This is a genomic window from uncultured Tenacibaculum sp. (assembly GCF_947502995.1).
Taxonomy (GTDB): Bacteria; Bacteroidota; Bacteroidia; order Flavobacteriales; family Flavobacteriaceae; genus Polaribacter.
This window is the reverse complement of sequence record NZ_CANNBW010000008.1, coordinates 115344-173014: the sequence shown is the minus strand read 5'-3', so window position 1 is coordinate 173014 and position 57671 is coordinate 115344. Positions and strand designations below refer to the sequence as shown.

33 protein-coding genes (2 of these 33 cut by a window edge) are annotated in these 57671 nt (G+C 32.0%); 19 read left to right on the top strand and 14 right to left on the bottom strand.

What is annotated here, in order from left to right:
* The 4 genes in view from galK to Q1A46_RS08390 are tightly spaced (at most 6 nt apart) and all read left to right on the top strand, a layout consistent with a single transcriptional unit that may run on beyond the window.
* A protein-coding gene (gene galK / locus Q1A46_RS08405; RefSeq protein WP_299676617.1) for a galactokinase crosses the window boundary here: on the top strand, positions 1-750 show its 3' portion. It extends 372 nt beyond the left edge of the window; only the last 750 of its 1122 coding nucleotides appear in the window; the start codon falls outside the window, past its left edge; it ends in the stop codon at positions 748-750.
* 2 nt (positions 751-752) lie between these two features.
* Positions 753-1784, top strand: a complete 1032-nt coding sequence (locus tag Q1A46_RS08400) for a UDP-glucose--hexose-1-phosphate uridylyltransferase (RefSeq protein WP_299676614.1) — start codon at positions 753-755, stop codon at positions 1782-1784.
* 6 nt (positions 1785-1790) lie between these two features.
* Positions 1791-2795, top strand: a complete 1005-nt coding sequence (locus Q1A46_RS08395; RefSeq protein WP_299676611.1) for a LacI family DNA-binding transcriptional regulator — start codon at positions 1791-1793, stop codon at positions 2793-2795.
* Between the two features lie 2 nt (positions 2796-2797).
* Complete coding sequence (locus tag Q1A46_RS08390) at positions 2798-3775, top strand: aldose epimerase family protein (protein ID WP_299676608.1); 978 nt, start codon at positions 2798-2800, stop codon at positions 3773-3775.
* A gap of 3 nt (positions 3776-3778) precedes the next feature.
* Here the strand turns inward: Q1A46_RS08390 and Q1A46_RS08385 are convergent, their stop codons facing one another.
* Positions 3779-6022, bottom strand: a complete 2244-nt coding sequence (locus tag Q1A46_RS08385; protein WP_299676606.1) for a tetratricopeptide repeat protein — start codon at positions 6020-6022, stop codon at positions 3779-3781.
* Between the two features lie 188 nt (positions 6023-6210).
* On the opposite strand from Q1A46_RS08385, the gene Q1A46_RS08380 reads away from it, so the two are divergent.
* The 6 genes from Q1A46_RS08380 (at position 6211) to Q1A46_RS08355 (ending at position 17427) form a co-directional block, all read left to right on the top strand.
* The gene (locus tag Q1A46_RS08380) at positions 6211-7725 is read left to right on the top strand and encodes a sulfatase (RefSeq protein ID WP_299676604.1); all 1515 of its coding nucleotides are present in this window, start codon (positions 6211-6213) and stop codon (positions 7723-7725) included.
* A 2-nt stretch (positions 7726-7727) separates the two neighbouring features.
* Positions 7728-9191 carry a hypothetical protein gene (locus Q1A46_RS08375; protein WP_299676602.1) on the top strand — a complete coding sequence of 488 codons (1464 nt, stop codon included), beginning with the start codon at positions 7728-7730 and terminating at the stop codon, positions 9189-9191.
* 313 nt (positions 9192-9504) lie between these two features.
* Positions 9505-10362, top strand: coding sequence for an AraC family transcriptional regulator (locus Q1A46_RS08370; protein WP_299676599.1), 858 nt, complete (start codon positions 9505-9507; stop codon positions 10360-10362).
* A gap of 335 nt (positions 10363-10697) precedes the next feature.
* Positions 10698-13943: a TonB-dependent receptor gene (locus Q1A46_RS08365; RefSeq protein ID WP_299676596.1), complete on the top strand. Its 3246-nt coding sequence runs from the start codon at positions 10698-10700 to the stop codon at positions 13941-13943.
* A gap of 5 nt (positions 13944-13948) precedes the next feature.
* Positions 13949-15646, top strand: coding sequence for a RagB/SusD family nutrient uptake outer membrane protein (locus Q1A46_RS08360; RefSeq protein WP_299676589.1), 1698 nt, complete (start codon positions 13949-13951; stop codon positions 15644-15646).
* Positions 15647-15756: 110 nt separating this feature from the next.
* Positions 15757-17427: a sulfatase gene (locus tag Q1A46_RS08355; protein ID WP_299676587.1), complete on the top strand. Its 1671-nt coding sequence runs from the start codon at positions 15757-15759 to the stop codon at positions 17425-17427.
* A gap of 109 nt (positions 17428-17536) precedes the next feature.
* Here the strand turns inward: Q1A46_RS08355 and Q1A46_RS08350 are convergent, their stop codons facing one another.
* The 4 genes from Q1A46_RS08350 to Q1A46_RS08335 form a co-directional block, all read right to left on the bottom strand.
* Complete coding sequence (locus Q1A46_RS08350) at positions 17537-18994, bottom strand: NAD-dependent succinate-semialdehyde dehydrogenase (RefSeq protein WP_299676585.1); 1458 nt, start codon at positions 18992-18994, stop codon at positions 17537-17539.
* 11 nt (positions 18995-19005) lie between these two features.
* Positions 19006-20157, bottom strand: a complete 1152-nt coding sequence (locus tag Q1A46_RS08345; RefSeq protein WP_299676582.1) for a mandelate racemase/muconate lactonizing enzyme family protein — start codon at positions 20155-20157, stop codon at positions 19006-19008.
* A gap of 121 nt (positions 20158-20278) precedes the next feature.
* Complete coding sequence (locus Q1A46_RS08340; protein ID WP_299676579.1) at positions 20279-21688, bottom strand: T9SS type A sorting domain-containing protein; 1410 nt, start codon at positions 21686-21688, stop codon at positions 20279-20281.
* Between the two features lie 106 nt (positions 21689-21794).
* Positions 21795-23339 (bottom strand): Iota-carrageenase, encoded by a 1545-nt coding sequence (locus Q1A46_RS08335; protein ID WP_299676576.1) that lies wholly within the window; start codon positions 23337-23339, stop codon positions 21795-21797.
* A gap of 331 nt (positions 23340-23670) precedes the next feature.
* On the opposite strand from Q1A46_RS08335, the gene Q1A46_RS08330 reads away from it, so the two are divergent.
* Together Q1A46_RS08330 and Q1A46_RS08325 are read left to right on the top strand one after the other, a co-directional pair.
* A complete protein-coding gene (locus Q1A46_RS08330; protein ID WP_299676573.1) occupies positions 23671-24537 on the top strand; it encodes a hypothetical protein in 867 nt (288 codons plus the stop codon).
* A 287-nt stretch (positions 24538-24824) separates the two neighbouring features.
* Positions 24825-26729 carry a T9SS type A sorting domain-containing protein gene (locus tag Q1A46_RS08325; RefSeq protein WP_299676570.1) on the top strand — a complete coding sequence of 635 codons (1905 nt, stop codon included), beginning with the start codon at positions 24825-24827 and terminating at the stop codon, positions 26727-26729.
* A 58-nt stretch (positions 26730-26787) separates the two neighbouring features.
* Here the strand turns inward: Q1A46_RS08325 and Q1A46_RS08320 are convergent, their stop codons facing one another.
* The 4 genes from Q1A46_RS08320 to Q1A46_RS08305 form a co-directional block, all read right to left on the bottom strand.
* Complete coding sequence (locus Q1A46_RS08320) at positions 26788-28689, bottom strand: tetratricopeptide repeat protein (protein WP_299676568.1); 1902 nt, start codon at positions 28687-28689, stop codon at positions 26788-26790.
* Between the two features lie 101 nt (positions 28690-28790).
* Positions 28791-40067, bottom strand: coding sequence for a GEVED domain-containing protein (locus Q1A46_RS08315; protein WP_299676565.1), 11277 nt, complete (start codon positions 40065-40067; stop codon positions 28791-28793).
* A 523-nt stretch (positions 40068-40590) separates the two neighbouring features.
* Positions 40591-42336: an OmpA family protein gene (locus tag Q1A46_RS08310; protein ID WP_299676562.1), complete on the bottom strand. Its 1746-nt coding sequence runs from the start codon at positions 42334-42336 to the stop codon at positions 40591-40593.
* A gap of 13 nt (positions 42337-42349) precedes the next feature.
* Entirely contained in the window at positions 42350-43279 is a 930-nt protein-coding gene (locus Q1A46_RS08305) for a type IX secretion system membrane protein PorP/SprF (RefSeq protein WP_299676559.1), read from the bottom strand.
* 446 nt (positions 43280-43725) lie between these two features.
* Here Q1A46_RS08305 and Q1A46_RS08300 point away from each other — a divergent pair, with 446 nt between their 5' ends.
* The gene (locus tag Q1A46_RS08300) at positions 43726-44571 is read left to right on the top strand and encodes a hypothetical protein (protein WP_299676556.1); all 846 of its coding nucleotides are present in this window, start codon (positions 43726-43728) and stop codon (positions 44569-44571) included.
* Positions 44572-44628: 57 nt separating this feature from the next.
* On the opposite strand, the gene Q1A46_RS08295 is transcribed toward Q1A46_RS08300, so the two are convergent.
* The 5 genes from Q1A46_RS08295 to Q1A46_RS08275 all read right to left on the bottom strand — a co-directional run bounded on the left by Q1A46_RS08295 (position 44629) and on the right by Q1A46_RS08275 (position 48754).
* A complete protein-coding gene (locus Q1A46_RS08295; RefSeq protein ID WP_299676645.1) occupies positions 44629-44976 on the bottom strand; it encodes a hypothetical protein in 348 nt (115 codons plus the stop codon).
* Between the two features lie 391 nt (positions 44977-45367).
* On the bottom strand, positions 45368-45727 hold the full coding sequence (locus tag Q1A46_RS08290) for a DUF3703 domain-containing protein (RefSeq protein WP_132723737.1): 360 nt from the start codon (positions 45725-45727) through the stop codon (positions 45368-45370).
* 54 nt (positions 45728-45781) lie between these two features.
* Positions 45782-46198, bottom strand: coding sequence for a Fur family transcriptional regulator (locus Q1A46_RS08285; protein ID WP_299676553.1), 417 nt, complete (start codon positions 46196-46198; stop codon positions 45782-45784).
* Positions 46199-46200: 2 nt separating this feature from the next.
* Entirely contained in the window at positions 46201-48387 is a 2187-nt protein-coding gene (locus Q1A46_RS08280) for a TonB-dependent receptor (protein ID WP_132723735.1), read from the bottom strand.
* A gap of 49 nt (positions 48388-48436) precedes the next feature.
* Positions 48437-48754: a DUF6660 family protein gene (locus Q1A46_RS08275; RefSeq protein ID WP_132723734.1), complete on the bottom strand. Its 318-nt coding sequence runs from the start codon at positions 48752-48754 to the stop codon at positions 48437-48439.
* A gap of 180 nt (positions 48755-48934) precedes the next feature.
* Here Q1A46_RS08275 and Q1A46_RS08270 point away from each other — a divergent pair, with 180 nt between their 5' ends.
* The 6 genes from Q1A46_RS08270 to Q1A46_RS08245 form a co-directional block, all read left to right on the top strand.
* Positions 48935-49318 carry a hypothetical protein gene (locus Q1A46_RS08270; RefSeq protein ID WP_132723733.1) on the top strand — a complete coding sequence of 128 codons (384 nt, stop codon included), beginning with the start codon at positions 48935-48937 and terminating at the stop codon, positions 49316-49318.
* 105 nt (positions 49319-49423) lie between these two features.
* Entirely contained in the window at positions 49424-53149 is a 3726-nt protein-coding gene (locus Q1A46_RS08265) for an efflux RND transporter permease subunit (protein WP_299676548.1), read from the top strand.
* Positions 53139-54362, top strand: coding sequence for a TolC family protein (locus tag Q1A46_RS08260; RefSeq protein ID WP_299676545.1), 1224 nt, complete (start codon positions 53139-53141; stop codon positions 54360-54362). The genes Q1A46_RS08265 and Q1A46_RS08260 overlap by 11 nt, the downstream gene beginning before the upstream one ends.
* 3 nt (positions 54363-54365) lie before the next feature.
* Entirely contained in the window at positions 54366-56699 is a 2334-nt protein-coding gene (locus tag Q1A46_RS08255) for a multicopper oxidase domain-containing protein (RefSeq protein WP_299676542.1), read from the top strand.
* A gap of 16 nt (positions 56700-56715) precedes the next feature.
* Positions 56716-57447, top strand: coding sequence for a heavy-metal-associated domain-containing protein (locus tag Q1A46_RS08250; RefSeq protein WP_132723729.1), 732 nt, complete (start codon positions 56716-56718; stop codon positions 57445-57447).
* Between the two features lie 2 nt (positions 57448-57449).
* On the top strand, positions 57450-57671 hold the 5' portion of the coding sequence (locus Q1A46_RS08245; RefSeq protein ID WP_132723728.1) for an efflux RND transporter periplasmic adaptor subunit. Its footprint extends 1485 nt past the window's final position; only the first 222 of its 1707 coding nucleotides appear in the window; it begins with the start codon at positions 57450-57452; its stop codon lies off the right edge, out of view.

Here is a 57671-nt window from a genome sequence, read left to right as displayed (position 1 = left end):
AAAGGACTAAACGAATTATTTGATATCGGACTTACTGATCTTGAAATCATTAATATTTCTAAAGATGCTGAACACACATTCGTAGGAACTAAGTGCGGAATAATGGATCAATTTGCTGTAGTAAAAGGAGCTGAAGATCATTTACTTTTATTGAACTGCGAAACACTTGAACATGAATTAATTCCTGCTGATTTTGGTGATTATCGAATTATCTTACTAAACACAAATGTTTCTCATAATTTGGCTACAAGCGAATATAATATTCGACGTGATGAATGTAGCACCGCTTTAGAAGCTATCAATAAAAAATATCCGCAATACACTTTGTTAGCACAAGTAAGTCCAGAAATTATTCAAGAATTTGAAAATATTCTTCCTCATAAAATTTTTAATCGCGCTTTGTATATCACTAAAGAAAACAGACGAACACTTTATGCTGTTGAATGTTTGAAAAACAAAGACATTATTGGTTTTGGAGAATGGGTATACAAATCGCATCGAGGTCTTACAAACTTATTTGAAGTAAGTTGTGAGGAGTTAGATTTTCTAGTTGATTATACTCACAATTTAGATTATGTAGTTGGTGCTAGAATGATGGGCGGAGGTTTTGGTGGTTGTACCATAAACATTATCCATAAAGATTATTGTGAAGAATTCATCAATATTATTTCACCAGCTTACCAAGAGAAATTCAATATTAATCTTACTCCAATTACTGTTGCTATTGGCAACGGTGTTTCAAAAATTTAATTATGGAATTTAATGCAAAGTCACACAGACGATATAACATATTAACTGGAGAATGGATTTTAGTTTCTCCGCATAGAACAAAAAGACCATGGCAAGGTAAAAAAGATAAACCTGTTGTTGTAGAAAAGGTTTCGTATGATCCTGATTGTTATTTATGTCCAGGAAATACAAGAGCAAACGGAAGTGTAAATCCTAATTATGAAAGCACATACAGTTTTGTAAATGATTATGCAGCTTTAGTTGAAAATCAAGAGCACGAAACTTATACTAATGGATTACTAAGAGCCGAAAGTGAAGAAGGAATTTGTAAAGTAATTTGTTTTTCCCCAGATCATTCTTTAACATTACCATTAATGTCTGTTTCAGCAATTACAGATGTAATTACTTTATGGCAAAAAGAATATGATGAATTGGGAAAAAAACCAAATATCAATCATGTTCAAATCTTTGAAAATAAAGGTGCAATTATGGGATGTAGTAATCCGCATCCACATGGACAAATTTGGGCTCAGTTTTCTATTCCAGAAGTGGTATTGAAAAAGCAATTTCATCAACTTCAATATTGGAACGAAAATAACAGCAGTTTACTTGCAGATTATATTCAACAAGAACTGGCATTAGATGAACGTATTATTTTAAAAAACGAACATTTTGTTGCTTTGGTTCCATATTGGGCTACATGGCCGTACGAAGTTATGATTGCTCCAATCAAACAATATCAACATATCGGACAATTAAATAAAGAAGAAAAAACAGCTTTTGCAGAAATCATAAAACAGTTAACTACTAAATACGATAATCTATTTGAAACTTCGTTTCCTTATTCTTCAGGAATACATCAAAGTCCGACAGATAAAGAACATCCAGAATGGCATTTTCATATGTCTTTTTATCCGCCATTATTAAGATCAGCAGAAGTGAAAAAATTTATGGTTGGTTACGAAATGTTTGCTAATGCACAACGAGATATTACGGCAGAACAAGCTGCTGATACTTTAAAAAAACTAGATCTTAAACATTATAGTCTTGTATAAATTGTAATGAAAAGTAACGTCACTTTAAAAGACATCGCGAAACTTTTAAACGTTTCTACTTCAACAGTTTCTAAAGCTTTAAACAACAGCTATGAAATTAGTGAAGAAACTACAAAAAAAGTAAAAGAATTAGCTTCGAACTTAAACTACATTCCCAATGATGTAGCTCGAAGTTTAAAATCTAATGTTACGAAAAGAATTGGTGTAATTGTTCCTAATGTATTAGATGATTTTTTTGCTAAAATTATTCACGCTATTGAACGTGAAGCTAATCGGTTCAATTATAAACTTATTATTTGTTTATCGAATGATATACTTAATAAAGAAGCTGATTCTGTTTCATTTTTACTCAATGGAAGTGTAGATGGTATTCTAATTTCTCTTGCGGAAGAAACTCAAAATAAAAACAACTTTACACATTTTAAAAACTTAACGCGTCGTAATTTTCCTTTGGTAATGTTCGATCGTGTTTCTGAAGAAATTAACTGTGATAAAGTAACTGTTAATGACTTTGAAGCTACCTATGATGCTGTAAAATATTTAATTCAAAGAAACCGAAAACATATAGCTTTCTTATCTACAATTACTACTACTAGTGTTGGTGAATTAAGAACCCAAGGATATTGTAAAGCGTTAGAAGACGAACTTTTTGCAACTCCTAATTTGATAAATATTACAGATTACAACGAGTTTGAAAGTAAGTTAACAACAGCTTTACAACAACATAAAATTGATGCTTTAATTACTGCTGATCAACTTTCCGCAATTTGTGCTATTAATATTATTCAGAAAAAAGGACTTCATGTTCCTAATGATATTTCAGTTATTGGTTTTACTGATGGTTCTATTCCTAAATACACATTGCCTTCGCTAACTACAATTAATCAGAAACCCGAAGAAATGGGAAAATTAGCTTTCAAAACTTTAATGAAACGTATTCAGAATAAAAATCTAGAAATGAAAAATTTAGTTATTAAAACAGAATTAGTAAAAAGAGCATCAACCAACTAATTATGAATACGTACATTTTAAAGAACAAAAATAATCTTGAATTGGAGATTAGTACGCTAGGTGCAACAATTCTAAGTCTAAAAGTTCCAGATAAAAACAACAAACTTGTTAATGTCGTAGTGGGACTTCATTCTAGTGATGATTACAATGCTGAACATTATTTACAAAACTATCTTTATTTAGGTACAACTGTTGGCAGATATGCTGGTCGAATATCTAAATCTGAACTTCATTTCGAAACTGGGAAATACCCAATTCATACTATAGATGGTGTGCATTTACATGGTGGAAAAAATGGTTTTGACAAGAAAATTTGGCAAGTAAAAAACATTACAAATAGTGAAAATTCTTCAATAACATTATCGTATTTAAGTAAACACTTGGAAGAAGGTTATTCAGGTAATTTGAATGTTACAGTTACTTATACTCTTACAGAAAACAATGAACTTAAGATTATTTATGCTGCAACTACAGATCAAACTACGCATGTAAATCTTACCAATCATGCTTATTTTAATTTGAATGGAGAACAATCTATTTTAGATCACGAATTATTTATTGACAGTGATTTCTATTTAGATGTTGATGATCAATTAATTCCTTCAGGAAGAAAAAATCCTGTTAAAGAAACTTGCTATGATTTTACCAAAAAATCTAAAATTGGAAGTACTAATTTTCAAGGTTTGGATGATACTTTTATTTTGAATAAAAATCATCGTAACGCAGAAATAAGTTCTGAAACATCTGGAATTTGCATGGAAGTTTTCACTAATCAACCTGCAATTGTGGTGTACACTCCAAAAAGATTTGACGGATTAACTTTCAAAGAAAATGCTATTTACGGCGATTTTCCAGCAATTTGTTTTGAAACTCAACATTATCCAGATACTCCTAATAATCCTAACTTCCCTTCTACTCTATTACAGCCTGATGAGGTTTACAGGAATGAAACTACTTTTAAATTTTCAGTTTTAAAATAGTTCTTACAGTTTCGTTTTAAGTTCATCTAAAAATCTCATGTATTGTGGATTTTCAGGATGTGCTTTTATCAATTTTTCAATTATAGTTTTAGCCTTTTTGTACTTTTCTTTTGTGTAAAATTGATATGCTAACGCATACAATAAACTCTCGTTATTCTTATCAATTTTTAAACCTTTATAAAGTATTTTTTCAGCATTTACTGCATCTCCTTTTTTATCGTACAACAAACTTAAATTATAGTAAACACGTATATTTTCAGGCATTTTAACTTGTGCTTTTTTTAAAGCTACAATTGCTTCATCTGTTCTATTTTGCTCAGCCAATAATAACGCCAATGAATAATACACTGGTCCGAAATCTGGTTCTAAAGCAATCACCTTTTTAAATAAACTTTCAGCTTTGCTAAAATCTCTATTTTGATAATATAAGTTTGCTAAAGTTAAGCGTAAACTGTTATTCAATTCATCAATTTTAAGCGCATCAACATAACCTTGAATTCCTTTTTGAAGCTCTCCTTTTTTAAGGTAATAATTTGCTTTTTTAACTCTTCCTCCTACAAAATCGGAATTTGTATTTATATGTTTCCAAAACTCTTTTTCAACCTTATCATAATCTGTTTTATATGCTTCAGGAATTTGACTTTTTGGAAAACTACTTAATCCATAAAAAGCTTTAATCCGAACACTTCTCTTCGGATCTTTTAACAGCGGAAAGAAATAAGAACTATAATTTTGATTGTTGATTTCACTCAACACATCTACACTTACCGCTCTTACTAAAGGAGAATCGTCGTTTAATAAATCGATATATTCTTTTACAAAAACAGTTGTATTGTAATTTGATAATGCTTTTGCTGCTGAAGCTCTTACTATTTCTGGATACTTATCATCTTTTACCAGTGATAATAACTCTATATGACCATTAGGAATTCCTTTAATTCCTGGAATCAATTTTTCAGAAAAATGGATAGAATCTACTTCTCCATATAACTTTTTAAATGAGTTCCACGCCCACTGATTGTCTTTATCATTATGACAATTAGTACAGGCATTTGGTGTATTATATTTTAAACTTAAATCTGGTCTTGGAACTCTTAAACTATGATCTCTTCTAAAATCATTTCCCATATAATATTTCCCTGGCATATGACAATTCACACATTTAGCTCCTTCTGAATTTTCTGGATGTGCATGATGTTCTGTAGTATTATATTTTTGAGAATCATGACACTGAGCACATAATTTATTTCCTTCGAATTTCAATTCTAACGAATGCGCATTATGACAGTTCGTACAAGTAATATTATTCTGATACATTTTACTTTGAACAAACGAACCATACACATACACTTCATCTAAAATTTGTCCGTCCGCATGATAACGACCTTCTTCTATTAGTTGAGGAAAATAATGATCTAACATTGTTCCTTTGTAATCGTAAGCTTCAGAGAATTGTTCTCTTCTCATATGACAACGTGCACATTGATCAACTAATTCTTTCGGAGAAGTTTCAGAAGTCATAAAAAAAGTGCCTGTTGCTTTATAATTTTCACCTAAATCAACTACATCATTTACATGTTGTTTTCCCGGTCCGTGACAAGCCTCACAACTCACATTAATTAAAGAATATTGTGTATTGTAACTATCTGTTTCTTGTGTATAGTTTTTTCTAACATTTGTAGAGTGACAATCGGCACACATCGTATTCCAATTTAATCCACCTCTAGACCAATGCAACCATTCTGAATGTACGACTTTAAAATCTGGATACAAATCGAACCATTTTTCTTCTTTACAATCCCAAGCAGTTCGTAAACATTGAAAACGTCCGTTTGGAAATTTCACGATATACTGTTGCAACGGAAAAACACCAAATGTATATTCTATTTTATAATCATGATAATTTCCATCTGGTCCTTCTGTATTTACATAAAAATCCTTTCCTAGTTTGAAAAATCTTGATTTTACACCTTGACTTACAAAAATCGTATCATTAAAATTCCCTAAAACAGTTAGACTGTCTGCAATTTGCATTGCTTTATCATGATGAGAACCTTTCCATTCTTTAAATTCTTCTTGATGACATTCTTTACATTTTTTATCTCCAAGGAATAAATCGTCTGTTATTTTATCATATGGATATTCTTTTGTTACCGAAGCAACACTTTTATATGCATTCTTTTCTTTACAAGAAAGAATAATACAAGAGCAAACTACCCATAAAAAAATGTACTGAATTAACTTCACCTGATATTTTGTTTTACAAACACAAATGTATCACAAAACAAACAAGTCAATTTCTTCTAATTTATCTTTGATCAGTGAAATTCTATTCAAATACGGTTAAAAAAAAGTAATTATGAGATAAGAACTACTTATTCTTTAAACATATTATTTCATTATTTAGACGGTCAAACAAACTGAATGTGATGCTGATGATAAAATTATTTATGAATACACGAGTATTAAAAACTACAATGTTCGCCCTACTGCTATGTTTAGCAAGTTGTACTAAGAATAAAAAGAAAGCAAAAGAAAATATAAAACAACTTTCAATTTCAGAAAAACCAACTAAAAATAGACCCAATATTTTAGTGCTTTTATGTGATGATTTAGGTTATGCCGATGTAGGTTTTAATGGAGCAAAAGACATTAAAACACCTGCTTTAGATAAACTTGCAGCCAATGGAACAATCTTCACTTCTGCTTATGTTGCTCATCCGTTTTGTGGTCCGAGCAGAACTAGTATTATGACAGGAAGATATGCTCATAAAATAGGTGGACAATTTAATCTTCCTAGAGCTCATGAAAATGCTGGTTTAGGTGTAACTACACAAGAAGAGTTTATTAGTAAAACATTACAAAAATCGGGTTATTACACTGGTGCTGTTGGAAAATGGCATTTAGGAACTGTTCAAAAATATCATCCAAATAGTAGAGGTTTTGATGATTTTTATGGTTTCTTAGGTGGGGGACATAATTATTTCCCTGAACAATTTAAAGCTGAATACGAAAAACAAAAAGCTAACGGAAATACGAAAATTAGAGATTATATTACTCCGCTTCAATTTAATGGAAAAGAAGTAGATGAAAACGAATATATTACTGATGCACTTTCTAGAGAAGCTATCAATTTTATTAATAGAGCTCATAAAAAAGAAGATCCGTTTTTTCTTTATGTTTCTTATAATGCTCCGCATACTCCATTAGAAGCTAAAGAAGAAGATTTAGCACTTTATACACATATCAAAGACAAAAAAAGGAGAACTTATGCAGGTATGGTTCATGCTGTAGATCGTGGTGTTACCAATATTGTAGAAACACTTAGAAAGAACAAACAGTTAGACAATACACTAATCGTTTTCTTTAGTGACAATGGTGGTAAACTTAGTAAAGGAGCGACTAATTTTCCTTTAAAAGAAGGTAAAGGAAGTACTAATGAAGGTGGTTATAGAGTTCCCATGTTTTTTCACTGGCCTAATATTGTTCCTTCTGGACAAAAATTTGAACATCCAATTTCTGCTCTTGACTTATATCCTACATTCACTTTCTTAGCTAAAGCGGAATTACCAACTAATAAAATTCTTGATGGTAAAAATATTTGGAATGATTTCTTAGATGGAAAAAACGCTTATGAAAATGAAAATATTTATGCTCTACGACATCGAATTGAATTTGAAAATCATACTGATGTAGGAGTTCGTAAAAACCAATGGAAAGCTTTAAGAACACATAATAATAGTTGGACTTTATATGATATTAATAAAGATCCTGGGGAACAAAATGATTTGAGTAATAAACACCCTAAAATACTACAAGATTTAGTTAAAGAAACTGAAGAATGGAGTGCTACAAATAAAAAACCATTATGGTTTCATAACGAACGAACAGCTACACAATGGAAAAAAAATAAAATGCCTCATTTTAATCAAACTTTTAAACTTAACTAAGTATGTCTAGAAAAATAAAATCCATTTTACTTACACAATTAATTATCATAGTTAATTTTTCATTTGGACAAACTTCGTCAGAAAAAGCTTCAGTTAAAAATATTAAAAATTATAACAATTGGAAATGGGACAAAACTTTTGTCGCGAAAAATAAATTTATAAGTGTTGCTGTGGTTCCTGACGCAGCCGGTAGAGTTTTAGAATATAATTTAGGTGATGTTCCATCACTCTGGATTAATCCGAAATTATTTGGAAAATCGTTCTCTAACGATGAGCATGTAAAAATGAAAGATTGGAGAAATTTTGGTGGTTACAGACTTGTTCCTATTCCTGTTAAAAATTGTGCTGTAAATAAAAACGGGAAAAAAGTGAAGAGATGGCCACCACCAGTAAGTATTGGTGACGCTCCTTATCAAGCTGAAATTATCAGAAAAGATGATTTTACATCTATAAAAGTGACTTCAGGAGTTCAGAATTTGCCAGTTCCTAAATTTGACTACAAATCAAAAAGTTTTTCAACACCTGAGAAGATTGAAGAACAATTTCAATACAGTCGTTCTTTACATATTGAAGATAATAGTAGTTTAGTTTTTATAGATCATACATTAACCAACAAAGGAACAAACACTATTCAAAGAGGATTAAAAATCTCTAGTCAACATGTTTCAAGAAGTAAACCTGAGCTCGAAGACGGAGAAAATTTTGTCGCTCATATTCCCTTCAGTAAAGAGTTCAAACTTCCTGATGGAAAACAATTTCATATTAGCGTCACTCCAGAATCAAGATGGAGGTATATCAATAGAAATAGAATGACGTTAGATAAAAACAATCCTGAACATGTTAAAAAATATTTCAATCACGGAACAAATTGGACAGGTGAAGTTTCTCCTGGAATCTACGAAACACATTATGATTACTATTTAATGGGTGGTATAGAAATGATTTCTTCTAAATCTTGGCTTAGTTATGTGAACAAAACTAACAATACTGCATTTGTAAAAATGTTTGAACCATATGACCCGAAACTTACTTATGAAGATGGCGCTAATAGTGTGATATTTCATAGTGGTTTAGAAGATGGGTATTTAGAAACAGAAGTTAAAACTCCTATTTATACCTTAAAACCAAACGAAAGTTTTAACTACAAAGAAGTACATGGTGCTGCAAAAATAAAGTCGACTCCAATACTAGATGTAAATCAATCAGGAATTATTACTAAAAAATTGACTTTAGATAAAAAAACAAGAATTATTACTGGCGAATACGGAATTTTTAAAGCAGGGAAAGCTATATTACGAACTATTGATAAAACTGGGAGGTTTGAAGATACTTCCATTGATAATGTAGACCCTTTGCATCCGTTTTCTTTAAAACAAAAATTAAAGTCAAACACTATAAAATCTATTGAGTTATTGATTAAAAACTCAAAAAATAAGTATTATAAACTAGATACTTTATCCTTATAATTCGTTTTTAATTCACTTATAATTTTGGCTTTCATGTTGATTTTTATCAGTATGAAAGCTTTTTTTTAAAGTTTATTGCTGCAAATCATAACTAAAAACATTTGATCAACATCGATAACTTCTCCTCTAAAAAAACCAAAATCTAATTATTTACGATATACGCATAATTAAAGCTATAAAATTGTTTTTTTCATGATTTATCACTCTTTTTAATTGTATTTTGTAAATTTGAGAAATCATATTTTTATAAAGAACCAATAATTTGTCTTAACCTAAAATATTTAATTAAGACAAGATTTAATATTGAATTAAAATGAAGTTAGTGCTAAAACATCCTGAAGAAGTAATCAATAAAAGATTGACGGTTAATAATAAAAAAACCCCTTGTTTAGATTCTTCTTGGCACTATCATGCTCAATACGAACTTATTTATATTTCAGTAAGTCATGGTATTCGATTTGTTGGCGATAGCGTTTCTCAATTCTCGCCAGGTGATTTAGTATTAGTTGGTCCTTATTTACCACATTTATGGCTTAACAAACCTTCTGATGACAAAGAGATTAATAATGAAAAAGTAAATACTATAATTTTAAAATTTACTGAAGATTTTATAGGAAAAGATACATTTGATAATCCTGAGTTTTTCAAAATCAAAAAGATGTTTGAGCAATCTAAATACGGAATAAGCTTTGGAAATAACGTAAGTCATAAATTACATCAAGAATTAATGAACTTCAAAAAGTTATCTTCAACAGAACAATCTATAAGATTGTTAAGCATTTTAAATGACTTGTCTCTAACTAAAGATAAAGAAATATTATCTTCAACAGACATGAGGCAATATACGTCTGAAAACTCTGATAAAATCGACACTGTATTAAAATACATATCAGACAATTACGCAAACAATATTAGTTTAGAAGATGTTTCTAACATTGCTTGTATGACTACAAATTCTTTTTGTCGTTTCTTTAAAAAGACAACAAATAAATCTTTTACTCAGTTTTTAAATGAAGTTAGAATTCGTAACGCTTCTCGTTACCTTGTTCAAAATAACTTATCTGTATCTGAAGTTTCTTATTTAGTAGGATACAACTCTATAACTAACTTTAACAAACAGTTTAAACAAATTATGGGAAGTACTCCTAAAAGTTATAGAGAAGCTATTTAAAAATCAAAAAATAGACAACACTCATTATTTTTTCGACATTATCTTTTTTACCACACCCTAATTACTAATTACATAAAATTCACGTGTATTTTTTATGTTTTATCTATTCAAGGGTAAAAATGGAGTATTAAGAGATAATATTGGACTCCATTAGCCTCTTCATTTTGTCTAATTTTCGAATCGGAAAAACCACTTAATATTAAGTTAACTTTTTGTTTAAGATACGCTTACATTTTTAAAAGATTTTCTGAAAAATCTTAACTAAAAAGTATCCTTTTACAAGATTGTTAAAAACATACAATTAGAAAGTAATTAAAAAATTAAATTTTCATTTTATGAAAAAAACAACATCACTTAAAGTCCAGCATAGCTTTATTAAGTTGAATTGTTTTGATTTAGGTCTAATGTTAAAAAAGTTCTGTTCACTAATCCTTATTATTTTTATAAGTAACGAAGTTTTTGCAGACAAACCTATTGAAAAAGAATCATCAAGCTTAATAAACTTGCAACAACAAATTACTGGAAATGTATCAGATAATACTGGTCCATTACCTGGAGTAAATATTATTGTCAAAGGAACAACAAAAGGAGTTGAAACTGATTTTGATGGTAATTATTCTATCACTGTTTCTGATAAAAATGCCACGCTAGTTTTTTCTTATGTGGGTTATAAAACACAAGAAATTGTAATTGGTGATCGAAAAAAAATAGATATTGTTTTAGAACCAGATAATGCTAAATTAGAAGAAGTTGTTGTACTAGGATATACAACAAAAAAGAAAGGAGAATTAACTGGTGCTGTTGGAAAAATAGATGATGAGGTAATACAAAGATCTTCAAGTAAAGATATTGCTAAATCGTTATCTGGTCGTGTTACTGGTCTTAATATTATAGATAGAGGTGGTATTCCTGGTGCAGGAAATGGTGGTGATGGAGACACAAGTAATGATGCAACAACCATATTAATCAGAGGTAAATCTACTTCTAATAATAACTCGCCTTTAATTTTAATTGACGGAATTCAATCGACTACTTTCTCTAATCTTTCTCCAGAAGATATCGAATCATTAACTGTATTAAAAGATGGTGCTGCTGCTATTTATGGTTCAAGAGCTGCTAACGGTGTAATTTTAATTACGACAAAGAGAGGAAAATTAGGAGCGCCAACAATAAAATTATCAAGTTCTTATACTGTTTCTTCTTTTACACAAAGACCACAGATAATGAACGCGCGTCAGTATGCTATTTATGAGAATGAAATTGCTGAGAGACAACGCTTATTAGATCCTAATGTTACCAATCCTTTTACAAGTGAACAAATTTCACAATTCGGAACAGATCCTATACGCTTTCCAGATACAGATTGGGTAGATGTTACATTTGCTGATTTTGCTCCTGAATCTAGAAACTCTTTATCTATTTCTGGAGGAACTGAAGCTGTAAAATACTTTGTGAGTGCAGATGCTATTAGACAAGGAGGTTTATTTAGATCTAGATCGTTACAATTCGATCAAAATCAAGTACGCTCTAACTTAGACATTAAGTTAAATGAAGATATTAAAATTGGTATTGATATCGCAGGAATATTTGGAGATCGTAATCAACCTGGTGTTGATTTAGGAAATATTTATAAACACATCTATACAAACTTACCTACTGAAGTAGGGATTTATCCAAACGGATTACCAGCTCGTGGTGGAGAAAACGGACAAAATCCATTCATAATGTCGAGTAGTCAATCTGGTTTTATTAATACCAAAACAACAAACTTAAGAGGTCGTTTTTCTTTTGATTACTCTTTAGATAAAATTGTAAAAGGGTTAAAATTTAATAGTTTCGTTGGATACAGAAAAATTATTACAAGAACTAAATCTTGGTACACGCCTTGGACATATTATACTTTCCAAGAAGGAACAAACGAATATATTCCATCTACAGGTTTCTCACCAAGAGGTGAAGAAAGAATTTTAAGAGAAACATCCAACACTTTTAACCAAATTTTATTAAATGGTACTCTTAATTATACTACTAAAATTGGAGACGATCATTCTATAAACGCTATTGTAGGTACAGAAAAATTAAACTCTGAAGTAAGTAATTTCTTTGGTGAAAGAGTTGGCGGTTTTCCTTCTTCTGAAGTTCCAGAATTATTTGCTGGAAGTGAAGAAAATGCAAGAACAAACGGTTCTTCTGGTGAAGGTGCTCGTTTTGATATTTTCGGAGCTTTATCTTACGATTATCAGAAAAAATACTTTGTCGATTTTACTATTCGTCGTGACGGATCAAGTAATTTTGGTCCTGGTAAAAGATTTGGAGTATTTCCAGGTGTTGCTGTAGCTTGGGCTTTAGATAAAGAAAAGTTTTTAGAAGATGTAAGTTGGATAAATGCATTAAAACTTAGAGGATCTTGGGCACAATTAGGAAACGATCGTATTGCACCATTCCAATTCTTGTCACGTTTTAACTTTGGAAGTCAAGATCCAAATACACCACAACCAAACTTCTTTGTTTTTGGTATTGACGGAGAAATTGTTAATGGTTTTTCTTCAACTGTTGAACCAAATCCTAATGTCACTTGGGAAAAATCTACACAACAAAATGTAGGTTTAACTTTCTCTTTATTCGATAGTAGATTATCTGGAGACGTAAATTATTATTTCGAAAAAAGAACAGATATTCTTAGAACAAGAAATGCAAGTACACCTGATTTTGTAGGAGTTTTACCTAGTGAATTTCCTTCGGAAAACTTTGGTGAGGTTAATAACTCAGGTTGGGAATTTGAACTATCATGGGCTGATAAAATTGGAAATGTAAGTTATAATTTTGGTGGAAATATTTCTACAAATAGAAATGAAGTTGTATTTATCGATGAACCTAGTAATATTCCAGATGCTTTAAGATCTGAAGGAAAATCAATTGACACTTATATTGTTCAACCAACTGCCGGAATTTTTCAAGATCAAGCTCAAGTAGATGCTACTGCTGTAAAATTACCAGGAACTGTAGAAGGTGAACCTATTTATTTAGATACTAATGAAGATGGTGTTATCGATGATGGTGATAGAATTCGTTTAGATGCTTCTAGTATTCCTCGTATTCAATATGGTTTCTATGGTGGATTTAAATACAATAATTTCGATTTCAACTTCCTTTTCCAAGGTCAAGCTGACGTACAAACGCTAGTATTCTTTGATCAAGCTGGTTCTAAACCTGTTCATGTTTTTGACAACAGATGGACTCCAGATAATAGAAATGCTAGATACCCAAGAGCATTTACTCAAAACGATAGATTTAGTGGAAACCAAAGTGATGACACAGATAATTTTATCGGTGCAGATTTATGGTTACACGATGGTTCTTTCCTACGTTTAAAAGAAGTAGAACTTGCTTATACATTAGATAAAAAAATCACAAAAATCGGAGACATCAGATTGTTTTTAAGAGGATTCAATTTATTTACTATGTTCTCAGAAATTGCTGATTTAGGTTTAGATCCAGAAGCCAATGGATATAATAATTTTAGAGGATCAACATATTCATCTTTGAAAAGTTATACTCTAGGTGTTAATTTTAATTTTTAACTAAAATGAAAAATATAAAAATAGTTTTCGCTTTAATGGTACTGCTTCTTAACTATAGTTGTGAGGATGTACTAGAAATCGAATCAAGAAATACATTTACTGAAGATTTTATATATAGTGATCCAGATCAATTGGAACGTTTGGTATTCACATCGTATAACAGTACCGAAAGTTGGGGATTAAACAAGTTTATATGGTGGTCTCGAAGATTCAATATAGAAGGAGCTTCTTTTGAAGCTAAATTCAACTTTAGAGACATAGATCAATACCGTTTACGTGCTGGTTGGAACCCAAATAATGTAGGTGTTTTTAGAGATCAATGGAGAAAGTACTACAGTTATATTCGTGATATTTTAGTCTTTTTAGATCGAGTTGACAATAGTGAAGCTATGCAAGTTGATCCTCAAAAAGTAAACATGCTTAAAGCTGAAATGAAGTTCTTATTAGCTAATACTTACAGTAAATTAATAAAATATTATGGAGGTGTTCCTTTAATTACGAGAGCTTTAAGTTTAGATGAAGATTTTAATATTCCTAGAAATAGCTACCAAGAATGTGTAGAGTTTATTGTACAAACTTTAGACGAAGCTGCTGATGTTTTACCATTAACTCGTCCAGATGATGAATTTGGTAGAGCTACAAAGTTGGCTGCTTTAGCAGTAAAATCTCGTACACTTTTATATGCAGCAAGTGAACTTCATGATCCTTCAACATTACCTAATGGTCCGTTTTACGATTATAACGTAGCTAATAAATGGCAAGAAGCTGCCGATGCTGCTAAAGCTGTAATCGATGAAGTTGGAGCTAGAGATTTAATTCCTGTAACTAACGCTGAAGATTATAGAGATTTATTTTTATCGGCAAACAGAGATATCATATTTGCAAGACCATTTGGAGCTACATTTTTTGATTTTGGAACTGATGTTAACTCTTTATGGAATCAAACACAGGCTCCAAGTGGTTACGGTGGATGGGCATTAAGTTCTCCTTCTCATAACTTTGCTTTATTATATAATATGAATGATGGTTCTACTACTTCAAGTTCTTTGTATGATCCAGCAAACCCAAATGAAAACAGAGAAATGAGATACTATGCTGATCTAAATTTTAATGGAGCTGAATTCAGAAATAGAAATGTTGAGTATTTTGAATCTAGAGATACAGATATATTTCCACACGGATTAGATTCTCCTTTTGGTTTAGGAAATGTATTACATTCTTCAAAAACAGGATATAATATCAGAAAATTTCAAGATGAATCAGTTGGTTTAACTGAAACTTCTCCTGGTCGTCCTTTTATTTTATATCGTTTGTCTGAAATTTACTTAAACTATGCCGAAGCTAATTTCCAATTAGGTGAAGAAGGAATCGCGAGAGAATATGTAAACAAAGTTTCTACAAGAGCTTTACAACCTGCAATTACTGCTAGTGGTGCAGATCTTTTAGAAGCTATAAAAAGAGAACGAAGAATCGAATTATCTTTTGAAGGTCATAACTTTTTTGATGAAAGAAGATGGATGAATACTGATCATTTAGGTTTCGATATCAAAGGATTAAAATGGTATAAGGAAACTGATGGTAGTTTTACAAATGAAGAAATTACAGTCGTGTCAAGACCTTGGTTCGATAGACAATACTATTTACCAATCCCTCAGTCTGAAATTAATAAAACTTCATCTCTAATTCAGAATGATGGATATTAAACCATAAAATCTTTGTAGATTGATTATTTGAATTATTATTCCAGAATAAAGAATACCGAGATAAACCTCGGTATTCTTTGTTTAAATAATTTACTTTTACTCGTAATCCCATGAAAAAAACTATTCATTTATTTAAACTCAACCTTCTCCTTTTAGGAGTCATTTTTAGCTGTAAACCAAACGATAAAAAAGTTATAAAAAAGGTAAAAAAAACAAAACCTAATATTGTTTTTATTGCTGTAGATGATTTACGACCAGAACTTGGATGTTATGATTCTGATATCGCCATAACTCCAAATATTGACAAATTAGCTTCAACTGGATTAACATTTAACAAAGCTTATTGTCAAGAAGCAATTTGTAGTCCATCTCGAGCTAGTTTAATGACTGGAGCAAGACCAGAAAGTATTAATGTTATTGAAAACTTCACATACTTCAGAGATGCCAATCCTGATATTGTAACCTTGCCACAACACTTTAAAAATAATGGTTATGAAACTGTACATACAGGAAAAATATTTCATAAACCAGCCTTTGCTGATTTAGATATTTCATGGAGCAGAAAACCAGCCTATGAAAAAATGACTATCAAAAAAGAAAACACTCCTGGAGGATTTGCATTACCTGAAAACCAAGAAATGTTTAAGAAAAGTAGAACCGAAGTCATTGCTAAATATGGAAAAAATGCTCCAAGAAATGGTTTAGGAAAAGGTCCAGCCTATGAAAATGCAGATGTACCAGATACATTTTATGAAGATGGTTATAATGCTGAATTAGCTATTGTAACTTTAAAAGATTTACAAAAGAAGAATCCTGATAAACCTTTCTTCTTAGGTATGGGAATGAAAAAACCACATTTAGATTGGTTAGCTCCAAAAAAGTATTGGGACATGTATGATCCTTCAAAAATTAAATTAACCGATCAAAACAATGCTCCTATTGATGGTGCAGCTATGGGATTGCATCCTTCATTTGAATTAAGAGCTCGTTTTGGAATTCCTAAAAAAGGACCAATATCAGATGATTTAGCTAAAAAATTAAAACATGCATATTTAGCTTCTATTAGTTATATCGATGCACAAATAGGAAAACTAATTAATGCTATTGATGAACAAGGTTTACGAGATAATACAATCATTATTTTATGGAGCGACCACGGTTGGCATTTAGGTGAAATGGGAATTTGGGGAAAAGCCACTAATTATGAAATCTCTACTCGAGTTCCGTTAATTATAGCTACTCCAAATATGAGCAAAGAAGTAAAAGGAAAGAAATCTGAAGCTTTGGTAGAATTAGTAGACATGTACCCTACTCTAGCAGATTTAGCTAATTTACCATTACCTAAACATTTAGAAGGACAAAGTTTTAAACCACTATTAGCTAATCCGAATAAAAAATGGAAAGATGCTGTTTTTTCACAATTTCCATCACCAGCACTAAGAGAATGGGCTGCAAATCCGCTTTCTAAAGGAATGCGAGAAACATATTTCGGTCCTTTAATTGAAGAGGTTGAACATAAAATTAAAACACAACAAAAAAATAAGTGGGATCGAAACCTATTTGAAAATTATTTGATGGGATATGCTATGCGTACTGAAGATTATCGATTGATTGTTTGGAAAGATTATAGAGATGCTAATGCTGAACCTATCTTTATAGAGTTATATGATCATAAAAAAGATCCGAATGAAACTATAAATATTGCTAATAAAAAACCTCAATTAACAGATAAATTACTACTACAATTTAATAAAGGTTGGAAAGGAAATTTAGCACGATAAAAAAGTAATATTATTAGAAACAATAAAACCCCGTTTAATATAAATTAAGCGGGGTTTATTGTTCCCAAATTACTTATTCAAAAAAATTGATTAAGTCTTTTAAATATTTTTAAAATATGGCTGTAGAAACACGTTTTTTTACTAAATAATCTTCTAAAGCTAAATGTGAACAATCGTGACCAATTCCGCTTTCTTTAAATCCACCATGCGGTAAATAAATTGCATATTTTACACCGTTAATTTGAATTTCTCCAAAATCAAGTTCTTCTGTAAATCGTGCTATTCTTTGATGATTATTCGTAAAAATATATGATGCTAATCCATACTCTGTATCATTTGCTAAAGCCAAGACTTCTTCATCAGTTTCAAAACTCATGATTCCAGCTACTGGTCCGAAAATCTCTTCTTTAAACACTTTCATATCTGTAGAAACTCCAGATAAAACAGTTGGTTCTAACCAATTTCCACCTTCAGGTAAATCTGTTGGAATTTCTCCTCCAAACTCTAAAGTAGCACCTTTATCTACAGCATCGTTGATTAAAGTTAGCATTCTGTCTCTACCTTTACGACTTGCTAAAGGTCCCATAAATACATCTGGATTTTCTTTTGTCCCTAAACCAACTTTTAACTCAGAAGCTTTCTTCGCATAAGCTTTTACGAACTTATCATAAATTGATTTATGCACAAATATTCTATTTGCTGCCACACAAACCTGACCACTATTTCCAAAACGTAAAGCAATTGCCAAGTCTAAAGCTTTATCAAAATCAGCATCATCAAAAACAATAAACGGAGCATTACCGCCTAATTCTAATCCGAATCTTTTTATAGAAGTTGTACTTTCAGCTATAATTTTCTTCGCAGTTTCTGTAGAACCAATCATTGTAATTACCGCTGGAATTTTACTTGAAGTCATTGTTTTTGCAACAATTTCACTTGGCCCTTCAATTATATTTACAACTCCAGGAGGAAAATTAATATCATTTAGAATTTCACCTATCAAATATGCTGACAAAGGTGAAATTTCTGATGGTTTGATAATTAAAGAACAACCAGAAGCTAAAACAGGTCCGATTTTATATCCAATATTTAGAATAGGAAAATTCCATGCTAAATACGCCACTACAACTCCAGCCGGTTTAGAAATCATCTTGTGTGTATGCGTATTTTCATAATCTGGAATTTGCTCTTCACGCATGTTTTGCATCGCAGCAGGATACCATTCTAAAGCTTCTACTAATCTGTCGATATCTTCTGCTCCACCTCCATAAGTTTTCCCCATTTCGTAAACCATGGCTGTGCGTAATTCTTCTTGTTTTTCAAGAATAGCAGTTCTTAATTTTTGCATCCAGGCAGTTCTTTCTCCTAAAGATAAAGCTGACCAGTATTTAAAACCTTTTTCTGCTGCTAATAAGACTTTTTCTGCATCTTCTTTTCCTGCTTTTGCTATTTCTGCAATAACTTCACCTGTAGCAGGACAAACAACATTACTTCGTTCTCCACTAATGGCATCAACTAGTTGACCATCAATGTACATTTTTTTATATCCGTAATTTTTAATCTTCATTTTTATCAATATTAAAGGACATTTATTTCAGCATCAGAAAGTGCATATTCCATTAAAACATCTTCATCTACTTCTATTCCTAAACCAGGTCTTTTCGGAACTTCAATCATACCATCAACCATTTCAATTTTCGGGTATGTTAAACGTTCTCTTAATCCGTTTTCTGTTTGATCGTATTCAATTAAGAAATCTGGAGTTTTCATACGTCCAGGAATGAGCTCTAAATTAGCAATAAAATGTAAAGCAACATGAATTCCAATAGCTGTTCCCCAAGTATGAGGCACAACACCTACTCCATATGTACTTGCCAAAGCTGCAATTCGCTTCGCTTCTGTTAATCCTCCTGCTGCACAAATATCTGGTTGTACAATGTCTACAGAATTATTTTGAAATAATTGATGAAAGCCAAAACGTAAATATTCACATTCTCCACCAGAAATTGGTATTGAAGTTTTATCTCTAAGTTCTTTGTATTGCTTGTAGAACTCAGGAGAAATTGGTTCTTCAAACCATCCAATATTAAAAGGTTCTATTTTATTTGCTAAAATAGTTGCTTCTCTAAGACTATACGCATGATTAGAATCTACCATTAACTGTATATTGTCTCCAATAATTTCTCTAACTTTTTTTACGTTTTTATAATCCTCTTCAATACCTAAACCAACTTTCATTTTAATGGCCTTGAAACCTTGTTTTACATAGGATTCTGCTTCATCTTTAAAATGTTTTGCTGGATTATCAGGATCCATAAAATACAAACCTGTTGCATATGGTTTTATTTTGTCTCTAAATACACCACCTAACAATGTAGAAACAGGCAAATTCAATATTTTCCCTTTTAAATCCCAAAGTGCAATATCAATAGCACTTATAGAAGCTACCAAAACTCCACGCCTTGCATAATCTAAAGTTTTACGGTAAAGGTGATTCCATATCACTTCATTTTCTAACGGATTTTTTCCAATAATATGATTCTTTAAAAAATCTACTCCTGCTTTTAAAATAGGTGCTGGGCCATAACCTTCTCCCCAACCATACTGGCCATTAGAAGCTGTTATTTTTACGACACAAATACATCTTTCGGAATATTCCCATTGTGAGAAATAAAAACTGCTTGACAATTTATCTTTAAGTATAAAAGTCTCTATTTTTTCAATTGTCATATTTAATTAAGTTAAGTGATAGTAAACAAAACTAGTGATTCACTTCACTCTTTATGAGTTCATATTTATCTCAAACAAGTCAAATATTACCCTTTGATTTCTTTTGATCTGTTGATTTATTTTACTTTTTAATAATTTTAAAAACCTTATTGTTATAACGTAAAAGATAAAATCCACTTTGTAGCTCTTTTCCGACTTGAATCTTCTCTCCTACTTTTACTTTTTTAGTTAAAAGAGGTTGTCCTTCAATAGAAAAAAACACTATTCTTCCATTTTGTGTTACATTTTCAATATTTAATTCAGATACAAAAGGATTTGGAAAAATTTTGATATCACTTTTAATAAAAGTCTCTGTTGTTAATGTATTATTCTTTAGTACAACAGGATAAAAAGTTCCGCCACTTGGTGGTGTAGATGATAATTCTCTTGGATTACTGTATTGATCGAAAACAAAAACCTTTGTATCACTACTAAATCTTTCTGAATTATTTTTTCCACTTACTTCGTTATTAAAAATAATATTGTTTTCACCTGGAGGTTTATGTCCATATCGACTTCCTCCACTTGCAAAAGCTCCCCAAGATCTCCATTGTTCGCTTTTTATTTTATTATTTTCAATTAAGTTAAATCCGTCGTCTCCATTATGAAAGTTAATATCAACTTCGAAATCACAACCATAAACCACATTATATTTTGCTCCAAGTTGAATAGAAAAATGACGAATTCTTCTTACTCTTTCGTTAACGATAAGATTATAATCACCGTTAATTGCGTAATATGCAGCACCTCCACTTCCTTTATTGTATGCCGCATCTACAAAATTATTACGTAAAGTATTATTTCTTCCGTTTACGCTAATTGGATTACTTCCTGAGTTTTTAAGTGTACAGCTATCAATCCAACAATTTTTACTCCCTTTTTCAATCATTATGAAACTCACATACATATTTTTTAATCCATCAGGATCGTTACCAAAACATCGTTCTCCACACCATCTGTTTCTATCTACATTTCTATCATCATAAATTGTAATTGGTCTTTCAGGAATATATTCCATCGTTAAATTTTCAATTCCCACATGTTCGACTTCATCTAATACCAAAGCGCCTTCATGTTCAAACCTTCTTCTTTGATAACGAATGGTAACATTCAATTTTACGTTATCTCTACTTTCTCCTCGTAAAATTATATTCGATTTTAGTTGAATAGTTTTATCTATATCGTATGTCCCGTTTTTCAGTAAAATCACACTCAATTCACCATTTGTATTTAGGTTATCGATTGCAGATTGTAATCCATTAGCATCTGTTGGATTTATTTCTAACTTTACTGGTATTGAACTGCCAAACGGAACTCCGCCCTCAACTCCAGATTTTTGCCATTCTTTCATAAATGGATAAGCCGGATCGTTCTTCGAATTATCGAAAGTTACACCTGGATCTCCAATATTTAGTTGTGCATTTACGAAGTTACTACTGGTTATAGCAACTAATAAAGTTATTAGATATTTGATTGATTTTTTGGTTTTCATAATTAGGAGATTATGATTTTAAATTATTATTAATGTTTATGAACTTATTTTTAAATTAAAATAGACTGCCTTAAAAGACAGTCTAGATAATTAATTATTTAAATTTTTAGTTTGGAAAACTTGCAGTGATTCTGGTTATACTTGCAGGTTTCTTATTACAAATAGCACTTGTATTATACTGTATATTTTGAATTGAACTTGCTGGAAAATTTCTGAAATTCTCCCCTATTAAAGTAACATTATAATGACCACCAACATTACTTCCATTAGTATTATCGTAACTTAAAGCTACTGATGGACCGTGATACTCAAAACCATTAAACATTCCTAGGCTTTCAGCAGGATTTTTAATTCCATTTTCCCACAAATCACATGGTATAAACTTTAAATGTGCCTGTTTTATTTTAGCCTCTCCATTATTTCGAAAAATAGCCGTAACGTCTGTCACTGAAGAATCATTAAAACTACCAGGTTCAAATCTTCCAAGTTGTTCTAAAACATATTCATTTCTTGGAGCTATACTAGCTTCTGATGATAATCTCGTTGCCCATTGCCTACCATTATTTCTTTTATATGGATTTCCTGATAACACATTATTTACTCCCGGAAACTGCTCTTTAACAAAATTTATAAACTTCTGCTTACCAATACTATCAAGAGAATATTCATTTTTTTTATCAAAAAGTTCTAAGAAGCCTTTTTCCACTCTTACCGCAAATGCTGAACCTACAGATCTTACTTTCTCTACAGTAACTTTACCATTTTTAACAAAATGAGGAGAGAACATCACAGCACATAATCCGTTTTTATTTCGAATATCATGTGCAAAAATTTGTGCAACCCCACCTTTTTTACTGTTATCTTTTAATTCATCCTTCATACCCTTATCATCTGTCTCCATTCTTAATGTGATTCCACCTTCACAAGAAAGATTGTTAAATAAAACATTCTGAGCATTGTACGTTTGAACTAACCCGTAACCTGTATGAGCACCTCTTTGGTTAATATTTTCTATAATTCCATCTTTAGGACCAGGTCTTCTTTCTGGTGATCCCGGAACATGAACTAATACAATAGAATTCACAGAACTTCTTCTATCTTTTATATTGATATCTGCAAATCGAAAATTATCTACACGTCCAATTTTCAACACATTAACATTTTTGTTTGTTAATGAAGGTGAAGAAATATCTACAGTAAATTTTGTTCCGTTTTTACCACTAATACTTACATTCTTTAAACGATTTCCATTTTTACTTCCACCAATAGAAAATACGCCTCCACTGTTACCATCGAAAATAATTTTAGTTCCTCCAGCTATTTCTAAATGGATATTAGATTTTAAAACTACTCTATTCCAATAATAAGTTGACTTTGGAATTTCAATAATTACTCCAGTTCCGTTCTCATCTGACTGCTGATTAATTAATCTGTTTAAATCAGATGTGGTAGTTCCCGTAAATTGAACTCTTGTATTTTCTGTTGGAGCAATATAAAACCTAGAAGCATTAAACTTCTGGGAAAGACGACCTTCAATTTCTGTAATATTCGTTTCAGTTGGAACTTGTAATTTTTCTACATTATCTGAACAAGACATTGTAGTTGTAGCTATTAGGATTACAGCTAATAAAAAATTTTTGTTAAAAATCATAATTTAGGGTTTATAATAAAGACCGCTAAACTACCCTTGCCGAAATCGTTTTAGCTAACCAATATTACCCTATCATTAATCGATTTTACCTAAAAACTCAAAACTATTATTCATTTTTTGCATATATAATTTTTTATGACTAACTAGCTAAAACAGCACACAAAACCATAAAAATCAAACATTTAAAAACAACTCTCTTTTTTGTTTTTTTATAAAAAAGTAATGTAAAAAGTTATTTAATACAGTTGGTCACAGTTTATCGATTAAGTAATCTTGATCTATTTTTATCGTTATCTAGTACTAAAAAATCATTTTTTAATTCTCCCTTTTCATGAATCATATTAAAAATGACATCTTAATATTAATTCTACTTTTATATTTTTCAAATGCTAACGCATATGAAATTAATTTAGCTTATAACAACTTCGATTCTAACATCAATATTACTAGAAACGATAACAATAATAATTACAAATTTGTAACACAAATATTTGATCATAATCCATTAAAATGGAATCTGTATGAAAAAACAAGTGATGATACTTTTTCAGAAAAAAGTAAGAATTTGGATTTAAGAGTATTAAAAATTAGAAAAAAATTTGAATACTTACTGATATTATTTCTTTCTGTTTCCTCTATTTTAACAATACTCCTGTTATTTATAGGTACGAAATTAAAAAATAGAAATACGTTAATTAAAAAATTAGAAATTAAAGAAAAAGCTACATTACAAAAACAAATTAAACGAAAAGAAGAAGAAATATTAGCTACTGTAATTGTTGTAGCTGAACAACAAAAAGAATTAAGACAAACTTTAAATGCTGTTGAAGATTTAAAAAACAGAAAAAATGATCCTACAATCCAAGCTATTTACAATAAACTAAAAAACATTACTAGATCTTCTTCTAATTTAAATTTAATATTTCAAAAGTTAGAATCTCAATATTCAAACTTTAGTACAGTGATAAAAAATGCCCACCCTAACCTTACTAAAAATGATATTCGAAATTGTATTTTATTACGTTTAGATTATAGTTTGAAAGATTCAGCAGAACTTTTAAATGTTTCTGTTCATGCAATAAAAATCGCTCGACAAAGAATAAAGAAAAAAATAAGTTTTTCTGAAAATATAAGTTTGAAGGAATATCTCGACACTTTCGAAAATGAAATTTCAACACCTAAAAAAGTAGAACTTTAAAGTTCTACTTTTTTCCTTATATATACTTAATGTATTACCAATAAGCATATGTATACGTATTGTATACTTTAATTGTACCTGTTTTGTAACCTCTTTTTTTAATGTTAAACATTAACCCGAAAGTAATTTTGCATTTCTATTTAAAACATTAATTACGGATGTTAAAAAATAAGATTCCCCTTATAACTAAATGTGATATTTAAATAAATAACCAATCATCTAAACACATACAATATTACACTCGATTCTTATTTATTTAACCTCCAAAAAAATCAAATTTTTCAATAATGAAAAAAACTAATCTCTTAATTTTATTAATAACACTTGGGGCTATATTCAACATTACATCTCAAAATTTTGATGAAAAAGCTCTAGAAGAAAGAACACGTCCGTATGGTGATGCAGATGATCCTACAATTACTTGGAAAATACGTTGGGATAGATCTGATCTTTTTAAGAATGATAACTTTTCTGATGCTGAGTATAAATACAATACTAGAATTTGGGCTAAAGAACCTGAAAACGTGCAAAGCTGGGTTTGGAGAAACAAACAAAACATTGAGCAAAAAAATGGTTCATTATTTATTACTGCTCGCTACAATGAAAATGGTTTCCCAGAAAATATGGTTCCTGATGGTTGTGTAAACGGAAATCCATCATCAAATATGGTTCCTGTACGATTTTCATCTGGAATGTTAAGAAGTACTTCTCCTGGATTTGTGTACGGATACTACGAAGCTGCTATTAAAGGAAGTGACGGTTTCCCTGGTGTTTCTCCTGCATTTTGGTTATATAATCAAATTAGATCTAATACTACTGTTGGTAAAGTTCGTTATCAGGAAATTGATATTGTTGAACTTACTCAGGAAGGCACAAATGAGGCTAATCGTAAAATAATGGATCATAACTTACATGCAATTACTACAGCTTCATCTCGTCAACGTTTTGATAACTCAGTAAATCCGCCAGTTGGTGCTTTTGTACCATCAGTAGAAAACGGCGGTTTAACAGTTGGTCCAATTAACAGTACTGCTGGTAGAAGATGGTGGAGACCGAAGCAAAACACAGCTGCTGAAAGAAATGAAACGCATGAATTTGAACCTAGAGATATTAATATTTTTGGATGTAGAGTTACCAGCCAAGAAATTATTTGGTATGTGAATGGTAAAGAAATAGGAAGAAAACCTAATGTTTTATGGCAAAAAGAATCTGATTTAACGAATCCAATGCGTATTACTTTGTCTTTAGGAATACGTGCTCCTTATAATCAGTTTTGTAGTAATCGATTTGTAATGCCAAATCCGACTGTATTATCTAGAGCAAGAAATTTCTTTCCACAATCTATGCAAGTACTTTATGTAAAAGTATTTGAGCCAATGAATGCATCTACACAAAATATTCCTGTTACAGGTGTAACTTTAAAAAAGTCTGAAGTTCCTGTAAGAGTTGGTGGAAATACAATTTTAACTCCAGTTATTACTCCTACAAAAGCGAGTAATAAAAAATTCACTTTTTATAGTGTTTCTGGGATGGATGTAGCTAGAGTAGATTCTAAAACTGGAATTGTAACAGCTTTAAAAGAAGGGACTGCTACTTTTAGAGTGATTACAGAAGAAGATAACTTTTTTGATGATATAACGATTACTATTGGTAGTAATCCTGGTCAAACTAAAAGAGCTGTAATTCCTATTCCTCCAGGATCTGCTGGATTAGCTCCTGACGGAGATACAGATAATGGAGATACTACAAATCCTCCAAACACTGGAAACTGTAACCAAATTCCTACTTGGAAAAAATCTAATTCCTATAAAAAAGGAGATAAAGTAAAATTAAATAACGTTATCTACGAACTTCAAAATAATAGTGTTGGAAAATGTAAACCTGGCGGAAATGCTACTTGTTCTAGAAATCAATGGAAAGAAATTGGACAATGTACTGCCTCTAGAACGAGCACTATAGAAATGAAAAATGAAATAAAAGTTTTTCCTAACCCATCTGTACATGTTGTAAATATTACTTCTGAACTAGGTGCAAAAATCAATATAATAGACACTACAGGAAAAGTGATTTTATCGAAAGTAGCTAAAGGGGAAATTACTTCGTTTAACACAAATGATTTCTCTAAAGGTTTATACTTAATACGTGTTCAGAAAGAAAATAAAACCGTTACAAAAAAACTGATTATTAAATAATTTAATCTAGGTTATTTATTATTAAAGTCTGATCATAAAAGTGGTCAGACTTTTTTAATTATAGTTGATTTACCACGTCCTGTAATGAAGTTTCTGGAGTTAACTCCATTTTTTTTCGTAGTCTATACCTTGCTTTTTTTACGCCTTCATATGTAATATTTAAAATTCCTCCAATCTCTTTGTTTGATAAATTCATTTTAATTAATGCTAGTAATCTTAATTCTCCTGATGTTACTTTAGGATATTTTTCTTTTATTTTTATTTGAAAATTAGGGTGTACTTTTTCAAAATAATTTTTAAAATTATTCCACTGTTCTTTATCGTGTACCAATTCATTCCTTATAATTTGCAATAAAGTTTTATAATTAAACTCATTAACTTTACTATCTGTTTTTACAGTATCTTCTATATGTTTTTTTATTTTTTCAAGAACTATATTCTTTTTTGTAATTTGTAAAGTATGAGTTACTAATTCTCGTTTTTTAAAGGCTATTTCTGCACTTAACTTTTCTTTTTCTAATATTGAATTTTTTACTAATAACTTCGATTTCATCATTTTTTGTTTATTACTATAAAAACCTAAAATTAGAAAGACAAAAAATAAGACAACACAAATCACTAAAATATTGATTCTCAAGTCTCTTATTTCCTTTTCTTTTTTAAAAAATTCGATTTCAACCTCTTGTTCGTTAATTTGTTTTTCCTTTTTTTCTATTTCATAAATTACTTGTAATTCACTAACTCTCTTCAGTTCTTCTAATTTATAAATAGAATCGTTTAAAGTATTTACTTTTTCAGCATATTTTAAAGCCGTATTTATTTTACCTTCTTTCTTTAAAATATTCATGTAAACTTTATAAGACTTTTTTTGCAGCCTTATATCTTCTACTCTTTCAGACAATTGCATTGCTTCTTTGACATGTTTCTTAGCTAAATACAATTTTTGAACTGCTAAGTAACTTTTCCCTATCATATAGTGAGCTGAAATTTGATCCAAAAAATCACCATTTTTCACAAAGTTTTTTAATGCTTTATTTAGAAACTGAATCGATGTATCATATTCTTTCAAATGATAATAAACTTCTCCCATTCTTAATTGTGCAATCGCTACATTTTTTTTATTCAATATTGAAAGTCTGATATTTAGAGCTTTTTCATAATAATATAATGCTTTATCGAATTCTTTAAGCCCTATATAACATTTTCCTAAGTTTAAATAAACAACTGTAACTTGTTTTCTATTTTTTGCTTTTTTTACTCCACTTAAAGACTTACTAATGTACTCTAGTGCTTTGTTGTATTTTTTTTGTTTAAGATACATAGTACCTATATAGTGATATATTCGACCTATTCCTTTTTCATCTTTTCTTTTTTCATATATTTCATTAGCTTTTAAGTAAAAGGAAATTGCTTTCTGATAATATCCCATTAAGTTGTACGAAGCGCCTATATTTTCTAAAGCTTTTGCTACTGAAATAGAATCATTATGTAGCTCAAAAATTGATTTTGCCTCTTGAAAATTAAATATTGACTTTAAATAATTACTTTGATATTTATTAATTACTCCTATTTGAAACAAAGCAGATGCTTGTCCCCACAAATACTTCTCCTTTCTATTAATAGTCAAAGCTTTATTAAAATAAACTAAAGCTGAGTCGTATTCTTTTTGGTAATAATATACTATACCTAAACAATTATTGGCTCCAGCTAAGCCACGTCTATTATTACTCTTTTCAGCGATATCTATAGCCTTTGTAATATAGCTTTTACTGAGATCATAATTAGATCCCACATATTCAAAACCTATTTCATTATAGGCTACAATTAATGTAGAATCTGAAGTTTTTTTGTTTTCTATTAGATTTTTTAAACTATCAATTTTTCTTAAGTTTTGGGCTGAAAACGCATAAATATTAAACAGCCAAAAACCTGTAGCAATTACTAAATGTGGGATTTTCACTTACAATGATTTTTTTTATAACCACGAAAATAGAATTACACATTTGTTTTCTTATTAAAACTTTGTTAGAACGAATAATTTTAACTAATCTAATTATGATGTTAATCATTTATATACAAATAGCCTGATTTGGTTAATACCTCTAAATTACCATTGTTAGGAAAATCATATTTAATTATATAAAAATAAGTTCCTGTTGGTAATTTTTCATTTCTCGCTATTGTTAGTCTTCCATCAGAAACTCCTCTAAATACATTATTTACATTATCGTAATTTTCTGTTTCGAAAACTAACACTCCCCATCGATTAAAAATTTTCACCGTATTATTTGCATAACACTCTATTCCTTCTAACAAAAAAATATCATTAGATCCATCATTATTAAATGACACACCATTATATACTTTTATTGGACAAAAAACATTTAATTCTTGCGTAAAAGTACTAGTATTACCACAAACATCAGTTGCAGTCCAAATACGCTCAATAAGATATCTGTTTGAACAAGTTCCATCTATTCTATTTTCACTAAAAGTTATATTCACTGTATCATCACAAGTATCTGTAGCCTTTACAGTTACTATCTCTGGAATTGAATCACAGGAAACTAGTAAATTCGGGGGAATAGTTGTATTAAATACTGGTGGAGTATTATCTTCAATAATGATTTCTTGAGTACAAGTAACTGTATCTCCTCTTTCATCTGTTGCTGTAAAAGTTCGTATAAAAGTTCCAGTATTACTACTACACCCATTTATCAAATTACTATCTGTAAATGTAAATGTAACTTCTCCACAACTTTCAATAACAGTTGGTAAACCTGTATTAGTAGTTTCCAATGAAGCTCCACATTCTAAGGTTATTGAAGGCGGACAAGTAATTGCTAAATTCACTACTGGAGCAGCAACTATATTTAGAGAAGTTGTAGAGATACAAGTAATATCTGTAATATCTCTGACTGTTACTTGATAAGTATCTGGAAGTAAATTAGAAAAAATAGGAGAACTTTGAAAAGTTGTTCCATTAATACTATACTCGAAATTATTTCCTACAGGATTACTTATTGTGATTTCTCCTGTATTAATAGTACAACTTAGCTCAATAGTTACTGTTGCATTTATTACTGGCGGACTTGGCACTGAATTAATTACCACTGGAACTGAACTTGTTGCTGAACATGTACTATCAACTATACTTCGAACTGTCAAATCATAAGTATTAGGTGATAAATTAGCAAACACTTCGCTCGATTGAAAAGTAATTCCATCAATACTATATTCTACATTGGGTTGACTAACAAAAGTGATCGTTCCTGTTGGTGTAGAACAAGTAGGCTGTAAAACACTCGCTAAAACTGGAACAGTTGGCGGAATCGGTACTGAATTAATTACAACTGGTACTGAACTCGTTGTTGAACATGTGGTATCAACTGTACTTCGAACTGTTAAATCATAAGTATTGGGCGAAAGATTAGCAAAAACTTCACTCGATTGAAAAGTTACTCCATCAATACTGTATTCTACATTGGGTTGACTAACAAAAGTGATCGTTCCTGTTGGTGTAGAACAAGTAGGCTGTAAAACACTCGCTAAAACTGGAACAGTTGGCGGAATCGGTACTGAATTAATTACAACTGGTACTGAACTCGTTGTTGAACATGTGGTATCAACTGTACTTCGAACTGTTAAATCATAAGTATTGGGCGAAAGATTAGCAAAAACTTCACTCGATTGAAAAGTTACTCCATCAATACTGTATTCTACATTGGGTTGACTAACAAAAGTGATTGTTCCTGTTGGTATAGAACAAGTCGGTTGTAAAACACTCGCTAAAACTGGAATTGTTGGTGGAATTGGTACTGAATTAATTACAACTGGTACTGAACTCGTTGTTGAACATGTGGTATCAACTGTACTTCGAACTGTTAAATCATAAGCATTGGGCGAAAGATTAGCAAAAACTTCACTCGATTGAAAAGTTACTCCATCAATACTGTATTCTACATTGGGTTGAGAAACAAAAGCGATTGTTCCTGTTGGTATAGAACAAGTAGGTTGTAGAACACTTGCTAAAACTGGAATTGTTGGTGGAATTGGTACTGAATTAATTACAACTGGAACTGAACTTGTTGTAACACAATTTCTTTCTATTGAACTTCGAACTGTTAAATTATAAGTGTTGGGTGGTAAATTTGAAAAAACTTCATTTGTTCTAAAAGTAATTCCATCAATACTATACTCTACATTGGGTTGAGAAACAAAAGCGATTGTTCCTGTTGGTATAGAACAAGTAGGTTGTAGAACACTTGCTAAAACTGGTGTTGGTGGTGAACTTGGTACAGCATCTATAGTTACAGGGAATAAACCTACTGTAGAACAACGTGATCCTGTCGTATTTCTTACCGTAAGCGTATAAGTATTTGGTGATAAACTAGTAAATACTTCACTAGCTTGAAAGTTCACCCCATCAATACTATATTCTACATTTGGTTGGGTTACAAATGTGATTGTACCACTAGGAACTAAACAAGTTGGCTGGGTTAAAATTGCACTCGGAGTTCTAGGAACTGGTAACATTGGATCAATAACAATAGTAGTCGCCGCAGAAATGCAACCACTGGCATTTGTTTCTGTTAACTCATAAGTTCCTGGTGATAACGTTGTAAAAACAGTTCCAGTTTGCGCAGCTACTACAGGAGTTATTCCTGTTAATGTATATGTTGAAGTCGCTACTGGACTAGTGATATTAACACTTCCGGTTGCTACTGTACAGGTTGGATCGGTATGTGTTGCAACTGGCGCAGCAGGTGTTGTTAATGCAGGATCAATAATAATCGTAGTCGCCACAGAAATACATCCGTCTGCATTTGTTTCTGTCAACTCATAAGTTCCTGGTACTAAGGTTATAAAACTAGTTCCAGTCTGCGCGGCTACTACAGGAGTTATTCCTGTTAATATATATGTTGAAGTCGCTACTGGACTAGTAACTGTAATACTTCCTGTTGCAACTACACACGTTGGATCGGTATGTGTTGCAGCTGGCGCAGCAGGTGTTGTTAATGCAGGATCTATAACAATCGTAGTCGCCACAGAAATACAACCGTCTGCATTTGTTTCTGTTAATTCATAAGTTCCTGGTGATAACGTTGTAAAACTAGTTCCAGTTTGTGCAGCAACTACAGGAGTTATTCCTGTTAAAGTATATGTTGAAGTTGCTACTGGACTACTTACGTTAATACTTCCTGTTGCTACTAAACAGGTTGGATCTACATGTGTTGCAGCTGGTGCAGCTGGTGTTGTTAATGCAGAATCAATAACAATAGTAATCGCCACAGAAATACAACCGTCTGCATTTGTTTCTGTTAATTCATAAGTTCCTGGTGATAACGTTGTAAAACTAGTCCCAGTTTGTGCAGCTACTACAGGAGTTATTCCTGTTAAGGTATATGTTGAAGTTGCTACTGGACTGGTGACATTAATACTTCCTGTTGCAACTGCACACGTTGGATCTGTATGTGTTGCAGCTGGCGCTGCTGGTGTTGTTAATGCAGGATCTATAACAATAGTAGTTGCAGCAGAAACACAACCACTGGCATTTGTTTCTGTTAACTCATAAGTTCCTGGTGCTAAGGTTGTAAAACTAATTCCAGTTTGTGCAGCTACCACTGGAGTTATTCCTGTTAATGTATATGTTGAAGTCGCTATTGGACTAGTCACGGTAATACTTCCTGTTCCAACTGCACACGTTGGATCAGTATGTGTTACGACTGGCGCTGTTGGTGTTGTTAATGCAGGATCAATAATAATCGTAGTCGCCACAGAAATACAACCATCCGCATTTGTTTCTGTTAATTCATAAGTTCCTGGTGATAACGTTGTAAAAACAGTTCCTGTTTGAGCTGCTACTACAGGAGTTATTCCTGTTAAGGTATATGTTGAAGTTACTACTGGACTAGTGACATTAATACTTCCGGTTGCTACTAAACAACTTGGATCGGTATGTGTTGCAGCTGGCGCGGCTGGTGTTGTTAATACAGAATCAATAACAATAGTAGTCGCTCCAGAAATACAACCGTCTACATTTGTTTCTATTAATTCATAAGTTCCTGGTGCTAAGGCTGTAAAACTAATTCCAGTTTGTGCAGCTACTACAGGTGTTATTCCTGTTAAAGTATATGTTGAAGTTGCTATTGGACTAGTGACATTAATACTTCCTGTTACAACTACACACGTTGGATCGGTATGTGTTGCAGCTGGCGCGGCTGGTGTTGTTAATGCTGGATCAATAATAATCGTGGTTGGAGCAGAAATACAACCATCTGCATTTGTTTCTGTTAATTCATAAGTTCCTGGTGTTAAGGTTGTAAAACTAGTTCCTGTTTGTGCAGCTACTACAGGAGTTATTCCTGTTAAAGTATATGTTGAAGTTGCTACTGGACTACTTACGTTAATACTTCCTGTTGCTACTAAACAGGTTGGATCTACATGTGTTGCAGCTGGCGCAGTAGGTGTTGTTAATGCAGGATCTATAACAATCGTAGTCGCCACAGAAATACAACCGTCTGCATTTGTTTCTGTTAATTCATAAGTTCCTGGTGATAACGTTGTAAAACTAGTTCCAGTTTGTGCAGCAACTACAGGAGTTATTCCTGTTAATGTATATGTTGAAGTCGCTACAGGAGTCGTAACATTGATACTTCCTGTTGCAACTACACACGTTGGATCTGTATGTGTTGCAACTGGTGCTGCTGGTGTTGTTAATGCTGGATCAATAACAATAGTAGTCGCCACAGAAATACAACCGTCTGCATTGGTTTCTGTTAACTCATAAGTTCCTGGTGATAACGTTGTAAAACTAGTTCCAGTTTGTGCAGCAACTACAGGAGTTATTCCTGTTAATGTATATGTTGAAGTTACTATTGGACTAGTGACATTAATACTTCCTGTTGCTACTAAACAGGTTGGATCGGTATGTGTTGCAACTGGCGCTGCTGGTGTTGTTAATGCAGGATCTATAACAATAGTAGTCGCCACAGAAATACAACCATCTTCATTTGTTTCTGTCAACTCATAAGTTCCTGATGCTAATGTTGTAAAACTAGTTCCAGTTTGCGCAGCTACTACAGGAGTTATTCCTGTTAAGGTATATGTTGAAGTTACTACTGGACTGGTGACATTAATACTTCCGGTTGCTACTAAACAGGTTGGATCAGTATGTGTTGCAGCTGGCGCTGCTGGTGTTGTTAATGCAGGATCTATAACAATAGTAGTTGCAGCAGAAACACAACCACTGGCATTTGTTTCTGTTAACTCATAAGTTCCTGGTGCTAAGGCTGTAAAACTAATTCCAGTTTGAGCAGCTATTACAGGAGTTATTCCTGTTAAGGTATATGTTGAAGTTGCTACTGGACTGGTGACATTAATGCTTCCGGTTGCAACTGCACACGTTGGATCTACATGTGTTGCTACTGGCGCAGCTGGTGTTATTAATGCAGGATCAATAACAATCGTAGTCGCCACAGAAATACAACCGTCTTCATTTGTTTCTGTTAACTCATAAGTTCCTGGTGATAACGTTGTAAAAATAGTTCCAGTTTGTGCTGCTACCACTGGAGTTATTCCTGTTAAGGTATATGTTGAAGTTGCTACTGGACTAGTCACGGTAATACTTCCTGTTGCAACTGCACACGTTGGATCAGTATGTGTTACGACTGGCGCTGTTGGTGTTGTTAATGCTGGATCAATAACAATCGTAGTCGCCACAGAAATACAACCATCCGCATTTGTTTCTGTTAATTCATAAGTTCCTGGTGATAACGTTGTAAAAATAGTTCCAGTTTGTGCTGCTACCACTGGAGTTATTCCTGTTAAGGTATATGTTGAAGTTGCTACTGGACTAGTCACGGTAATACTTCCTGTTGCAACTGCACACGTTGGATCAGTATGTGTTACGACTGGCGCTGTTGGTGTTGTTAATGCTGGATCAATAATAATCGTAGTCGCCACAGAAATACAACCATCCGCATTTGTTTCTGTTAATTCATAAGTTCCTGGTGATAACGTTGTAAAAACAGTTCCTGTTTGAGCTGCTACTACAGGAGTTATTCCTGTTAAGGTATATGTTGAAGTTACTACTGGACTAGTGACATTAATACTTCCGGTTGCTACTAAACAACTTGGATCGGTATGTGTTGCAGCTGGCGCGGCTGGTGTTGTTAATACAGAATCAATAACAATAGTAGTCGCTCCAGAAATACAACCGTCTACATTTGTTTCTGTTAATTCATAAGTTCCTGGTGCTAATGTTGTAAAAATAGTTCCAGTTTGTGCAGCTACTACAGGAGTTATTCCTGTTAAAGTATATGTTGAAGTTGCTATTGGACTAGTGACATTAATACTTCCTGTTACAACTACACACGTTGGATCGGTATGTGTTGCAGCTGGAGCAGCAGGTGTTGTTAATGCAGGATCAATAATAATCGTAGTCGCCACAGAAATACATCCGTCTGCATTTGTTTCTGTCAACTCATAAGTTCCTGGTGCTAAGGCTGTAAAGCTAGTTCCAGTTTGTGCTGCTACTACAGGAGTTATTCCTGTTAAAGTATATGTTGAAGTTGCTACTGGACTGGTAACATTGATACTTCCGGTTGCTACTAAACAGGTTGGATCTACATGTGTTGCAGCTGGTGCAGCTGGTGTTGTTAATGCAGGATCAATAACAATTGTAGTCGCCACAGAAATACAACCATCTGCATTTGTTTCTGTTAATTCATAAGTTCCTGGTGATAACGTTGTAAAACTAATTCCAGTTTGTGCAGCTACCACTGGAGTTATTCCTGTTAATGTATATGTTGAAGTCGCTATTGGACTAGTGACATTAATACTTCCGGTTGATACTGTACAACTTGGATCTACATGTGTAGCTACAGGTACTGCAGGAGTAGTAGGTAATAAATCTACAACAATAACTGCACTAGAACTAGAAGTACACCCTGAACCATCTGTATCGGTTACTGTAAAAGTGTAACTTCCTGGATTTGCTGTCACCAATCCTGTTGAAGAAATATTAACGACACTTGGTGAAAATGTGTAAGTATCTCCTAAACTAAATCCTATAATTTGAAAACTACCTGTAGGTGTTGTACATGTAGGCTGAGTTACTGCTCCTACAGTAGGAACTATACCTGAGCAATCTACTATTTCAACTTCATAATCTTCCACTTCTCCATCATTTGCTGGTCCAAAAGCTCTATCATCTGTTCCTCCAGAAGTAGTATCGGTTAATGTATCTGAGGTAATACGAAGTCGCATATACGTTGTTCCTAAAGTAATATCTGTAGGATAAGACCAAGTTAATGAAGCTGAAGTTCCACCTGAAGAAACTATAGCACTAGTAAATTCTTCATTATCATCAAATGTTCCATTTTGGTCAAAATCTATCCAGGCATAAATAGTAGCATCAACTCCTGTTGTATTCACATATGGAACTGTTATAGTGTGTACCGTACCATTTATATCAACATTTGGCGCAGGAGATAATGCATCATCATCATTTATTCCGTCAGAATCATCACCAATAGCAGCACTATTAAATCCATCGGTCTCTGAATCTACATTTGCTCCTAATAAAAGACTTGAGGTGTTGTTAGTTTCATCATAATTTAGAATAAGATGACGTGCACCATTATTTACTAAAAGAGTACTGTAAGAAGAAGGTGCATCTCCGTAGTCAATAGATATTTTGTTGTTTTTACAAGAGCAACCATCATTTACACTAGCTGGGACACTAGTTGAAAATACTTGAGTATTGGGACTAATGTCTTTTAAATTTACTCTGTAAACAATTCCTGTATTGTTTTGAATTCCGTAAAAAAGCCCATCACCATCCATAAACATGGCTCCGAAAGATGAGTTAGAACCAGAAGCAGGATAACTTAACGCAGCTACACCTTGAACATTTCCATTGGTTGAATCTATTCTAAACATTGATCTACCGCTTGTAACTGCATAAATATCTCCAGTGTTTGGCTCAACTACCAGATCCGATATAGCAAGACTTCTACTCATGGTAATCGTATTCGTGATAGTTAAATATGTTGGAGAAGTAACATCAATATCAATTTCAAAAATAGTATTACCAAAATTAGTATGTAAATACAAATTATTATTGAAAGTATCTCCTGCTAAAAAGGATGTCGTTGGTGCAATTCCTGGAATAGGTCCAACCAAACGATTTGTAAACTCATACCCAGAACCTGTATTATTTACCTCTGTAATTACAAGCACGTTACGCAGACCATTGGTAAATCCTATAGAATAAATTAAACCATCATTTTCGTTGAATCCCCCCGCATTAACAAGTATAGGGTTAATTACAGTTCCTGTTTCACTAGCTCCTGTAAATAAATTAATACTCGTCCAAGCTCCATTTGTACTTTGAAAAGCTTTTGAAAAACATAAAGAAGAACTAGAAAACCTATTTACCGAAAAACATTGTACATATTGTAAAATTTGTCCACCTCTTATTGTATTGTAACTATAAAAAGCTTCATCCATTTTCCCTCGATAACCACCGAAATTTGTAGAAAAATCTGATGCTATATGTGAAGCTCCTGCAATACCTCCAAATCCACTATCGTTTAAATGTGCTGGCATTGTTGTTGTTGAAACCGTTCCTCCCCCACTTATTTCTCCATCTAAGTAAGTATAAGATCTTCCATTTTGAAATGTAAAAGCAATATGATGCCATTCATTATCAGTTGGGTATACAAAATTAGCTATCTGAACAGAAGCTAATCCGTTTCTTATTCTTACGACAATATTACCCGTGGTAACTTCTCTATAGATTATAAAACCTACATTTCCTCCTCCTTCTTCATATAAAACTTCATTTGTAGTTGGTGTATTTGAATCTGGTTTTATCCAAAAACCAACAGATAAATTTGCGAAAGCAGCCGCGTAAGTCTCTGTTACTGCTGTATTTTGAAAAGACATCTCTGAAGTACCATCAAAAACAATAGAATTTCCTCCAGCGATATTGTCTGAATCAAATGTAATAGAAGTAGTAGTGTCTGGATTATTGGTTCCATTCTCATCATTCGTAGTATTATCAAATGAGTAAATAGCTTCGGTATTACCAACTCCAATAAAATCTGTTAAACAATCACTTATATTACCTCCACTATCAATTCGAACAGCATAATCTTCAACTTCACCATTACTAGCAAAACCTAAAGCTCTATCGTCTGTATTTCCAGAAGTTGAATCTGTTAATACATCTGAAGTAATACGAAATCGCATGTAAGTATTTCCTGAAGTAATATCAGCAGGAAAAGTCCAGTTTAAAATTGCTGAAGTAGCACCAGAACTTGCCGTAACACTTGTAAACTCCTCATTATCGTCAAATGTTCCATTTCTATCAAAATCTATCCAAGCATAAATCGTAGCATCACTTCCAGTGTTATTTACATAAGGAATAGTTATGGTATGCGTTGTTCCGTTTATATCAATATCTTGAATGGTAGTTAAGGCATCTTCATCAACAGTTTCATCATTATTATCCCCACTAGCTAAACCAACAAAACCATTGGTTTCTCTATCTATCGTAGCTCCTAAATTTAGGTTAGATGTATAATTTACTGCATCATAATTTGTAATCAAATGTCTTGGTCCACCTTTACCTGAATTTACCAATATTGTTCCGTAGGAATCAGGAGCATCTCCGAAATCAAAATTGAAGATATTGTTTTTACAAAAAATACCATCATTAGCTCCCATGGTAATCGTATTAGAAAATTCTACAGTATTTGGAAAAGCTTCACTCAAATCTAATCTATAAATTATACCTGTTGTGTTGTTAATAGCATATATTAAACCTTCGCCATCCATAAACATTCCTGCCAATGGCGGCGCGGCACCAAATGCTCTTCTAAGACTGGTTACATTACCTGTATTTAAATTAATTGTATATGCATTACCGTCTTCCGCTACGGCATACAATATTCCATCAGAGATTACAAAATCTCTAGTAGTTGTTATATTATTACTTAAAGGAATTGTATTTGTTACTGTTAAATAGGTTGGAGAAGTATTATCTATATCAATTTCATATATGAAGGGCGAAGTAGTTTTAACATATAGTTTATTATCATACACATCACCTGCTGCATAATCAACACCAGGAGGAAGACCAACTACTGGACCCGCTTTGTGATTTGTAAATTCATAAGTTTTAGGCGCTGTTTCTTCTATCTCGGTGATTGTTATTTGGTCAAAAGTCAAAGAATATATCAAACCATCGTTCTCATTGAAACCCGCTGCAAAAGTATTCGTAAATACTGTGTTTGTAACTGTTTGTTGTATGGTTTCACCAGATGCTAAATCTATGCTATAATATTCACCATTATTTGTTTGAAAAGCTACGTCTGGACATAGAATTGGATTTGAATCACCAATAGCACTTCCTTTTAAACATTGTATGTATTGCAAAATTTGTCCACCTCTAATGGTATTATAACTATAAAAAGCTTCATCCATTTTACCTTCATACCCACTAAAAGCAGTGACTACATCAATAGCCGCATGTAAACCTCCATATATTCCTCCAAATCCACTGGCATTAGTATGTGCAGGCATTAAAGTAGTTGAAACAGTAACATCACCTCCTATTTCTCCATCTAAATAAGTAACACCTCTACCATTGTTAAATGTAAAAGCTATATGATGCCAATCATTATCCGCAGGATATGGAAAATTAGCAATTTGAACTGAGTTTGCTCCATTTCTTATTCTTGTAACAATATTTCCAGTTGTAACCTCTCTGTAAATTACAAAACCAACACCAGCACCTCCTTCTTCATATAAAATTTCATTTGTCGTAGGTATAGCTGTATCTGGTTTTATCCAAAAACCAACAGATAAGTTTCTAAATGCTCTACCAAAAGTATCTGCGGTTGAACTTGGTTGAAATCCCATTTCTGTAGTTCCATCGAAAACTAAAGAACTTCCACCTGCGATATTATCTGTATCAAAAATAATTGATGAGGTTATATCAGGATTATTTGTTCCATCTTCATCATCTGTAATATTATCAAATGAAAATACAGCTTCTGTATTTACTGTTTCAATTGTATTTTCTATACATGTGCTGATAGGTAAAACACTTTTAAAACTTTCTAAAAAATTAAAGTTATAATCTACACTTAACAAAGACTCTACACTTGGTTGACTATTTTTATTTTTTAAAAAAATATTAGCATCAACTTTAGATTTGGAAGTTAATAGATTGTCATTTTCTGTAACTGTAGAAAAAGAAACAGATACTAAACATATAGTTAAAAGAAATACTTTTGAAATAAGAGAAATAGTTTTGTTTATCATTTTAGTATCCATTCATAAATAAAGCCAGGGACTTTTATATCTCTACTACTTCAATAACCTCAATTTTTTCACCAAAAGAGGTGAAAAAATCAAGAATTATTTTTGGAATATAGTGTGTGTAAATAAAACCCCCGTTTTATTGTTTCACAAAACAAAACTAATATCAGAGACTCTAAAAAATAGAATAAAACAGGTAGACAAAAAGAGAACAAACAAGGATAAAAAGACACTTAAGAACAAGATAAAATACTAACTAACAAACATCTAAGAAAAACCTCATGTTTTTTTGATATATTATTCATTTTAAATAGGAATTAACCGTTAACATGAAATGATTTTACAACAAAATAATATGTTTTTTATAAAAGCTATTTTCTATTTACCTCCATTAAATGAGTGATTTCAAAATTTATAATGTGCAAAAAGAAAAGCCATTGTATTTTACAATGGCTTTGGAACGTAGAGATTTTATTATCCCCATAAAAAAAAATCTACATTTGGAAAGAACTAAATTAAAATCCTCTTATTTTTCTATTACGATAAATTCACTTCTTCTGTTTAGCTGATGTTCTTCTTCTGTACAATACACATAATCTTTACATTTATTTAGTAATCTGGATTCACCATAACCTCTACTTGTAATTCTATTTCGATTAATTCCATTTTTAATTAAATATTCTCTTGTACTTTTTGCCCTTCGTTTACTTAAAGCTGTATTATAATACCATATTGCACGACTATCTGTATGGGATCTGACTTGAATTTTAATACTTGGATATTTTTTTAATACTGCTAAAATTTTATCTAATTCAATAGCCGCATCTGGTCTGATAAAAGATTTATCAAAATCAAAATAGATTGGGTTTAAGACTAAAGTTTTCCCTAAATCATCTCCTTTTTTAATTTCTGTGATTTTTGGTAATATCACAGTATCTTTTTCAATTTTTGGTTCTTCTTTTTTCTTAATTTCTATTCGTGCAAAACTGTATATATCATCTTTTCCTTTTCCTTCTTTCCGATTTGATGAGAAATATCCTTTTTTAGAATCTTTGTTCATTATTATTGCAAAATCATCTGCTCTACTATTTATTGGTTTTCCAACATTTTCTACTTTCCAATTATCGCTGTCGGAAAATGATTTCACTTTGAAAATATCTAATCCGCCAAGTCCGACGTGACCATCTGAAGAAAAATACAAATCATTGTTAGCACTAATAAATGGAAAAGTTTCTTTTCCTTCTGTATTAATTGTTGCTCCTAAGTTAATTGGAACTCCGAATGATCCATCAGAATTTATTTCAACTTCATAAATATCTGACTCTCCTTTTCCTCCAGGCATATCTGAAGAAAAATATAATTTTTTTCCATCGTTACTCAAAGCAGGATGTGCTATAGAATAAGAATCACTATTAAAAGGTAATGGTTCAGGTTCTGTCCATTCTCCTCTAGCATTAACACTTGCTCGATAAATTTTTAACTTATCTGTTCTTATTCTTCTTTGTTGATTAAGTTTATCATAACTTCCTCCATCCTCATTATTTCTTGTGAAGTACACTATTTTTTTATTCTTTGTAAAAACTGGTGTTGATTCATGTAAATCGCTATTGAAAATATGATCCCATTTTTCAATTTCATATAAATCTCCTGTTTCAGGATCTGGTTTTCCTTTATAAAAATCTAAATACAATTCTTTATTCCATTCATGAATATTTTGTTTAGATGTTTCTTCTTTTCTAGAAGAACTAAAAAGTATATAATCACCATAATAAGTTGTACCAAAATCTGTAAAAGAAGAATTCATTTCTAAATTCTTAATTCTATATTTTTCTACTTCTGAATTGGTATCTTTTAAATAATTTTGTTTTTTAAGAAATAATTGCGCTCTCTTATCTTCTGGATTCAACCTTGAAAATTTGTGCATGTACAAATCTGCTTCCTTATAATTACCTATGGCTTTTAAGGTTTGTGCATATCTAAAGAAATATTCAGTTTTCACAATTGTTCCATATTTATTTAAAAGTATTTTATACCATTTTGAAGCATTTTCAAACTGACTATTAAAATAATAGCTGTTTCCTAATTTTGTAAAAAGTTCTGAGCTTTCAAAACCAGTATCCACTACTTTTAAATATGTATTTTGAGCATTTATGTATTCGTATTTATCGTATTGTTCATTTCCTTTCTTTAACAATCTATTTTGAGAAAAAACCGAAACATGCAATACTAAAACTGTTCCTAATACTAAGGTCCTTTTAAATGATTTTTTCATTTTCATCTTGATTTTAAAAAAAACGTGGTGTTAATCTTCTTATACTGATTTTAGGAAGATCGTAGCGTAACATTGCTTCATAACTACCGCTATTAAATCTTGTATTACCTAACTCTGTTGTTTCTCTATCATATGCAAATCCTAAGGTTAATGAATTAGAAATTCTAAATCCAACCAATGCACTTAAGGCAGCACTTACACGATAAGCTAAACCTAGCGTAAACTTTTCGTAAAACATAAAATTTGCTGATAAATCTATTTGTAAAGGAGTACCAAAAACTAATTTGGTTAATAATGCTGGTTTAAATTTTATATTATTATTTAAATCAAAAACATAACCACTAATTAGGTAATAGTTAATTCGTTCTTCACCTAAACTTTGATTCGTATTAAAATGGTTTGTTTCTAATAAATTAGGCACACTCAAACCAAGATAAAATCTATCTGTATTGTAATACATTCCTACACCAATATTAGGACTGAACTTATTAGTAATACTTGTAGAAAAACTAGAATCATCTAGATCAAATAAATCTAGTTTATTAAAATCTACACTAAGTAAATGTGCAACTCCTTTTAAACCAAAACTTAATTCTCCTTCTTCTGAAACAGGAATACGATATGATAAATCTAAATTTATATAAGTTTCTGAAGTCGGACCTATTTTTTCATTAATAACGGAAAGTCCAAGACCTAAACGCTGTAAAACACCTAAAGGAGTATCAACTGCTAAAGTCTGCGTAGTTGGTGCTCCTTCTAATCCTTGCCATTGATTTCTATATAAAGCAACAACATTTAATGCTCCTTTATTTCCTGCATAAGCAGGATTAACACTAATTGTGTTATACATATATTGCGTATACTGCGCATCTTGCTGAGCAGTACAAAAATTTACTATGATTAATAGTACAAATAACAAGCATCTTTTTTTCTTTCTTTTCATTTATATCTTCTATCTATTGTTTCATTTTTTAATGTGAACTAAATCATGTTTCATTCAATTGAATTGAATAAAAACACTTCTTTTAAAAAGCAAATATTTGGATGAGTTAATTGATATACAATGATAGAATAATCTTGTTGTAGAAGTAAAAAAAGAGTGTATACAAAAGGAAACGAGAGCGTATCAAAAGGTTACAGTTTGATTTTTTCAAAAACCTTTCTTTTTATTCAAAATGTTATTACTGGTAAAAAACAACTTCACTCAAAAAAACAATAACACACTGATAAACAATAAAAGAACATGAAAAAATGACTTAATTTCAATTTAAAATCACTAAAAACAAACATCTGTCCTCTCTTTGTCCACTATGAATTTTTCTCTATTTTAAAGCACTTCTCGTTTTTTGTTTTAATCAAATAATTATTTAAACTAAATTACTACAAAGAATGAAATCATTTTTGAAAAGACTACAATCGTCTATTGAAAAAAGAAGAAAAATTATACTCATATTAATATTGAGTATTAATCAACAACTACTAACTCAAAATACAAGTTTAACACAGTTTAATTTTAAAGTTAATTCTTATTCTTATGAAAGAAATGAAAGTATTTTAAATACAGTTTTAGGATTACAAAAAACCCTATTCTATACTATTGAAAATAAAACTACACATACTTCTTTTAAAAGTAAAATTGTAATTATCGGATTTTTCCTGTTTTTTCTAACCAGCTCCTATTTGATTATAAATCGTTACCGTTGTATTTTTCTTGAAAAACAAAAAAAGTTAGACATTCAAAGACAATTTTTACTAAAAAAAGAAAAAAAATTAGAGCAAAAAATAGACTTAAAAAACAAACAACTTAGTTCTTATGCTTTTAACTTTCAACAAAAAAATGAAATCATAAATAAGGTATTTTCTTTAGCCAGAGGTTTTGAAAAAACTTCTTCCCATTCAGAAGAAAAAAAACTAATTCAAGAACTAATACATATTGGAAAAGAAAATCTACAAGTTGATAAAGAATGGGAACACTTTAGACTTTTTTTTGAAGAAACTTTGGCAGATTTTCATTCTAAACTAAAATCGAAACATCCAGAGTTGAATCCAAATGACTTAAAAATATGTTCGTTGATTAGATTAAACTTAAATATAAAAGAAGCAGCTAATATTCTTAATATTTCTCCTGGAAGTTTGAAAACAGCACGATATCGTTTACGAAAGAAGTTAAATTTAAAAACTGGTCAAAAAATTATTGACTACATTATTAAAGTAGATCAAGAAGAACCTTGTTAATCATGCATAAAAATACGCCTTACTAAAATCAGTAAGGCGTATTTATGTTTTTCAGGATTATAAATTATCAAAAAAAAGTAAACTATCTTTTACATGGTTTTCCCAATATTCCCATTCATGTTTGCCAGAAAACTCTTCATAAATATGTGAAATATTTTCCTTTAATAATTCTTGATGCAATTCTCTGTTATATTCAATTAATTCATCGTTTTTACCACAATCAAATCGGAAAGGAATCATTTTAGCTTTATTTGTTTTTATAACTTCTAATACTGATTCTTCTTTTGAATTATCTTGCTTATAGTGATCTAAAGATTCTTCAACAAACAAACTCATTTGCAGTAAATCTGTTATAGAACTATGATCAGAAAAACCAGAAAAAACATGAGAATATTTAGCTCCAATTCTTAAAGCTCCAAATATGCAACCTTTTTTACCACCTTTTAATTAAAATTTAAATCTATTTTAAAAAAATAAATGTGAAGTATAAATAGTTAAAACAAGCTAGAAGAACTATAAAATCTATAAAAACAAAAAAGCCTTACTAAAACTAGTAAGGCTTATTGTGACCCCAAGCGGGGAGGTGTCGAATATTATTATTGAAGATTTTAGCTACATACTAGGTTGTATCAAAAATAGTATTCACTAATTTCTTGCTTAATTATAATTGTAATTTTTTTTAAAATTTCATTTTATGAAAGTGCATATATATATAAAACTATAGTCGCATTTTGTATTATGCCTTATTCTTAAAAAATATTACAATTATAACTATCTTAAATTAAATCACCTAAAACTAATCTTTCATTAATTTTTCAATATCATTCGGAAAGGCCATACGTTTTAATGGTGGGACATTTACACCTCCAGTATTTCCGAGAGGAACGTGATTAATAAATGATTTCCAACCACCAAATAGCAAACGTAATATTTGACCAATTACTTCTTTAACGTCTTTTCGCATTAACCCAAACTTTAGCATCAACCAATGAGAATATGTGTGCTCTAATGGATAAGATTGACCTATGATATGGCTTCTTTCCAAATGAAACCAAGCACTATTATATTGGTTGTTTTTTAGATAATAACGGTATTGCTTCAATTCCTTTTTATAAGCTTGATTTAAATGTTTAGGTATTTTTGTGTTAAACTTCATATCCATTGATTTTAGGATAAAACTAATTTAAAAGATGGTGCAATGGAAGTGCATTTATTGTCCACTACATTTATCGCAAATGCCTTTTACCACCAAGTTAACATTTTCAGAAACAAAACCTTCTGGCACTTTAATTTGAGGAATCTTATGTTCTGTTAAACAAATAGTTTCTTCGCAATTAGTGCAATGAAAATGCAAATGTAAATCTGTTTCAATTTCACAATTACAACCTTGTTCACATAATGCATATTTAGTTATTCCTGTTCCATCATCTATTTGATGTACTATATCATTTTTCTCAAGGGTCTTAATAGTTCTGTATAAAGTTGTTCTATCTGCTTTATCAAAGGCGTTTTCAATATCGCCTAATGTAATTGCCACTTCTTTTTCTGTAAGAAACTTATAGATTAACAAACGCATTGCAGTTACACGAATATTTTTTGATTCTAATAATTGTTCTATTGTTTCCATAATTAATGGTGGTCTTCGTTTCCAAATGGTTTAATAATAAGTCCTATGCTAAAAATAAAACCGTCAGTAGGTGCATAAATTTCAGGAAAAACAGGATTTTCGTGCGGTGGCAAAACCAAAGGTGAAAATCTGCTTTGTCTTCTATCTGTAAAGTTCTCAAAATTTACAAATACACTTCCTAATTTAAAATTACGCATAACCAATAACCCCATTGTAAAAAAATCGGTAGTTTCTGTTCCGTTAGATAAGAATTGCTTTCCTGTATAATAGGTCTCATAACCTACTCGCCATTTTTCAGATTCGTACATTAAAACACTACCTGCATTGTGCTTAGCTGTTAGTGGTTTTTGAGGGGTATCAGGTAAATAATTTAGTCTTGTATCTATAAACGCATAATTTAAGAACCACCTAAAGTCTTTGTAAGTAAATTTGATATTGGTTTCCGCTCCTTTGCTTAAAATTTCATCTGATGCATTTTCAAATTGAAATAATCCATTAGCTGTAGAATTTAAAAGTAGTCCATTATTTATTGCTGTAACATAGAATAATTGATTCACAGAAAAACCAATCTCATCAGATAAGCGAGTTTGATAGTTTACGTCAAAGTTAATTCCATAAGAACGTTCCGCATCTAGTGTTGATTTATCTATGGCTAGTACATTCTCAAAATTGATATACTCAGCTTCCTCCGTAAAAATATCAGGTATTTTATAGCCTAATCCACCACCTACTCGACTTGAAAATCCATTGTCACTTTTGTAAAGCAACGAAACTCGTGGCAATGGAAAAAAACCAAAGTCTGTATTATAATCTACTCGCAAACCTGTTTCTAAAATCCAGTTTTTAGATAGGTCATAAATATTGTTTGCAAATGCTCCAAAGGTGATATCTTTTTGGTCACGTTGTAACGGAGCATTATCATTTTCATCAAAATTCGATGTATAAAGATTAGCTCCCAATATCCAATCTGTTCTTTCGTTCCGTTTACTATAACTGAACTCGGTAAATGTATTTGTCTGCTTACCTTCAAAGTTTAGTGTTGGAACAACTAAACTTCTATCAAAAAATGACACACTATTTTTAAACTGTAACGAACTAACCGAATCCAATTGTGTTTCGTAGACAAACTGACTACTCAAACGTTTTGAATTATTTTCTTCAGTATATTGATGAATCCCATTTTGGTTATTTTCAATTTTAGTGATGTCACCACCAATTCTATCGTCATACGTTCCGTTTAATCCAAACCAAACTGTAGTCTTTTCTGATGGATAATAAAATACTTTTGGGTTAAAAGAAATTGATTTGGTTTTAGGCAAATTACTAAAATCATCGTCTTCAGGGTCGAATGCTTTTTGATAGTGACCAGAGCCATAAAGTGAAAATCCAAACTTCTCATTACGTTGACTATAAAATACATTTGCCGTACTACCCAATGCTTGGGTTTGTGTAAGCATAATATCTAATGAAGGTTCTTCATCTGGTGTTTTAGAAACCATATTCACCAATCCAGCTATTGCCCCACCACCATATAAAGTAGAAGAACTTCCTTTAATGATTTCAAACTGTTTTAGATCTAATGGTGGAATCTGTAAAATACTCAAACCACTTGAAAAGCCACTATACAAAGGAAAACCATCTCTTAAAAGCTGTGTGTATCTACCATCCAATCCTTGTATTCTTATATTGGTGTTACCACTACTTAATGAGGTTTGTTGCATTTGTATCCCTGTACTTTCACGAAGTACCATAGATATATTTGTAGGGTTCATAATTGCTTTTTCAGTTAATTCCTCTGTCCCTATAAATTCAATTCGAGTAGGAATCTTACGAACTGTTCTTGTACTACGAGTTGATTGAAGCACAACAGCTTCCAATTGGTTACTATCTTCTTTAAGCTTGAAGATTAAATTAGAATCATTAGGTACTTGGATTATAGTTTCTAAAGTTTGAAACCCTAAAAAAGAAATAACTATTTGATGTTTGCCATTTGGAATTTCTGAAAATTCTGCAATTCCATCAAAGTTAGTAACTGCACCTTTTTTTAATGCTTCAAAGTAAACCGTAGCCCCCATTAAAGGTTCGTTTTCAATCTCTGTAATAACTTTAACTTGTATATCTGATGTTTGTGCCTTTAATGATAGGCAAAGTATTAAAATGAGCTTTACGCTCAATATATATTTATTCATTGGAAATATAAATGTAATTGACTAATAATTTGATTTATGTATTCTGTTATTAGCTTATTACTTGAGGCGGTTGCCAGATATTGGAAAGAAAATTAAATCTATAAATAGGTTGGTAAGTAGAAATTAAGTTAGTTGATATGCTATTATAGTTAATTAAGCTATATACCCTTAAAGGTTCATAAGTTATTGACATACCACAACAATCACAAGCACAAGTGACAGGACAAGAATCATCAGAGTCTTCTTGATGATTATGATTAGACCCTATTTCACTTTGATGCAAATCTTCACTATTTGTTCCATCAGAACAAGGTTTTGCTGATAAAACTAAAAGTAATAATGACAATATGATTGCAATATTTTTCATCAACACAAAAGTAGTAATATTTTAATGCAATAGTTGTGCAAATACATTATTCTACAGACCTTCCTCTACACATAATACCCTTATTTTGTAAAAATATTGTTCCATTGCAGTCATTTTTATTTTCCGTATATTTGTATCACAATAATGAAACATTTGTTTTATAAAATAGCGTCTATTGTCATGGCATTAGTAGTTGTATTTTCTACGATGTCGTTTACTATCAATAACCATTTTTGTGGTGATACATTGGTGAGTACAAGCTATTTTAGTGAAGCAATAACTTGTGGAATGAAAATGAAGCAAGATACTAATAACAAAAAATGTTCCGTAGCTAAAAAGAATTGTTGTAAAGACGTTACACAACTTATCGAAGGGCAAGATAATTTAAAAAAGTCTTCGTTTGATAATTTATCTTTCGAGCAACAAGTTTTCTTAGCAAGCTTTTGTTATAGTTATATTAACATATTTGAAGGATTACATAATAAGGTAATTCCTTTTAAAAATTATTCTCCTCCACTCGTCATCAAGGATATTCACGTTCTCGACGAAGTATATTTAATCTGATTTTAAAGTATTAGACCAATTTATATCCATTGTTATTTCAAAGGATATATTGCTGTTCACGGTATTTATTTATACCAATGTCTAATCATTTAAAATCATTTTTTTATGCTCAATAAAAGCATCAAATTTTTAATAAAAAACAAACTCATTGCGGTTTTATTACTTACCTTATTTATAGGTTGGGGAGTTGTAAACGCACCTTTTAATTGGAATACAGGCTTTTTACCAAGCGCACCCGTAGCGGTAGATGCCATTCCAGATATCGGCGAAAACCAACAAATTGTATTTACAAAATGGGACGGACGTTCGCCACAAAACATAGAAGACCAAATAACCTATCCGTTAACCACCTCGTTGTTAGGCATACCAGGCGTAAAAACCATTCGTAGTTCCTCAATGTTTGGATTTTCGAGCATTTATGTAATTTTTGAAGAAGACATCGAATTTTACTGGAGCCGTTCACGCATCTTAGAAAAACTCAACTCGTTACAAAGTGGTTTATTGCCAGAGGGTGTTAATCCAACTTTAGGGCCTGATGCCACAGGCTTAGGACAAGTTTATTGGTACACATTAGAGGGTAGAGATAAAGACGGAAACGTTACAGGCAGTTGGGATTTACACGAACTGAGAAGTATACAAGATTACTATGTAAAATATGCTTTGTCATCAGCAGGTGGTGTGTCTGAAGTAGCATCAATTGGCGGATATGTTCAAGAATATCAAATTGACGTAAACCCTGAATTAATGCGTCAATACAACATCAATCTGCAGCAAGTTGTAAAAGCTGTAAAGCAAAGTAACCAAGACATCGGAGCGCAAACCATAGAAATTAATCAAGTAGAATATTTGGTGCGTGGTTTGGGTTATATCACATCTATAAAAGATATTGAAAATGCGGTAGTTTCATCAGCCAATTACACGCCAATAAAAATACAAGACATTGCCAAAGTATCGCTCGGCGCAAAAACTCGTAGAGGGATTTTAGATAAAGAGGGCGCAGAAGTCGTGGGCGGAGTTGTGGTGGCACGTTATGGTGCAAATCCGTTAGAGGTTATCAATAATACCAAAGAAAAAATTAAAGAATTAAGCGCAGGTTTGCCCTCAAAAGTATTGGCAGACGGTACAACATCTCAATTAACCATTGTACCGTTTTACGACCGTTCAGAATTGATACAAGAAACATTAGGAACACTTAACGAAGCGCTCACATTAGAAATACTCATTACCATTTTAGTAATTATTGTAATGGTGTATAATTTACGAGCATCCATATTAATTTCGAGCTTATTACCTGTGGCGGTTTTAATGGTATTTATTGCAATGAAAGCCTTTGGAATTGATGCCAATATCGTAGCCTTATCTGGAATTGCAATCGCTATCGGAACAATGGTAGATGTGGGTGTAATTCTATCAGAAAACATTTTAAATCATTTAGAAAAGAACGAAAATAATTTACCAATCAATACTGTAGTTTACAATGCTACTGCCGAAGTTTCGGGCGCAATTGTTACCGCTGTAATGACTACAATAATTAGCTTTTTGCCAGTATTTACAATGGTTGGCGCAGAGGGGAAATTATTTAGTCCTTTGGCGTTTACCAAAACCTTTGCACTTATTATGGCATTAGTGGTGGCGTTGTTTTTAATTCCGCCATTTGCAACTATCATTTTTAAACGAAGAAGTATTACCAAAAATCTATCGTACATCATCAATGCTGTATTAATTGGTTTGGGTGTTGTTTCTATTGTCTTCGGAAATTGGTTAGGAATACTCTTAATCGCTTTCGGTTGTACAGGCATTTTAAAACTGCAACAAAAAGTTTCCGACAAACAAGTAAATCTAATTAATATAGTTATTGCTTCATTAGCTATTGTATTTTTATTGGCTGAATATTGGCGACCATTAGGTGTAGGCAAAAGTGTATTGTTAAACCTGTTGTTTGTGGCTATTATTTGTTTCGGATTGTTAGGTGCATTCTCGTTATTACGAAAATATTATGCTCAAATTTTACAATGGGCATTAGCAAACAAAATACTCTTTTTGGCAATTCCAACGACGATTACCATTCTCGGATTTTTAATTTTCAAAAACACAGGCAAAGAGTTTATGCCGTCTTTAAACGAAGGCTCGTTTTTACTAATGCCAACCTCAATGCCACATTCGGGCGTTGAAGAAAACAAACGTGTTTTACAGCAGTTGGATATGGGTGTTGCCAACATTCCTGAAATAAAAACGGTAGTTGGTAAAGCAGGACGAACCGAATCGGCTTTAGACCCTGCACCACTTTCAATGTATGAAAACGTAATTATTTACAAACCCGAATATGCACTTAATAACCACGGCGAACGTCAGCGTTATCAAGTAAATAACGACGGATTATTTGTGTTGAAAAACGGCAAAACAGTAGCCAATCCAAATTCGACCGATGCAACTTCTAAAATTATTTTTTCGGATGTTTCTACCGATGAATTAATTGAAGACAACGACGGCGAGTTTTACCGAAATTGGCGACCGAACATAAAATCTACCAATGATATTTGGAATGAAATTGTAAAGGCAACCAAAATACCAGGCGTTACATCTGCACCAAAACTACAACCTATCGAAACCCGATTGGTAATGCTACAAACAGGAATGCGTGCGCCAATGGGTATCAAAGTAAAAGGACAAAATTTAAAAGAAATTGAAGCCTTTGGTGTGCAATTAGAAAGCATTTTAAAAACAGTTACAGGTGTTAAAAAAGAAGCCGTTTTTGCAGATAGAATCGTAGGAAAACCATATCTGTTAATCGACATCGACAGAGAAAAAATAGCACGTTACGGCGTTTCAATTCAAAAGGTGCAAGATGTTTTAAAAGTAGCTGTTGGTGGTATGCCTTTAACCCAAACCGTTGAAGGAAGAGAGCGTTACGGTGTGCGTGTTCGTTATCCAAGAGAACTGCGTACCACACCAACCGATTTAGAACAAATTTATGTACCAATAAGTAAAGGTAATTCTGTACCATTAAGTGAATTGGCAACCATTCGTTACGAACAAGGCGCACAAGTAATTAAAAGTGAAGATACCTTTTTAATTGGCTACGTGTTGTTTGATAAACTCAATGATTTTGCCGAAGTAACCGTAGTTGAAAATGCGCAAAAAGTCATTCAGCAAAAAATAGAAAGTGGCGAATTAATTGTACCAAAAGGTATTAATTTTCAATTTACAGGAACATACGAAAATCAGATACGAGCCGAAAAAACCTTGTCGGTAGTTGTACCATTAGCATTGCTTATCATTTTCATCATTTTATATTTTCAGTTCCGTTCAACAACTACTTCTTTAATGGTGTTTACGGCAATTATTGTCGCCTTTGCAGGCGGATTTATAATGATGTGGCTTTACGGACAATCGTGGTTTTTAAACTTTAGCTTTTTTGGGCAAAACATTCGAGAGCTGTTCCAAATGCATACAATTAATTTGAGTGTGGCGGTTTGGGTAGGTTTTATTGCCTTGTTCGGTATTGCCACCGACGACGGTGTAGTAATGGCAACCTATTTAAAACAAACCTTTGCCAAAAACGAACCAACAACAAAAGCCGATATACGAAAATCGGTTGTAGAAGCAGGCGAAAAGCGCATAAGACCGTGTTTAATGACAACAGCAACAACCGTTTTAGCATTACTGCCTGTACTCACATCCACAGGACGAGGAAGCGATATTATGATACCAATGGCAATTCCTGCCTTTGGTGGTATGATTATCGACGTTACATCTTATTTTTTACTGCCTGTGTTGTACAGTTTACGAGAAGAATTTTTATTAAAAAGAAAGACAAAAAATGAAAACTAAAAACATATTATCCATACTATTCATTCTTGTTTTTAGCGGATTTTCTAATGCACAAGAACTGCAATCGCTTATTGATGAAGCCTTGGCAAACAATCCAAAAATTAAACAGTTTGAACTGCAATACAAACGTGTTTCAGAAAAGGTAAACGAAGTAAATACCTTACCCAATACCAACATTGGCGTAGGATATTTTGTAAGCGAACCCGAAACACGAACAGGCGCACAACGTTTTAAAGTATCTGTAAATCAAATGTTGCCTTGGTTTGGTACAATTAGTTCGAGAGAAGATTATGTGAGTTCGTTAGCCGATGCCAAGTATGAAGATATTACCATTGCCAAACGACAATTAATCGCATCGGTATCAACTTCGTATTACAATTTGTACGCAATTAAGGCTAAACAGCAGGTTTTAACCGAAAATATCAACTTGCTAAAAACCTACGAAACTATGGCGTTAACGTCGGTTGAAGTTGGCAAAGCATCTGCCGTAGATGTGTTGCGTTTGCAAATGCGACAAAACGATTTAAACCAATCTAAAGCCGTTTTGCAACAACAGTTTTTAGCCGAACAAACAGCCTTTAATAAGCTATTAAACAGAGATAAAAACACTGCGGTAAATGTGGTTTCAGAATTAGAAATTCCGTTGGACGACAGCACGATAAATACAGATAGTTTACAATTTCATCCTGAATTAATAAAATACGACAAGTTGTATCAATCAGTTGAAAAATCTGAACTATTAAACCAAAAGGAAAGTAGCCCAATGATAGGCTTTGGGTTAGATTATGTTAACGTTGCGCAACGTCCAAATATGAATTTTAGCGATAACGGAAAAGATATTATAATGCCAATGGTATCGTTGTCTATTCCAATTTTCAATAAAAAATATAAGTCGAAAACCAAGCAAAACGAAATTCAGCGAGAAGAATTTAACAGCCAAAAACAAGAGCGATTTAACAAGTTAGAAACCTTGTTAGATAAAGCAATTAACGAGCGAGCATCGGCAAGAATACGATACAACACACAAAGCAAGAACTTGAAACAAGCTAAAAATGCCGAAACTATTCTTGTTAAAAGCTACGAAACAGGCACGATTGATTTTAACGATGTTCTCGATATTCAAGAATTGCAGTTAAAGTTTCAGTTAAACCAAATTAAGGCGGTGCAAAATTATTATGTACAACGTGCCATTATTAACTATTTAATTCAGTAAACAATGAAAATATTAAACACAATACTTCTATTATTCCTAACGTCAATTGCATTTGCCCAAGTAGGAACTAATGGTGATAACAGAAAAGAAGAAGGAAGGAAAATAAAAGAATATAATCTCACTATTGAGGAAAATGAAATGACACTTGCTGGTATAACTGCTAAAGGTATGACTATCAATGGTGGTATTCCCAGACCAGTTTTGGAATTTAATGAAGGTGACCTTGCTATTATTAATGTTACCAACAAAATGGATGTGGAAACGTCTGTGCATTGGCACGGATTAATTCTTCCTAATTTTTATGATGGTGTGCCCTATTTAACAACGCCACCAATAAAATCTGGTACAACATTTCAATATAGAATCCCAATCAACCAATCTGGTACGTATTGGTATCATTCCCATACAATGTTACAAGAGCAAAAAGGTGTTTATGGGTCTATTGTCATTCATCCAAAAGAAAAAACATTGGAATATGATAAAGATTTAGTCGTATTGCTTTCCGATTGGACAAATGAAAAACCAATGAATGTGCTTCGTAACCTTAAACGAGGTAACGAATGGTATCAAGTTAAAAAAGGAACAGCTGTACCGTTAAGTAGAGTTATAAAAGAAGGTGCATTAGGCGCGCAATTTAAGTTTTGGCGCGATAGAATGGAAGGCGCAGATATTGCGGACATTTATTACCCTGCATTTTTATCTAATGGTAAAAAACTGGCGGAATATCCAGAGTTTAAGTCTGGAGAAAAGGTAAGACTTCGCTTTATCAACGCATCTGCATCGACTTACTATTGGATGGATTTTGGAGCTGGTAATCCTAAAATCGTTTCAAGTGATGGAGTTGATGTTACACCCGTTAGTAAGAATAGATTCCTATTCGGTATAGCTGAAACTTATGATATAATTGTAACGATTCCAAATGGAACTCTAGAAATTACTGCTACAGCTCAGGATGGGTCAGGCAATACTTCCATTCGTTTGGGGAATGGTAAACTTTTTCCAGCAACTATAATAGACAGACCAAACAAAGTTGCGATGATGAAGCAAATGGCTAAAATGGATATGAAAATGGGTGCACCTGCAATGGCAGGTAATCAAAAGAAAAATACGCCTGAAGCTTTAATGAAAAAGTATGGGATGCAAATGGATATGAAAGATGGTAAGATGGATAACCAAATGAGTATGAAAATGGACGATCAAAAACCTATGAATGATAATCATATGCAAATGGAAATGGACAAAAAGAAGGATATGAAAAAGGATTCTATCCCAATGAGCCATAATATGTCTATGATTGAGAAAGACTCTAGGTCTTTTGATTACAATACACGTAAAACCTATTTCAACTACGATTTTTTGAAGGCAAAAGAAAATACCACTTATAAGGAAGATTTACCAGTAAATGACCTTTTACTTAACCTAACAGGTAATATGCAACGCTACGTGTGGAGTATAAATGGTGTGCCATTATCTGAAACAGATAAGATTAAAATTAAAGGAGGAGAGGTTACCAGAATAACATTAAATAACTTAACAATGATGCATCACCCAATGCATCTTCACGGTCATTATTTTAGAGTGATTAACGAAAATGGAGAACGTTCACCATTAAAGCATACGGTTAACGTGCCACCAATGCAAAAAGTGGTTATTGAATTTTATAACGAAGAATATGGTGATTGGTTTTTTCATTGTCACGTATTATATCATATGATGGGAGGTATGGCACGAGTATTTAGCTATAATACACCAAGGGATGAACGAATGAAGGATTATCCAGTAACAAATCTAATAGAAGAAACCGACCATTATTATTCTTGGGGAAGAGCTCGTGCAGGTTCCAATTTTTCAGAATTAAACCTTATGTCCAGTAATATTAGAAATGAATTTGGCTTGCGTGCCGAATTTGACTATAATAAAAATGCTGAAGTAGAAGTAAATTACAACCGATACTTAAATGATTGGGTGCGCCTGTATGCAGGTGTAAATACCGAAACGTCAACACCAGATTCTTATGACACGTTTAATACGGTAGGATTAGTTGGTATTAAATATTTCACACCCTATAGATTTAATGTAGATGTGAGCATGGATAATCAGTTACGCCCAAGAATACGTTTGGATAGAGAGCTATTAATTTTTCCTCGAATTTTTCTTGAAGGCGAATATGAATATAGAGCAGACTTTGGTTGGGTCAATGACATTGAAAGTAAATCTTATGAGGGAGAAACCCAATGGTTGGTTGGGGTATCTTATATTCTTTCAAGAAATTTTTCAATACAAGGCAACTATAACAACCGATATGGCTGGGGTGGTGGCCTTTTAGCAAGATTTTAATTTAAAAAAGTAAACAATGAAACACATATATAAAATTGACGGAATGACTTGCGGAAGCTGTAAAGCAAGCGTAGAAAAAAGTTTAAGTAGTTTGGGTAACGTTACCGATGTAAAGGTAAATCTTGAAAATAAAGAAGCTGAAATTACTATGAGTAAACATATTGGTTTATCAGATTTGCAAAATGTGTTGCAAGAAAAATACACCATTTTTGAAAAACCACCTGTTAAAAAGGTAGCTGCAAAAGCCTTTTCAGACTTTGAAATGGTACAAGAAAAAAGCAAAATCGAGCAATTAAAACCCTTGTTTTTAATCTTATTATACATAACCGTAGCAAGTATATTGTTACACTACAAAGATTGGAGTTGGCGAGAGTTTATGCTGGATTTTATGGGCTTGTTTTATATCGTGTTCAGCTTTTTTAAAATGTTAGATTTAAAAGGTTTTCCAGATAGTTTTAGAATGTACGACCCGTTAGCAAAACGAGTGCCTGTATATGCTAAAATTTATCCATTTATAGAAACCGCTTTAGGATTGATGCTTTTAATGCGATTTGAAATTAACATAGCACTAATTATAACCATTATCGTATTAGGAATAACAACCGTAGGAGTAACCAAAACATTACTTGATAAAAAGGCAATTCGTTGTGCGTGTTTAGGTACGGCTTTAAAACTACCAATGACCGAAGCAACTTTTATAGAAAATGCTATTATGTTAGTAATGGCTGTATTAATGTTAATCTTTTAAAAATGAAAAAATACATCATATACGTTATAATTTTAGTGGCAGGATTACTTTTAGGAAAGCTATTCTTTGGTAATTCATCAGATAAAGAAACAAGTCACAATCATAAAACCGATAGTGCCATATCACAAAAATGGACGTGTTCAATGCACCCACAAATTATGCAACCCGAAGCGGGCGACTGCCCAATTTGTGGTATGGATTTAATTCCTGCCGAAGCTGGTGCA

Coding starts and splice junctions, on each gene's coding strand:
- Q1A46_RS08255 (WP_299676542.1), top strand. CDS start 54,366: ATGAAAATATTAAACACAATACTTCTATTATTCCTAACGTCAATTGCA.
- Q1A46_RS08370 (WP_299676599.1), top strand. CDS start 9,505: ATGAAGTTAGTGCTAAAACATCCTGAAGAAGTAATCAATAAAAGATTG.
- Q1A46_RS08280 (WP_132723735.1), bottom strand. CDS start 48,387: ATGAATAAATATATATTGAGCGTAAAGCTCATTTTAATACTTTGCCTA.
- Q1A46_RS08340 (WP_299676579.1), bottom strand. CDS start 21,688: ATGAAAACCAAAAAATCAATCAAATATCTAATAACTTTATTAGTTGCT.
- Q1A46_RS08360 (WP_299676589.1), top strand. CDS start 13,949: ATGAAAAATATAAAAATAGTTTTCGCTTTAATGGTACTGCTTCTTAAC.
- Q1A46_RS08315 (WP_299676565.1), bottom strand. CDS start 40,067: ATGATAAACAAAACTATTTCTCTTATTTCAAAAGTATTTCTTTTAACT.
- Q1A46_RS08250 (WP_132723729.1), top strand. CDS start 56,716: ATGAAACACATATATAAAATTGACGGAATGACTTGCGGAAGCTGTAAA.
- Q1A46_RS08365 (WP_299676596.1), top strand. CDS start 10,698: ATGAAAAAAACAACATCACTTAAAGTCCAGCATAGCTTTATTAAGTTG.
- Q1A46_RS08335 (WP_299676576.1), bottom strand. CDS start 23,339: ATGATTTTTAACAAAAATTTTTTATTAGCTGTAATCCTAATAGCTACA.
- Q1A46_RS08330 (WP_299676573.1), top strand. CDS start 23,671: ATGAATCATATTAAAAATGACATCTTAATATTAATTCTACTTTTATAT.
- Q1A46_RS08290 (WP_132723737.1), bottom strand. CDS start 45,727: ATGAAGTTTAACACAAAAATACCTAAACATTTAAATCAAGCTTATAAA.
- Q1A46_RS08325 (WP_299676570.1), top strand. CDS start 24,825: ATGAAAAAAACTAATCTCTTAATTTTATTAATAACACTTGGGGCTATA.
- Q1A46_RS08350 (WP_299676585.1), bottom strand. CDS start 18,994: ATGAAGATTAAAAATTACGGATATAAAAAAATGTACATTGATGGTCAA.
- Q1A46_RS08275 (WP_132723734.1), bottom strand. CDS start 48,754: ATGAAAAATATTGCAATCATATTGTCATTATTACTTTTAGTTTTATCA.
- Q1A46_RS08270 (WP_132723733.1), top strand. CDS start 48,935: ATGGCATTAGTAGTTGTATTTTCTACGATGTCGTTTACTATCAATAAC.
- Q1A46_RS08300 (WP_299676556.1), top strand. CDS start 43,726: ATGAAATCATTTTTGAAAAGACTACAATCGTCTATTGAAAAAAGAAGA.
- Q1A46_RS08310 (WP_299676562.1), bottom strand. CDS start 42,336: ATGAAAAAATCATTTAAAAGGACCTTAGTATTAGGAACAGTTTTAGTA.
- Q1A46_RS08285 (WP_299676553.1), bottom strand. CDS start 46,198: ATGGAAACAATAGAACAATTATTAGAATCAAAAAATATTCGTGTAACT.
- Q1A46_RS08265 (WP_299676548.1), top strand. CDS start 49,424: ATGCTCAATAAAAGCATCAAATTTTTAATAAAAAACAAACTCATTGCG.
- Q1A46_RS08395 (WP_299676611.1), top strand. CDS start 1,791: ATGAAAAGTAACGTCACTTTAAAAGACATCGCGAAACTTTTAAACGTT.
- Q1A46_RS08305 (WP_299676559.1), bottom strand. CDS start 43,279: ATGAAAAGAAAGAAAAAAAGATGCTTGTTATTTGTACTATTAATCATA.
- Q1A46_RS08260 (WP_299676545.1), top strand. CDS start 53,139: ATGAAAACTAAAAACATATTATCCATACTATTCATTCTTGTTTTTAGC.
- Q1A46_RS08390 (WP_299676608.1), top strand. CDS start 2,798: ATGAATACGTACATTTTAAAGAACAAAAATAATCTTGAATTGGAGATT.
- Q1A46_RS08375 (WP_299676602.1), top strand. CDS start 7,728: ATGTCTAGAAAAATAAAATCCATTTTACTTACACAATTAATTATCATA.
- Q1A46_RS08345 (WP_299676582.1), bottom strand. CDS start 20,157: ATGACAATTGAAAAAATAGAGACTTTTATACTTAAAGATAAATTGTCA.
- Q1A46_RS08400 (WP_299676614.1), top strand. CDS start 753: ATGGAATTTAATGCAAAGTCACACAGACGATATAACATATTAACTGGA.
- Q1A46_RS08355 (WP_299676587.1), top strand. CDS start 15,757: ATGAAAAAAACTATTCATTTATTTAAACTCAACCTTCTCCTTTTAGGA.
- Q1A46_RS08380 (WP_299676604.1), top strand. CDS start 6,211: ATGATAAAATTATTTATGAATACACGAGTATTAAAAACTACAATGTTC.